The following is a 56629-nucleotide window of genomic DNA, read 5'->3' as shown; positions in this document are numbered from 1 at the left end:
TGCACATCACGCTAATAAATTGGGTTTGGGTATTAACGCCGGGCACGATCTTGATTTACATAACCTGCATTATTTCGCACAAAGCATTCCAGGCTTGCTGGAGGTTTCTATTGGTCATGCCTTAATTAGCGACGCGCTTTATTTAGGATTGGAAACTACCATACAACGCTATTTGCAGCAACTTGCTTAATTAACCACAGAGTGCACAAAGGAATACACAGAGAAACAGAGCCTCTGTGTATTCTGTGAAAACTCTTATTTCTCTGTGGTTAAAAAATACATTATGCTTAAAGGAATTCTCCTTGTTTTTTTTGGTGCCTGTAGCTTTGGCATACTATCCACATTTGTTAAACTGGCTTACCACGAAGGTTATACCCTTGGCGACGTAACTGGTGCGCAGGCTTTTTTAGGTGCCGTAATTTTATGGGTATTGTTTTTTTTTCAACGGAGAACATCAAATTATAAAGCTAAAGAAATAACCCTGATTACTCCCTGGTGGAAAATGGTTCTGGCCGGCACATGCACCGGGCTCGTAAGTATTTTTTATTATCAGTCGGTAAAGCTCGTGCCCAATTCGGTTGCCATTGTGTTGCTGATGCAGTTTATCTGGATGAGTATTTTAATGGAACTCGCGTTTTTTAAGAAGAAACCTACCGGTTTGCAACTACTGGCTATAGCCTTGGTTTTGGGCGGTACGGTATTGGCCAGTGGTATGGTCGAAACCCGTGTGAGCGATATGAGCTTAAAAGGAATTAGTTTCGGCTTATTGGCTGCGCTTTCTTATGCAGGTTTCTTATTGCTGAGTGGCAGGATTGGTAACGAATACCCGGTATTAAAGAAAAGCGCTTTAATGATTACGGGTGCTTGCATCCTCATTTTTATTCTTTTTCCACCGGTTTTTTTATTTAACGGGGCGTTAGGAGGGAGCTTGCTTAAATGGGGATTGATTATTTCTGTTTTTGGAACGGTAATTCCGCCCTTGTGTTTTGCCGAAGGTGTTCCGAAAATCGGTACGGCATTAAGCTCTATATTGAGTGCTGCCGAATTGCCGGTAGCTGTAATGATGGCTGGTTTTGTGCTGCAGGAACAGGTTTCGTTTTTAAGGTGGGTTGGGGTGGTCGTAATCCTGTCGGCAATGATTTTGCCTAATCTGAAATATTTAAAGCGGAAATAAACTTAATTTAACCGCAAGGTACGAGAAGCCAATTAAGTCGTCATTCTGGCGCGTGCCAGAATCTCTTCATTTTCAACCGCCGAGCGCACAGAGAAAAAGGCACAGCGCACGCAGCGTGATATTCAATAACAATCTGTGCTTTCCGTGAATTCGTGGCCATTGTAACTTTAACGGCCAATCGTCTTTGTGGTTAAACTAAAAATAAATACCTTTAAAAAGCTTTAACGCATTTACACATGAAAAAACTGATCATTTATATTTTATCATTCATTGTTATTGGTTTCACAGCGTGCAAAACCAAAACTACTATCAACCAGGAAGAAGCGGGCGAAGTAATTATCGATTACCTTAAAGCCAATCCTGAATATAAAACCACCAGGTTTAACTTTGGCGAAATCAAATTCAACAGTACCAACGATATGTTTGAGTTGGGTAAATACAAATCCTTAGCCAGCAAAGGCCTGGTAACACTTAATTTAAAAGAAGCCAAAAAGAAATTCCTTTCAAAAGATAGCAGTTTTGTTTACCAGATTACGTTAACCGAAAAGGCAAGTCCGTGGGTATTAAAACAGGATGGAGATAAGGCTACCGTTAAAGTGGTAGAGTATGTATTGGCTGATGAGAAACCGGTTGATTTCTCGCAGGTAAATTCGAGCACGGCAAAGGTAACTGTATCTTTAAAAATGGTAACAACCGATTTTGAGCCTTTCGATAAAGATGCGAATAAGAACAGCAACTTTATTACCAAAACTTATAAGCTGAAGCTGAGTAAGGATGAGGGATGGAAGGTGCAGAAGTAAAGGAAAAGACCAAAGCTTAAAGACTAAAGCTATTAGAATCCGGTATTTTGTACTTCCGTTGTTTTTTAAACCGGTAGCAGCGGAAATCCTTTTACAAACCTTATAGGTTTAAATAGCGCTGTTGAAAATTAGAACCTATAATGTTTAAGTAAAAGATTGTAGCGGATAACGGGAACGAATTTAAATTTTAGCACAGCCAGTGCTTTCCAAACTATTATCATATTTGCTTTAAAAGAACAAACGTTTGTCTTTCTTTTTGCTCATAAAAACTACCAGATTTGTAGCTTTTAAACTTGAATAAAACGCCTTTTTTACACTGATATATAGCGAAATAAAGCTGCGTTTTTGCTACCTTTGCACGCAAATTTATTATTCATACCGCATGAGCTTAAATATCCACTACAAGGAAGATTTTCAAAATCGCCATATTGCTCCTAATGAGGCTGATACAGCCGAAATGTTGCACACTGTTGGCGTAAATTCTATTGATGAGCTGATTGAACAAACCGTTCCGACGGCAATTAGGTTAAAACAACCGTTAAACTTGCCTGCAGCAAAATCAGAAACTGAATATCTTGGTGCTTTAAAACAAACTTCATTGTTGAATAAAGTTTTCAAAAGCTTTATCGGTCAAGGTTATTATGATACCATTACGCCGGGTGTAATTTTACGTAACGTATTCGAAAACCCAGGATGGTACACTCAATATACGCCATATCAGGCAGAGATTGCACAGGGCCGTTTACAGGCTTTGTTAAACTTCCAAACCATGGTTATCGATTTAACCGGAATGGAAATTGCCAATGCTTCATTGCTGGATGAAGGTACAGCAGCAGCTGAGGCCATGTTTATGCAATACAGTACGCGTAAAAATCAGGCAGCTAAGAAATTTTTTGTTTCTGAATTGCTTTTTGCCCAAACCATCGATATTTTAAAAACCCGTGCTAATCCTTATGGCATTGAGCTGGTAATTGGCAGTCATTTAGATTTTGTAGCTACCGAAGATTTCTTTGGTGCTATTGTTCAATATCCTGCTGGCAACGGCGAGGTTTTCGATTACAAAAACTTTGCTGCTGAGTTGCACAACTTAAACATTAAATTAACGGTTGCTGCCGATATTTTAAGTTTAACCTTATTAACGCCTCCGGGTGAGTGGGGTGCAGATATTGTGGTAGGTACTACACAACGTTTCGGTATTCCGATGGGTTTTGGTGGACCGCATGCTGCATTTTTTGCTACTAAAGAGGAATATAAACGTTCAATCCCTGGTCGTATCATCGGTGTAACCATCGATAGCCATGGCGATTACGCTTTACGTATGGCTTTGCAAACCCGCGAGCAGCACATTCGTAGAGATAAAGCAACTTCGAATATTTGTACTGCACAGGCTTTATTGGCAATTATGGCCGGTTTCTATGCAGCATATCACGGTCCGAAAGGCTTAAAAGCTATTGCTGAGCGTACACATGGTTTAGCCATCAGCTTAGCCACTACTTTGAAGAATTTAGGTTACGAGCAATTAAATTCAGCTTATTTCGATACCATCCGTTTCAATTTAGGTGATTTAAAAGGTGGCATCCACGCTTACTGCCTGGATAACGAAATCAACCTGAACTATGTTGGTAATACCGTTACCATTTCAATTGATGAAACCACAACTTTCGAAGATATTACATTAATTTCTAAAATCTTTGCAAGGGCAAAAGGCTTTGCAGGCGATCAGGTAGAGGTTATTGAAAACGTAGAAACTGTAGTTCCTGAAGCTTTACAACGTACTTCGGCTTATTTAACGCACCCGATTTTTAATTCGCACCATTCAGAACACGAAATGTTGCGTTACATTAAATCGTTAGAGGCAAAAGATTTATCGCTTTGCCACTCGATGATTGCTTTGGGTAGCTGTACCATGAAATTAAATGCAACAGCCGAAATGATTCCGGTTACCTGGTCACACTTTAGTCGCATTCACCCTTTCGCTCCAGCTGATCAGGTATTGGGTTACTATTCTGTTTTTAACGAACTGGATAAATGGTTAAGCGAAATTACTGGTTTTGCTGCAATGAGCTTACAGCCTAATGCGGGTGCACAAGGAGAATATGCAGGTTTAATGGTTATCCGTGCTTATCACCACGATAGAGGCGATTTCCACCGTAATGTGGCGTTAATCCCTGCTTCGGCACACGGTACCAACCCGGCTTCTGCGGCAATGGCCGATATGAAAATTGTGGTTGTTAAATCTTTAGAGAACGGTAACATCGACGTTGAAGATTTAAAAGCAAAAGCGGAATTACATAAAGACAACCTTTCTTGTTTGATGGTAACTTATCCATCTACACACGGTGTATTTGAAGAAAGTATTATCGAAATCTGCGAAACTATCCATGCTAACGGCGGACAGGTTTATATGGATGGCGCAAACATGAACGCACAGGTTGGTTTAACCAGCCCTGCTAATATTGGTGCCGACGTTTGCCACTTAAACTTACACAAAACATTCTGTATCCCTCACGGTGGTGGTGGTCCGGGTATGGGTCCAATCGGTGTGGCAAAACACCTTGTTCCTTATCTTCCTGGTCACGCTGTGGTTGATATTGATAAAGGAAAATCAATTTCTGCAGTTTCTTCTGCACCTTGGGGTTCAGCTTCAATCCTGATCATTTCTCATGCTTATATTGCCATGATGGGTGCTGAAGGTTTAACCAACGCCACTAAGTATGCCATTTTAAACGCCAATTATATGAAAGCGCGTTTAGAGCAGCACTACCCGGTACTTTATTCAGGTGCTCAGGGCCGTTGTGCACACGAGATGATTTTAGATTGCCGTTCTTTCAAAGCTTTCGGAATCGAAGTAACCGATATCGCTAAACGTTTAATGGATTATGGTTTCCATGCACCAACAGTTTCATTCCCGGTTGCGGGTACTTTAATGGTTGAGCCAACAGAATCGGAGCCTAAACATGAGTTAGACCGTTTCTGTGATGCCTTAATTGCGATTAAAAACGAAATTACCCAGGTAGAAAACGGTACTTTAGATAAAACAGATAACCCGCTTAAAAATGCGCCGCACACAGTTTCAGTAATTACTGCAAACGAATGGGAGCATGCTTACAGCCGTCAAACTGCTGCATTCCCACTTCCATATGTGTTAGAGCGCAAGTTCTGGCCTTCGGTTGGTCGTGTTAACGATAGCCATGGCGATAGATCGTTAATCTGCGCTTGTCCGCCGATTGAAAGTTATTTGGAAGAGATCGTACCTTAAGGCTTAGGGTAGAAAGGTAGAGGGTTCAAGGTTTTCCTTGCCATAGCCTTAGTCCAAACGCCTGGTTCCGTGTCAGCACGTATATATTGATCTGCAAGTTTTGTGAATTCATTTCATAAAGCTTGCAGATTTTTTTTTCGGGCAGTCGTCACCCTGAATTTATTTCAGGGTCTCCATGGGTAAGGGATGCTGAAATAAACTCAGTATGACGATGAGGCTATGGGTAAAGCTCTTCGCTAATCGGTAGCTCACCGACTAAATACCATGATTTTACTTAATGAAAAGCTCCAAAGTGCCACAAAATCCCGGAAGGATCGTGCAGGAAACATTCACTGCCCCATTCTTCGTGACGGATGGGCGTAAGCTTTACATTTTGATACCGGCTGGATAAATCGAGGGCCAGCAGTTCATCGTAGTAGCGCGCTACATCTTCAACTTCCATAAAGATCATGGTGTTATCGATCCAGTCTTTTACATAAGCATTCTGCAAATAAAAAGCCAGATTACCAATTTTAAAAACCGAGATCTGTGCACCCAGACTCGTTTCTTCGAAACCCAGGTCGCGGTAAAAGCTTCTCGATATTTCAAAATCTTTGGCACCGATAAAGGGGCGGATGGAGATGGCTTTGTGGTTCATATCGTTATAATTGATTACTAATGTCCTTATTCCTGTATAGTTTACCACCCAGAATTGATGCGGGGGCAAAAATAAATATAGCTAAAAGCTGCGTCCAATGGCTTCCGCTTGCGCTAAAAAGTGAAAATGTTGCAAAGCCGGCAATAATTATCGCTAAAACATAATTCAGATTTAGATTGCTGGTTTTGGCAATCAGCCTTAATATGTAACCACTTAAGGCAGCAAAGCAAGTTCCATAAAGCAGTGTGAGCAGCTTGAAAAACATTGATGCATTGGCATGTGGCTTTTGCCCTGATAATTTGAAAAGCAAAAGCGATGAAATAACAAAAATGGCATAGCCAGCTAAAACAGCTAAAATTTTTCTGATCATATAAAAACGGTTTAACGAATATAAGCTTAAATGTGCCCTGAGATTTAATTCACATTAAAAAGTAAACAAATTAAACCTTTATTATAAATCTGCAGTCAATAGAATGATTTTAAATAAATCCGATTATTTTTGAAAAACTTAACATAGGTCAATAACAACAGGTAATCGGTTGATCTATATTTGTATCAAATTAAAAAAACCAGAAAAATGAAATTAAAAATCTCTTCAATCTTTTTATTAGTAGCAGTTGTAGCTTTATCAGCTTTTAAAAACCCTACTAAACCAGTTACCTATACTGTAGATGCAGCAAAATCGACCATTACTTGGGTTGGTAAAAAAGTAACAGGTTCTCACAACGGAACAATCGCTTTACAATCAGGTTCACTTGCTGTAAACGGTAAAAGTGTAACAGGTGGTACTTTTACCATCGATATGAACTCAATCAAAGATGCTGATGGTAGCGCTAAATTAGAAGGTCACTTAAAAGCTGACGATTTCTTCGGTGTTGCTAAATTCCCAACTTCTACTTTTGTAATTACTAAAGTAGCTGGTAGCGGTGCTAATGTAACTGTATCAGGTAACTTAACCATTAAAGGTATTACTAAACCGTTAAGCTTCCCTGCAACTGTTACAGTTAATGCTGATGGTACTGCTTCTGCTTTAGCTGGTAAAATCGTGGTAGACAGAACTAAATATGATATCAAATATGGTTCTAAATCATTCTTCGATAGCATTGGCGACAAAGCAATAAACGATGAGTTTGAATTAGCTGTGAAATTAGTAGCTAAAAAATAATTTCCTTTAGTCTCGGAAAAAAAACAAAGCCCTGGCAATTTTGCCGGGGCTTTTTGTTGCATGCCAGGCATGGCAATCGACTATAGGGTGCGAATCCCGAACACGCTTAGCAGTAGGAAGTGTTAGCTAAAGACAAAGGTGTGAGAGGACAGATAGGGAAATAATCCCTATCTTCCTACTCGATTAAGTGCAAAACATGCTAGTTTTACTACCGCGGATAGTGAGTTTTGTTCCTCTTTGGTTAAAAAAACTAACCTTTCAGCCACGGATGCACGGAAAACACGGATTGTTTTGGATATTGCTTCGTGTTCTGTATCATTACTTTGTGTTCTCGGGGGGGTAAAAACAGAAGAGATTCTGGCCTGCGCCAGAATGACGAAACAATAGCTTTGTGGTTAACCTAAGAAAATCTTACCTTATCTTAAACCCGCCCTCTATTTCATCTACAAAGCCTGTGGCTGCACTTTTACTGTGGTAAAAAAGACACTCCCAGTTTTCTTCAGCTGCTCTTCTACCAAATTCTTTGCGTAGTTCCATAGCCTTGCGGCCATCAAAATCGTATTTCGCAATGAAATTTTTAACCAGTTCTTCAGGTTCTGGTAGTACATCACCTCCAAAAAATACCTTTTGCTTGCCCTCTGTTAAAAGGAAAACCTGATGGTTAGGACAGTGGGCACCTGTAAATTCGTAAGCAATGCTTTCATCAATCGCGCCATCGCCCTCTACAAAAGTTAACTGGGCATTGCGCTGTACAAATTCAAAAATATCGGCATGGTAAGAAGTTGATGTACTGCTAAATGCAGTTTCCCATTCGCCACGGTTAATAATATGTTCTGCATCCGGGAAACTAAGTTCGGTTTTACTGACTAACTGGTGAATCATACCACCCGAGTGATCGTAATGTAAATGCGACATTAAAACCTTAGTCACATCGGTAGGATCGAAGCCTGCATTCCTGATGTTTTTATGTAAAATCAGTTCGCCATGATCGTCGCTAAAACCTAAACCCGTATCGAAAAGGATCAGGTCGTTTTTGAGTTCAACCAAAAAAGGTTGTACGTTGATAAACAGCGAGGCGGGTCTGTCTTTAAAATGATGAATGGCAGGATCGAATGGTACAAATTTTTTTGTTGCATCAACCGAATAGGTGCCTTCGTAAAGGGTGTGGACTTGCAAAATGTAAATCTTTAATGTTTCTACAAAGGTAACAATCTAAATAACAGTATTTGTTTTAGTAAAAGCTTGGATACTTCCTTTTTTTGTAAAATATGATTGTTAAATTTCGGGCAAAATATTCTTTATGAGCATCCGTGTTTTAATTTTATTGCTGGTTTTTGGCTTTTCTAACAGTTTATTTGCCCAGCAGCGTCCAAATGTAATTATTGTGCTGGCCGACGATATGGGTTATGCTGATATTTCGTGTTATGGAAGTCCGTTAATTAAAACGCCCTTTTTAGATGGTATGGCTGCAAAAGGAATAAAGGCAACTAATTTTGTAACTACCTCGCCAACCTGTACGCCTTCGAGGGCATCGTTATTAACGGGAAGGTATTGCAGCCGGATGGATTTGCCGAGGCCAATAGGACCAGGCGAAAAAGCAGGAATGCCTGAAGATGAAATTACTATTGCACAAATGCTAAAACAATCGGGCTATGCAACTGCATTGGTTGGTAAATGGCACCTGGGCGATCACGGTGTTTCGTTGCCGAACAAAAAAGGCTTCGATGAGTTTTATGGCCTGCTATATAGCCACGATTACCGGGCACCTTATGTAAAAACCGATACCACCATTAAAATTTTCAGAAATACTAAACCCGAAATTTATAAACCGCACGATAGTATTTTAACCAGTTCTTACACGCGCGAGTCGATTAATTTCATCAAGAAAAATGCAGCGGCAAAAAAGCCATTTTATCTTTACCTGGCTCAGAATATGCCACATTTACCGGTTGCCTTTGCTGCACAAAAAAGCCGCAAAACAACGTCAGCAGGTGGCGAACTGGGCGATGTGATTGAAGATATGGATGCAGGTTTGGCGCAAATCTGGAAACAGGTAGTAGCATCAGGACAGGCCGATAATACGATTTTTATTTTTACCAGCGATAATGGCCCATGGATTAATGCGCCGGCACGAATGTACCAGGATGGTTTTACTAAATTTTATCACGTTGGTTCGGCTGGTGTTTTCAGGGGATCGAAAGGTATTTCTTACGAAGCAGGTCATAGAGTACCATTCATTGTATATTGGAAAGGCCATACACTTACCGATACGCAATTAACGAAACCGATTTCGAATTTAGACGTTTTTCCTACGCTGGCCGAATGGACCAAAAGTAAACTTCCGCAACGGGTTTATGATGGCGAATCTGTTGCTGCTTTGCTAACCACTAAAAATTACAATAAGCCTCATCGCCCGATTTACTACCACAATTATGTTTTGGAAGGTGTAAAGGATGGCGATTGGAAACTGCGGATTACTAAAAATGAGAATAAGGAACTTACTGAGCTGTATAATCTTTCTTGGGATCCTGCTGAGCGGGTAAACCTGGCCGATGATGCCAAATATGCCGAGCAGAAAGCACATTTGATGAAACTTTATCAGGCTTATCCTGGAAATTCGAGGTAAAGGAAGTATGCCTTGATGAGTTGTTAGTCACTAATTGATCTCGAAGGTTTCTATTTTTGATTTTTTTTCGTGAGTAATATATAAAGTGACTTTTGATTTAAATTGTACGAATGAGAATTCAAGGTCTTCATTAATTTTTTCATTTAACAATTCATAAAAATCCGTTAAAATGATTTCATCCTTAAGTACTATATAAAATGTATAAAGATCAATTTGTTCCATTTCTTTAATTATTTCATCCCAGAAGTAATAGAATCTCATAGGGAAAACAGCAATTAATTCCATTTCTACAATTTCTTGGACAATAACTTCAAAAAAAGGCATAAGAATTTCATCACTTGTTATCCAATCTCCATACTCTGTGCCTTCCTGAGTGATAATACCATAATAACTGCCATTAATTGTAATGCTATATGAAACAGAATCTTTATGTGGTTTAGCTTTGACGGTTAGTAACTGATCATTATAATTAATTTCAAAAATATAATCTTCCATTTTAAAGACCATTAAAGTTCATAATAATATACAAGATAGTTGTAATTGATTAAAAATGTATATTTACTGTTCGGAAACAGAATAAATGGAAAAAAGATGGGTGCTTGCATCAAATTGTGATGATGCTACGATAACTACGATTGCAGAACAACTTAATATAGATCGCTCTCTGGCGCAAATATTGGTACAAAGAAATATTTGCGACTTCGATCAGGCAAAAGATTTCTTCAGGCCGGATTTAGATCACCTTCATAATCCTTTCCTAATGAAGGATATGGACGCCGCAATAAACAGAATAGAAGCTGCTCTGGCTACTCACGAAAAAATCCTGATTTATGGCGATTATGATGTAGATGGTACAACTTCAGTAGCACTAGCTTTCAGTTTCTTTTCTCAGTTAACTTCAAATATCGAATATTACATCCCCGACCGTTATCTGGAAGGTTATGGTATTTCTACTGCAGGTATTGATTATGCCAGTGAAAATGACTTCTCGTTAATTATTGCACTCGATTGCGGGATAAAATCTATCGACAAAATTGATTATGCCAATACTTTAGGAATTGATTTTATCATTTGCGATCACCACCTTCCCGGAGATGAAATACCGAATGCAGTTGCCGTTTTAGATCCTAAACGTGCAGATTGTGCTTATCCTTTTAAAGAGCTGGCCGGTTGTGGTATAGGTTTTAAACTGGCACAAGCCTATTCGCAAAAACATCACTTGCCTAAAGAAAGCTATTTGCAGTATTTGGATTTGGTGATGATTAGTATTGCTGCCGACATTGTACCCATAGTAGACGAGAATCGGATTTTAGCGCATTATGGTTTAAAAAAATTAAATACCAATCCTTGCGAAGGTTTACGGGCCTTAATGGAGGTTTCGGGCAAGACCGAAAATTATACCATTACCGATGTGGTTTTTACCCTCGGGCCGCGGATTAATGCTGCGGGTAGGATCGATCATGCCAAACATGCTGTAGCTATGCTACTTTGCCAGGTAGATGGAAATGCTTCGGAGCAGAGCGAGCTGATTAACCTGAAAAATACCGAACGTAAAACCTACGATCAGGACATTACCCGCGAAGCGCTTGCTTTAATTGGCGACAGTGAGGTTTTAATTAACAGAAAAACTACTGTTGTATTTAACGAGAACTGGCACAAAGGTGTGATTGGAATTGTTGCCTCGCGCTTAACTGAAAAATATTACCGTCCAACCATTGTACTTACCAAGTCAAATGGACACGTGGCGGGTTCATGCCGTTCGGTAGTTGGTTTCGATTTATACGAGGCGCTGAGTGGCTGTGCCGATTTGCTCGACCAATATGGAGGCCATAAATTTGCAGCAGGATTAACGATGCAGGAACATAATGTCGATGCCTTTGCTGATAAATTTGAAGAAATTGTATCAGCTAGCATTACCGAAGAGTTGCTAACCCCAATGATTAAGATCGATGCAGAGATAGAACTGGCACAGATTGATGGTAAGTTTTACCGGATTTTGGCACAAATGGGACCGTTTGGTCCGGAAAATATGGCTCCGGTTTTTGTTACCCACGGGGTGTATCTGGCACAGCACGCTATGGCTGTTGGTGCAAATCACTTAAAAATTAATATAAAACAACAAAATTCGCCTATTTTTGAGGGCATCGCATTTGGTTTGGGAGAATTTCAAAACCAATTGTTGCCAAGAGTACCATTTTCTATTTGTTACACCATCGAAGAAAATGTATGGCGGGATAAGAAGCGTTTGCAATTGAATATTAAAGGAATAAAAGTTAATTAAATAAACTTTAATAAACCTCGCAGGTTTTAAACGGCTATGCCAAATTAAACCTGCGAGGTTTAGCGTAGAGATATATGATACTAAGAGCCGAAAATCTGGTTAAAAAATATAAACAGCGTACTGTTGTAAATAACGTTTCGTTTAACGTAAACCAAGGCGAAATTGTGGGATTGCTGGGGCCTAACGGAGCCGGTAAAACCACTTCATTTTATATGATTGTGGGGTTAATTAAACCCAACGAAGGACGTATTTTTTTAGAAGAAGAAGATATTACCGAAGATCCAATGTACCGTAGGGCGCAGAAAGGAATTGGTTATCTGGCTCAGGAAGCTTCGGTTTTCAGAAAACTTACCGTTGAAGATAATATTCTTGCCATCCTGGAAATGAGCGATATGAGCAAGGAAGAGCAGAAAGATAAACTTGAAGAGCTGATTAATGAGTTTAGTTTACATAAAGTGCGCAAAAACCGTGGCGATTTATTGTCGGGTGGTGAGCGTCGCCGTACCGAAATTGCCCGTGCTTTAGCAGCAAATCCCAATTTCATTTTGCTGGATGAGCCTTTTGCCGGGGTAGACCCGATTGCGGTTGAAGAAATTCAGGGTATTGTGGCTAAGCTGAAACATAAAAATATCGGCATTCTGATAACCGATCACAACGTACAGGAAACCCTTTCGATTACCGACAGAGCTTACCTGCTTTTTGAAGGAAAAATTTTAGAGCAGGGCGTACCTGAGGTACTGGCCGAAAATGAAATGGTAAGAAAAGTATATCTGGGATCGAATTTCGTATTGAAACGCAAGAAATTTGATGTTTAATCAACAGGTTGCTGATAAAATATTGCTAACCAAAACAAATTTTAATTTCGGGTGTTGCCTAAACTTTATGCTGAAACGAATTACTGTAAACCAGGGTGCTGTAAATAAAAGAATGTACATAGCTGTAGAAACTTTTGATAAGATGATGTTCATTAATTTTAACCTTTAAAGATGGCAATTGTAAATTCGATTTTTACCTGGTTAATGAAAAAGCGGATCCATCAGATCGAGCTTTTTATGAAATATCCACACGATGTTCAGGAAGAATGGTTCCATACGCTGATTGATAGTGCCGAAAATACCGAATGGGGCAAATTGTACGATTACAAGACTATTTTAACCGTTCAGCAGTACCAGGAACGCGTTCCTATTCAAAATTACGATACTTTAAAACCCTACATTGAGCGCATGCTGAATGGCGAGCAGAATATTCTTTGGCCATCAGATATCAAGTGGTTTGCAAAATCATCAGGTACAACCAGCGACAGGAGCAAATTTATTCCCGTTTCGGAAGAAAGCCTGGAAGAATGCCATTTCAAAGGTGGTAAGGATATGCTTTCCATTTATTGCAATAACCGGCCCGATAACCAGATGTTTACCGGTAAGAGTTTGGTTTTAGGCGGAAGCCATCAGGTAAACCAATTAAACGAAGACTGCTTTTATGGCGATTTATCAGCGGTCCTGATTAAAAACCTGCCAATCTGGGCCGAGTTTTACCGCACGCCTGATATGTCTATCGCTTTGATGGACAATTACGAAATTAAAATGGATAGGATGGCCGAGGCTACCATCAACGAAAATGTAACCAGTATTTCGGGAGTGCCTACCTGGACCATTGTATTGGCCAAAAAAGTACTCGAACTAACAGGCAAAAGCAATTTGCTCGAAGTTTGGCCCAACCTCGAAGTCTATATTCACGGTGCCGTAAACTTTGCGCCATACCGCGAGCAGTTTAAACAACTCATTCCTTCTCCCGATATGTATTATCTGGAAACCTATAATGCCTCAGAAGGATTTTTTGGTATTCAGGATCAGGATGACTCTGATGAAATGTTGCTGATGCTGGATTATGGTATTTTCTATGAATTTATTCCCATGGAACACATTGGTGAAGAGAATCCTAAGGCATTGGTACTAGGCGAAGTAGAGTTGCATAAAAATTATGCAATTGTAATTTCTACCAACGGGGGCTTATGGCGCTATATGATTGGCGATACCGTTCAGTTTACCTCGCTGGCGCCATACCGCATTAAAATTACGGGCCGTACCAAACACTTCATTAATGCTTTTGGAGAAGAGGTGATTATCGATAATGCCGAACAAGCCCTAACCAAAGCCTGTCAGGAAACCGGTGCTGAAATTAAAGATTATACAGCCGGACCAATTTATTTTGAAGGAGAGAAAGCAGGGGGTCACGAATGGATTATTGAGTTTGACAAACAGCCCAGCGATTTTGAAAAGTTTGTTGACATAATGGATCAAACCCTGCGCGAAGTAAATTCTGATTACGACGCCAAGCGTTTTAAGGATATGGCACTCTGCCGGCCTAAGGTACACAATGCACCTGGCTGCACCTTTTACAATTGGTTAAAGGCTAAAGACAAACTGGGCGGACAACATAAAGTTCCACGCCTGGCTAACGAAAGGAAGTATGTTGATGATATTTTAGAGATGATGAAAAATGCTTAATTTCATGAAAAGATAAAAAACATCTGGCAGTTAGGTTGTTTCATCAAATGTGCTGATACAATTATGATGCTTTTGGCCGTTAATTTGTAATACATTCAGCATGAAATTGAACAGGCAAAAAATATTAGATTTCTTTAAAAAATCTGAAGGTAAGGCAACGGTAATCTTAAATGATAAAACCAGGGCCAGCAAAACCATTAAGGATGCGCTGGGTAAAGCTGTAACCAATAAAGGCGATTTAGAAGGCGTTTGGGCAAAGCTGGTATTATTGTTTGCTGTTGCAAAAGATTATGTAAACGGCAGTTATACCGAAATCCCGAAACGATCGATCGTTGCCGTTTTAGGTGGCCTGGTTTATTTTTTATCGCCCGTTGATGTGATCCCCGATTTTGTACCCGCTTTAGGTTTTATTGATGATATATACATCTTAAACCTCGTGTACAGGCAGGTACTTAAAGACCTCGAAAAGTATAAAGCCTGGAAAGATGCGCAGGCAAAAATAATAGATGTATATGGCTCAGCCGGATAAAAGTCTTGTAGACTGGTTGGGCGAACACCTTTTTAGCTGCCCTTTTAAAGCTAATTTTGGTATCGATTGCCCCGGTTGCGGTTTACAGCGTTCAATTATTGCCTTACTGAAAGGAAATTTCATCGATTCTTTTAAATTTTATCCCGCAACCCTTCCTTTAATATTTGTATTGCTTTTTACGCTTATCCACTTAAAGCTCGACTTTAAATTCGGCGCACAGTTGATTAAAATCGTTTTTGCAGGTGTTGCAGTAATTATCTTAATCAATTACATTTACAAAATATACAATCACCAACTACTAAGTTAAACACATACTCATGTCAGAAGAACAGGAAAACCCTCAGGAAAATAAACCTATCGATCTTTCGAAGAAAGAGGAGCCGATTATAGAGCCAATAAATGAGGGGCCGGTAAGTCCGCCACCATTTCAACAACCACCGCCGTTTCAGCAGCCACCACCATTTGGGCAGTTTGGCGGAGGATTTGGTCAGCAGAATTTACCTAACGCCACCGCGGCACTTGTTTTAGGTATTATTGCACTACCAGCTTGTTGCTTTTATGGCATATTTGGGTTGATCTTTGGTGTTATTGCCTGGATTTTAGGTGCTGGAGATGTGAAAAAATACCAGCTTAACCCTACATTTTATACAGAATCATCCTATAAAAATGCCAAAGCAGGAAAGATTTGCGGTATGATTGCTACAATTTTGAGCGCCTTAACCCTATTATTTTTTGTACTCGTTATTGTAGGTGCAATTACCAATCCCCAGATGTACGACGATTTTCTTCGCGGAATGAAGTAATTCAGATCCGATTAATTTTACCTTAAAAATATAAACCGGGTGGTGCATGCCATCCGATTTTCTTATTTTTGTAGCGTTCAAATTGTAAATAAAAAACTCACGATAATGTATCCAGAATATTTAGTAGAGCCAATGCGTAAGGAATTAACCAACGTTGGTTTTCAGGAATTAAAAAATGCAGCAGATGTAGACCAGGCCATCAAAGGCGAAGGAACTGTATTGGTTGTGGTAAACTCAGTTTGCGGTTGCGCGGCAGCAAATGCACGTCCGGCAGCAAGAGCAGCAGCAGCACACGAAAAACACCCTGATAAATTGGTTACTGTTTTTGCAGGTATGGAAAAAGAAGCTGTAGATCAGGCCAGAAATTATATGATGCCTTTCCCGCCGTCATCGCCAGCTATGGCTTTGTTTAAAGATGGTAAATTGGTACACATGATCGAGCGTCATCAAATTGAAGGCAGACCAGCACAAATGATCGCTGATAACCTGATTGGTGCCTTCGAACAATACTGTTAATAAGAGATTGCACAGATATTTAGATTACACTGATTAGTATAACATTAATCAGTGTAATCTTCTTAAATCCCCAAAATCTGTGCTATTAGAAGTCTTTATTGAGCAGTTTCTCCAGCTCCCCGAACGAAACGTTCATCCTTACCCGGCCTTGTTTGGCATACGAAATTTCTCCTGTTTCTTCCGAAATAATTACCGCCACAGCATCCGTAGTTTCCGAAACCCCGATGCCTGCTCGGTGCCTTAAACCAAACTGCGAAGGCAACTGATCGTTATCGGTTAGAGGTAAAATGCAACTTGCACTTTTAATCTTGTTTTCAGAAATAACCACGGCACCATCATGCAACGGACTGTTTTTCTGGAAAATACTTTCGAGCAGGCGTTTAGATATTTTGGCATCGACCAGTTCACAGCTATTGGCAAAAAACTGTTCGTCGTAAAATTTAACAAATACAATCAGCGCACCTGTTCTGGTTTTTTTCATGCTTTTGCAGGCATCAATAATTGGCTTTATCCTTGTTAAATTGTTTCGCTCAATTTCTTTCCTGCCAAATAAATAGCCCCACCAGGCCTTGTTTTTTTGTAGAAAGGCATTTTTACCAATGAGCAATAGGAACCGCCTGATTTCAGGGTGAAAAATAACGATCAAAGCAATAATACCCACACTCATAAATTTCTCTATGATGGTGGTGAGCAATTTCATGTTTAACGCATCTACCACCCGGTAAAAAATGGCAATGATGAGCATACCCACCAGCAGGTTTACAGCCAGCGTATTGCGGATCAGTGTATACACATAATAGATTAACAGTGCTACCAGCACAATATCTACCACATCGGTAATGGTAAATTTTACAAAGTCGAAATCCAATCCTTTCATTATGGGCAAGATAGTAAAACAGTTATAGAGAATTCGTCACCCTGAATTTATTTCAGGGTCTCTAGTTCATAAAGATACTGAACCAAGTTCAGTATGACGTTACGTTTATTTTTGTAATCAAAAAATAATAATCTAAGCTTAACCTAACATCCCCACCAACTTCACACACTCCACAGCCTCCTTAACATCATGTACCCTTAAAATACCAGCGCCTTTTTGCAACGCAATGGTGTTCAGTATAGAAGTACCGTTTAGGGCTTCGGCTGCGGTAGTGCCCAGTGTTTTATAGATCATCCCCTTGCGCGAGAAACCTACCAGTATTGGCAGTTTAAAAATCCGGAAAGCCTCCATCTGGTTAAGTAATTCATAATTGTGGGCAATGGTTTTTCCGAAGCCAAAGCCGGGATCGATAATTACATCGTGGATATGCAATGCCTTCAGCGCTGCTATTTTTTTAGCCAGGTAATCCACAACTTCCAGCAGTACATTTTCGTAAACCGGGTTTTGTTGCATGTTTTGCGGCGTTCCCTGCATGTGCATAATCATGTAAGGTACCTGCAATCTGGCAACCGTTTCGAACATCAGCTCATCCATATCCCCCGAGGCGATATCTTTAATAATATGTCCCCCCGCCTCTATGGTTGCTTCGGCCACTTTGGCCCTGAAAGTATCGATAGAAAAAATGGCTTCAGGAAAAGCCTCGGATAAGCGGGCTACAACAGGTACCAGCCTGTCTATTTCTTCCTGCTCAGAAATATCTTTTGCACCAGGTCTTGAAGAGTAGCCCCCAATATCGATAAATGTTGCGCCTTCAGCCAGGTATTTTTCGGTTTTGATCAGGGCTTCATCTATAGATTTTGTTCTGCTGTTGCTGTAAAAAGAATCGGGTGTAATGTTGAGGATTCCCATCACTTTCGGACTGCTTAAATCGATAAGCCGGCCTTTTATATTTAAGCTTTGTTTGGGCTCAAAAAAGTTTTTTTCTGCCATAATAAACCCTTTCGGGATTTGGGTTTCGCTTTAAAAATGTATCTTTAGCTTTTGTTTTTTCACGACAAAAATACACTAAAAACTAAATAAATATTGGCTTTGGCACAAACAAATACGGCTACAGAATTTGATGAGGTGATTGCAGTTTGCAGATCATTATTTTTAAATAAAACTAAAGATTACGGCACGGCCTGGCGCATATTGAGGCCAAGTTCGATCACCGATCAGATTTTTATCAAAGCCCAGCGCATTCGTACTTTAGAAGAAAAAAAAGTGAGCAAAGTAGGAGAGGGTGTCATATCCGAATACATCGGCATTGTTAACTATTGTGTTATTGCCATGATGCAGCTCGAACTTACCGATAACGATCCGAACGAAATGCCTTTCGAAACGGTTGAAAATTTGTTTGAAGAAAAAATTACCGAAACCAGGGATTTAATGTTTGCCAAAAACCACGATTATGGTGAGGCTTGGCGTGATATGCGCATCAGCTCGCTTACCGATCTGATTTTGATGAAAATTTTCAGGGTAAAACAAATCGAAGATAACGAAGGACAAACCCTGGCATCCGAAGGAGTAAAGGCAAATTACCAGGACATGCTGAACTATTCGGTTTTTGCCCTGATTAAACTGGGGGTTAAATAAATTTTAACTTCGAAATAGCCATTTAAATATTATAAAACGACTGAAAAACAGATTATACCGATGCAAAACGTACTTTTAAGACTCTCCAGATTTTTTGTTGGCGCTTTATTCATATTTTCTGGCTTGATCAAAGCCAACGATCCGCTTGGTTTTGGCTATAAACTGCAGGAGTATTTCGAAGTATTTCACATGGGTTTCCTCAACGGAATGGCTACTGGTATTGCCATTTTATTATGTACCCTCGAAATTGTTTTAGGTGCCTTGTTGCTGTTGGGTTTCTGGAGCAAAAAGGTAGCATGGGGATTATTGTTGTTAATTATTTTCTTCACCCTCTTAACCTTTATTTCTGCCGCATTTAAGGTGGTAACCAGCTGTGGTTGTTTTGGCGATGCCATTCCGCTTACCCCATGGCAATCGTTTACCAAAGACTTGATTTTGCTGGTTTTGATCATGGTTATTTTCGCGAAAAAAGACTTGATTCAGCCTTTGGTTAAAAAGGAAACCACCCAACGCAATATTGCTTTAGCGGTAACAATAGTTTCATTAGGCTTTGGCTTATATACCTACAATGTATTACCTGTTATCGATTTCTTGCCTTATAAAGTTGGTGCACATATTCCTTCATTAATGGTTATTCCCCCGGGAGAAAAGCCAGATGAATTTGAAATTATGTACCACCTTAAAAATAAGAAAACCAGTGAAGAAAAAGATATGAGTGATAAAGCTTATCTCAAAACCGAAATCTGGAAGGATAACAATTGGGAAATTATTGGTGAACCTACGAAAAGGCTGGTGAAGAAAGGCTATGAGCCTAAAATCAAAGATTTAGTAATTACCGATGCTTCGGGAACCGATTATACTAAAGAACTGATCGAAAACCCTTATTACAGTTTGATTTTTGTGGCCTACGATCTGAAGAATACAAACGAAAGTGCAATTGGTAAATTAAATGCCATTGCGATAAATGCCACACAACAATTCAACATTCGTACGGTTCTGTTAACCTCTAATTCAGCACAGGATGCAGAAGTATTCATTAAAAAGAACAACCTTTTTTCGGAAGTTTTTTATGCTGATGCAGTCCCGCTAAAAAGTATGGTAAGGGCTAACCCTGGTGTTTTGTTATTGAAAAACGGAGTAGTTATCAATAAGTGGCATTACCACAATGTGCCAACTTTTGACCAGCTGAGCCGAAAATACTTCGATAAATAAAGATGATTGGCTATGCACTAAAAAAACTGATGTATGGATTGCTGGTAATGGCCGGCGTTATACTGGTTGTTTTTGTGCTGTTTAATATTCTGCCCGGCGATCCAGCCCGGATGACGATGGGCCAACGGGCAGATGTGCAATCGTTCGAAGCCGTACGGAAAGAGTTTGGTTTAGACCGTTCGAAACCTGTTCAGTTTGTTTTATACCTGAATGATTTATCGCCGCTTAGTGTGCTCGATAACGATAGTACCACGCAGCAGAAATATCATTACTCGAAATTAATCAGCTTTAATAAAAAAGCTTTGGTAGTTAAATGGCCTTATTTGCGGAGTTCTTACCAAACCAGGCGCGATGTAACAGCAATTTTGGCCGAAACTGTTCCCAATACCTTTATACTGGCGCTTTCAGCAATGATTTTTGCTACACTGATTGGTGTGTTTTTAGGAGTGCTGTCGGCAGTTTATAAAGATTCGTGGATTGATAAATCAGCCAATGCATTTGCAATTTTGGGCATTTCGGCCCCTTCGTTTTTTGCGGGGATTATTATCGCCTGGCTTTTTGGTTTTGTGCTGAGCAATTACACTGGTTTAAAAATGAGCGGGAGTTTATACTCTTACGATCCTTTTAACGGTGAAGTGCTTACCTTGCGGAATTTATGGCTGCCTATGATTACGTTGGGCTTAAGGCCGCTGGCTATTATTGTGCAGCTTACCCGAAGCGCTATGCTCGATGTACTGGCACAAGATTACATCAGAACAGCAAGGGCAAAGGGCTTAAGCAGGAATAAAATTATTTATAAGCACGCTTTAAAAAACGCCTTGAATCCGGTAATAACCGCTATTTCTGGCTGGTTTGCTTCTTTATTGGCCGGTTCATTTTTTGTAGAATATATTTTTGGCTACAACGGACTGGGCAGGACAACGGTAACGGCATTAGAAATGTCTGATTTCCCCGTCGTAATGGGGTCGATATTATTTATTGCTTTTGTTTTCGTTGTAATTAATATATTGGTCGATATTTTGTACGCCTATATCGATCCGAGAGTGAAACTGGTGTAACGAAGAAGTAAATACAACATGAGCAATACGAACGATATAAACAGTGAAAATGTAACCTCTCTTTCCGGAATCATTTTTTTGGTAGGATACATGGGATGTGGTAAAAGTACCAAAGCCAAGCAACTGGCGCACCGTTTAAATTGCCCGGTAATTGATTTGGATGCCGAAATCGTTGCCAAAACCGGAAAAAGTATTGCCGAATATTTTGCTGAGTTTGGAGAAAGTGGTTTTAGGGATTATGAAAGTGAAATGCTTAAAACTTTCAATTATCCGGAAACCTGTGTGGTAGCCACAGGTGGTGGTTTGCCCTGTTTCTTTGATAACATGGAATGGATGAATGCGCACGGAGAAACCGTTTACCTGCAAATGGAACCCGCTGCATTGGTATCGCGACTGCACAATCGTCAAAAAAGGCCTCTAATTAAAGATTTAAACGACGAACAGCTACTGGTATTTATTAAAGAGAAACTTCAGGAGCGCGATCCATTTTATACCCAGGCAAAATTAATTGTAGATGCCTTCGATTTAGATGGCGAAAAACTGGAAGCAGCATTATTGGCAAAGGCTTAACTTTTTTGCTATTGGTAAATACTTATGGCTAAATACTTGATACCAATTACCTGATACTAATTGCTTGCTACTACTTTAATCCACACAATCACTCACAATTTTTGCTGATAACAAAGCCAGGGGAATCCCCCCACCAGGATGAACACTACCACCGCAAAAGAATAAATTCCTAACCTTCGAACTGAAATTAGGGTGTCTGAGAAAAGCAGCGAATTGATTGTTTGAGCTATTTCCGTACAAAGAACCCTGATACGAACCTGTTTTGCTTTCAATGCTTCTGGGATCTAAAATCTGTTCGCAAATAATATCTTTCTCGATGTTCCGGTTTAAAATACGGCTGATTTTTCGAATAATACTGGCTCTTGCTTCCGGTATAAGCTGATCCCAGTTTTGGCCATTATTTGCAGGCACATTAATCATTACAAACCAGTTTTCGTTATTCAGCGGAGCGTCTGTTTGTAGGAGTTTGCTGCTAATGTTAATGTAAACCGTTGGGTCGCTGCTAATGGTTTTATTCTTCCAGATGGCATTAAATTCTTTTTGGTAATCTGCGGCAAACAAGATATTGTGTAAGCCCAAATCATCATAATTGCCATTCATACCCCAGTAAAAAATTAATGCTGAGCTACTACGCTCCTGGCTGAGTAATTTTTTTGGTTGAGGTATGCCTTTAAGCAGGTTTTTATAGGTGAACCAGATATCCAGATTAGAAATCACTAGGTTTGCAGGGTGCATTTTTTCTTTAACCATTATCCCATTAATTTTCGGTTTACGGCTACCTGAATGCAGGATTTCTTCCACCTTTTGGTTATAATGAAACTGAACACCTAGTTCTTCTGCCAGTTTAACCAGGCCACTTACAATGCTATACATGCCATTTTTAGGCAGAAAGGTGCCAAAATGATACTCGAAATGCGGAATCACATTTAAAGTTGCAGGAGCCTGATACGGATCTGAACCATTGTAGGTAGCATAGCGGTTAAAGAGTTGTGCTATACGACGGTCTTTAAAGAATTTGCTGTTGGCCTGTTGCTGTGTGCTGAAAGCATCAATCTGCCCAAACCTGAAAATTGATTTTACCGTGTCCCAATGGAGGTAACTTTTCAATTTGTGCAGGGTTCGTTGTAAAAACACTTTGTGGGTTACATCGTAAATGATAGCGCTTTTTTTTAAGAATTTTTCAACTTCCGATGCGGTAGATTGAGTTTTTGCTTCAATTTCTTGCGCAAACGCATTCAAATCAGCTTTTGCAGTTAACCTTAATCCATCTTCGTAAAAATAACGGCAAATTTCTTTTAACCGGATGTATTCAAAATAATCGTTTGGGTTCTTACCGGCAAGCTGAAAAAGTTCATCCACATATTGTGGCATGGTAAACAGACTGGGGCCAGCATCAAACCTGAAGCCATTCATGCTGATCTCTGCCAGTTTACCACCAGGTTTTGAGCCGGCTTCAAAAACGCTTACCTCATATCCCTTCACACTTAGGCGAATAGCTGATGCAATTCCCGCAATTCCGGCACCGATAACGATTGCTTTTGGTTTAGACATCAATCTATTTCAATTCCTCTAAATATACCTTTGTCTGTTTTTCAATCTCTCCTGTTGCAAATTTAATTGCCGAACCTACTCTTGTTGTTTGTGGTTTTACAGCCATTTTATTGATGGTGGCTAGCGCATCAGTGTACCACTTGCTCCAAACTTCAATAATATGCTTTTCTTCAGCACTGGATTTACCTGCGGCTATGGCTTTTTTGCTCAAATCAAACTCTGTTTTTAGGCGGATCAAAGCATCAGTTTTAACCTGTGCCACCGTAGCTGTGGCTGTATTTTCATCGGCAGAAATTAAAGTGTAAGCTGCCGTTAAACCGCTTATGCCTACGTTTTTCATTTCCGTTGGCGAAACTTTATCAATCCTGTCGTTATCCGTGTGGTAAAAAACATCGGTAAAGTGCCACATCAATAAACCAGGGATTTTATGCTGCAAAAATGGAGTGTGGTCACTTCCGCCCTCAAACGGATTGTAATTCACGGTCCAATTGGCAAATTTTCCCTGTGTTTTACAGATATCGAAAATGAAATCGTTAAAATAATGCGGAAAAAGATCTTTTTCAGTCACATCGCCTGCGCCCCATTCAGTATGTTTATCAGTTCCTCGGGTCCAGATAGCAGATGGATCGGGCATTTTTTCGATTAAGAAAGAACCGCCTGTCTTTTGGGTGTTTTCACCAACCATATCCAGGCTCATTCCCCACATAATGCCTTTTGCACGGGTGGTATCTTCGGTAATGTATCTTCGGGTCGAAACAATTTCGTCGCCCCACAAAAAGGTTAAGCTGCGCTTAGGGTTTATTTTTTTTGCCTGATACAGCTCGGCTGTTAACCGGGCCATTTCGGCTAAAGTACCCACACCACTGGCATTATCATTTGCTCCAGGCTCTTGCACATGTGCACTAAAAACAAAGCGTTCATCCGGACTAACACTTCCTCTCACGTTCGCCACAATGGTTAATTCTTCTGACGGATAAATTTTGGTCTGGATATTTACTTTCAGCTGTGTTGAACCTTTTAAGCAAGTAGCTTTTAATTTTTCTTTTGCAGCATACGATAAAAGCAATGTCCACACTTCGCTATTTGCTTTCATACTGCCAAATTGGATGGAAGTTTGGTGTACTTCAGGTTGGGTGTATTTAGGCATAGCATAACCCAGTACCCCAATTGCCCCTGCTTTAGTTGCGGCCTGGAGTAAACGCGATGGATGATTCTCAGAAAAAAGGATTTTTCCTTTCAAATCCATTTTTTCAAGATCGGCTGGATTTGTTTTATCGAGATAAACTACCTGCGCGGTAACACCACCGGCCGGAGTTGAGCCACAATTGATGGGAATCATATTGCGGTTGGTTTCAAAAGAAATAAAAGGCTGTCTTTCACCAACAATGGCAATGCTGGCATCAACAGGCTCCCAGGTATTGTTTTTCATCGCTCGCTTTTCGATGCGATAAGTTAAAGGTGCTTCAAACTCGTTTTGTTGCTGGGCCACAAAACCTGCTTTCTTCAAAATACTTTCTACCTGATGAATACTGGCATTAAAACCTGTATTACCGGGCACACGAAAATACTTTTCTACAAAAGCAGTGGTTCGGTAAGCATTTTGTTCGTTAAAACCGGCCCGTGTTAATTTAAAATATTCATCCGTTGGAGTTTGAGCGTAACTGCCCAGTCCCGCGAAAAGCAGTGCAAAAAGTATATTCGTTTTCATAAGCGTTTATAAAAGCGAAAGATACTAAGAATATTTAAGCTAACTTAAGCGTAACGCTTACCAGTTTTGCGTTTCATTTCTGCATCGGCCGATAATGGTCCGGAGCCTACCACCCAAAACATAATGAGCAGGAATAAAACCAGCACCGAGAACCAGAGTTCAGAATTAGGAGAGGAGAAACCTGGGGTAAGGTTAACGAAAAATACAGCAAATAGCAAAATCGGAATCTGGACGACCACCGCAAAGCGGGTTACCAGGCCCAGTGTAATTAAAACACCACCAACCAGGTGCGCAAATGCCACCACGTGTATGGCCATGCTGATTAACATACTGGAGAAACCAAAAATGTTGTTTTGTGTAATCATGTTTTGGAGTACAGAAGTGTCGCTAACAAAAGAAACACCTTTACCAAAAATGACAAGGCCAAGGACAATGCGAAGATAATCCAGCCATTTCGAATGATGAACATCGCCCCAATGTTCAATTTTACGGATAACGTTCATAACGAACCTCCATTTTTATGTGAATGATACTTTAAGTTACGGAAATTATATTGGTATATCAAACAAAGAATTGAAAATCAGCAGATGACAAGTTGAAATAAAAATAAATGTAAGGTTTAACCTTTTGATGTAAAATTAACAAAAACTTAAACTATACTGTTTTGGTTTTTGGTCTGAATTTTGTATTATTGTGTAAATAGATAGGTTTTTTATCATGAGCAAAGAAATACTCGAATTTTCTGTACAGGTAGATGAAAAATTTGACCTGAAATTTAACTGGCTGGATGGTTTCTGGGGTGCAGCATTTAAATTTTTTGGACATTAGTTTCTAATATCATAAATATGCTGAATCAGTTATTATAAACTGAGCGGAAAAATATTGTCCGATCCTTCTTACAAACTATTTATATTCATTCCAACTTTAGCCTTCTGCATTGGTCTTTAGCCTTTGGCCTTTTCGCTTTCAGCTTTTAGCCTTATCTTTGCAAAATAATGAGTAGAAGAAAACCTGGTACGGTAACAATAGTTCCAAACGTACAAATAATCGATATTGCTGAAGAGGGAAAAGGTGTTGGTAAAGCCGATGAATTGGTGATTTTTGTTGATAAAGCAGTTCCCGGCGATGTGGTGGATGTGCGCTTAACCAAAAAGAAAAAGAATTTCGCTGAGGCGGTAATTGAGCAACTCCATGAAAAATCTGATTTACGTACCGATCCGTTTTGCGCTCATTTCGGAACCTGTGGCGGTTGCAAATGGCAACACATGGGCTACGAATCTCAATTAAAATTTAAACAAAAAAATGTAGAGGCTGCCTTACAGCGCCTGGGTAAAATAGATACTTCGAATACAGAACCAATTTTAGGCTCGGCGAAAGACCGCTATTACCGCAATAAACTCGAGTTTACTTTTTCGAACAAACGCTGGTTAGAAAAAACCGACGTAGAGCGCGATGAAGATTTTGATATGAATGCCCTGGGTTTTCATGTGCCGTTGCGCTTTGATAAGATTTTAGATATCGAGCACTGCTATTTACAGGCGGAACCTTCAAACTCGATCAGAAATGCCGTACGTAAATATGCTTTAGATAACGGGTTGTCATTTTACGATCTGCGTAACCACGAAGGCGTGCTTCGTAACCTCATTATCCGTACTTCTTCTACTGGCGAGGTAATGATAGCAGTAGTGTTTGCTTATCCTGAACAGGAACAGGTAGATGGCTTGATGAATTTCCTTAAGGCTGAATTTCCGCAGATTACTTCGCTGCTATATATCGTTAACCAAAAGAAAAACGATACCATTTTCGATCAGGAAGTGGTGGTGTTTGCTGGTCGCGATCATATTTTCGAAGAAATGGATGGCATCCGCTTCAAAATTGGCGTAAAATCCTTTTATCAAACCAATTCTGAACAGGCGTTCGAATTGTATAAAATTACCCGCGATTTTGCAGAATTTAAAGGCGACGAACTGGTGTACGATTTATATACCGGTGCCGGAACAATTGCCAACTTTGTGGCCAAAAATGTAAAGCAGGTAGTAGGGGTAGAGTATGTGCCAACAGCTATTGAAGATGCTAAATTCAATTCTGAATTAAACGGAATTGATAACACGATCTTCTATGCTGGTGATATGAAAGATATCCTCACAGCAGATTTTATTGCCAGTCATGGTAAGCCAGATGTGGTAATTACCGATCCGCCAAGAGCTGGTATGCATGCCGATGTAGTGCAGCGCCTGCTGGAAATGGAAGCCGAAAAGATTGTTTACGTGAGCTGTAATGCTGCAACACAGGCCAGAGACCTTGAATTGTTAAAAGAAAAATATGATGTGGTGCGGATTAAACCTGTGGATATGTTCCCACACACGCAACACGTAGAGAATGTTGTATTATTAAGATTGAAATAACTGAATGATAGAATAATTGAATGAGAGGGTTGAATGAAGTAAGTTATCTATAACATTCATTCAATCATTCAAAATTCAATAATTAGTAGGCATGGATAGAGAAGAATTGTTAAGCGCAACACCAGAAGATGGTGGAGCGTCTCAAAAAAAGCAGGAAAGTCCGTTGGTAAGTTTGGAAAAAGACCTCGAGCTTTACACAGATGCAATTAAAGAAGTAGCGATAGAAATTATGGTTGAAGGAATTTCTGCTCACCCAATTTTTATTGCTCACCAGCATGAAGTGAATATTGGCGAGCTGATTTTAAATAAAGAAGAACTCAACACCAATTGGACCATTCAGGCTTCTACCTTAGAAGAGTTTGTGGAAAAAGGCATCATTAGCAAAGAAAAAAAAGAACCATTCTTAAAGGTTTATAAAAGGCCAGAAGATTTTATGTGTGTATTCGTAATTGTTCCTGAAGGCGCAAACTTTATTTATTATCCCTACAAGAAAGGGTAGTCATGAGTCTGAAGTCTGGGTGCTTCAAGATTATGGCTAGCAAAAATTGCAATTGCCCAATCTGTGTAATCCCGTAATCTGTGCAATCCTTTTAAAAAAACAAACGCTGCTTTGTATCCACAAAGCAGCGAGTTATCATTAAACTAAACTAAAATTTTTTAATTCACGTGTCTTACATCTCCGCTTTTAGAGCTTGATGTTTTCTTCAGTGATGCACTTCCTTTGTAATGTACATCGCCACCGCCACTTGCAGAGGCTTCTAAACCTTTATTCACGTAAATAGCTACATCCGAGCCGCCAGATGCCTGTACTTTGGCATAATTGGTAATAAAACCGTAGGCATCAATATCACTGCCCCCGCTTGATTGGATGGTCATATTTTCGGCTCTACCTTTTAAATCGATATCGCTACCACCACTCGATTGGATGGATAAATCAGTACAAACTACATCCAGTTTCAGGTCTGAACCGCCCGATGAACGGATGGCAAGCTTATCTGTTTTTAATTGATTTTGGGTAACTACATCCGAACCGCCTGATGCAGCAATGGTATTCAGACTTTTATAAGTTACATAAGCTTTAATTATGCGGTTTTTAAACAGGCCGCCCCAATTAATGCCATCTTTAAATTTGATGTTTACATTCGCTCCGTTTTGCTCTACTACAATGTTTTTCAAGGTTTCGCTGTCCGACTGGATGCTTACGCCTTCATTTCCGCCTTGGGTAAGATATAAATCTATTCCACTGCTGATGCCAATGCTGTTAAAGTTTTTTACGGCCACATTTTTGGTTTCCTGTGCTCTAGCCATGTAGCTACTCACGATCACAAATAGTATGGTTGCAGATTTGGTAAGGGTTTTCATAGTGCTCTTTGTTAAATGATTATTAAAGCGATCAATCCTGGTTTTTATGGGGATGACAGCCCTGGATTTTGTTTTTGGTATTAATAAGACGCAGTTAATGCCAAAACGTTGCAGTCAAACGAAATTATTTTTCAAATAGTTTGAATTTCATGCTTAAAATCGTTCTTTTTGTATTCAACCTTTTATACAATGGCCGCATCACAATTACTTATTCTAAACAAGAAACAAATTCAGCAAAAAATAGATCGTATCGCTTATCAGATTTTAGAAGATAACCTGAACGAAAAAGAAATTGTACTTGCCGGAATTTGGGACCGTGGCTACAAGCTTGCTTTGAGGTTAGAAAAAGTGCTTAAAAAGATCTCTGGCTTTAAGGTAACGCTATTGCGTATCGATCTGCAAAAAGAAAGTAGCAAATTGGTCGCCTCAACTGATTTAGACGAAAGTCATTGGAAAAATAAGGTGATCATTATTGTGGATGATGTGCTGAACAGTGGTAAAACCCTGGCTTATGGCTTAGGCGTTTTCTTAAATACACCACATAAAAAAATCCGCACCGTGGTTTTAGTTGATAGAAGCCATAAAATATTCCCTATAGCAACCGATTTTGTTGGCCTTGAACTGGCAACTATTTTGAAAGAACATGTAGATGTAGTAATGGATGTTGAAGGAGAAGAAGACCGGGTGTATTTGAGCTAAGATGCGTGTAAGATGGGAGATGTATAATGGATGATGGAATATATGTCCTCATTTGTAACTGAATTGTGGTTCCATTAAACAAACCACATTTGCAATTAAGCCCAATTTTTTGCAATTTCCCGAAATGTATCAACCCCGGAAAAATAATTTGATTTTTAGCTTTTTCTCCTGGTACATTCAGTTTATCATTAAAAAAGATTTCGCAGCCTTCCATTTCGATGGAATTGAAACCAAACCCAATGCTGCTATCCTCATTCTTGCCAATCATTTCAGCTGGTGGGATGGTTTTTTTATCTTTTATCTCAATAAAAAGCTATTCAAAAAACAATTCCATGTATTGGTTAATGCCGATAACTACAATAAAGTTGGTTTTTTGAAATATTTGGGGGCTTTTGCTGCCGAAGGCAAAGGGAAGGATGTTTTAGATACGCTCAGTTATGCAGGTAAATTATTAGACGACCAAAATAATCTGGTGCTTGTCTTTCCGCAAGGTAAGTTGTATTCCAACCATTTAAAAAGCATCAGTTTCGAAAAGGGGGTGATGCAAATGATCAACGCCAGTAAAAAAAACATCAATATCATTTTTGCGGCTACATTTGTCGATTACTTTGCCAAAAGAAAGCCATCAGCTTTTACTTATCTTCAGAATTGGGAAACAGAAGAATACGTGAGTTTACAGTTGTTGAAAAGTGCGTACAATAAACATTACGATCAATCGGTTATTAAACAAACACAGATTACGGAATGACAATTTTTATTTACGCAGTGCTAATTTTTCTGGTCATCAGGTTTTCAGTTACTGTCTTCAATTTCCTGTCCAACCCCAAATTGCCAAGGGTAATTAAGCATTATGAAGATAAAGTTTCCATTCTTATTCCGGCGCGAAATGAAGCAGACAATATACTTGAATTATTAACTTCCATCCGGGAGCAGGACTATCTCCACTACGAAGTAATTGTTATGGACGATGGCAGCAGCGATAACACTTTTGTTCTGGTAGAAGCCTTTTGTAAGCTCAACCCAAATTTTAGGATAGTTAAGGGGAAGGAGCTGCCTCCAGATTGGTTGGGAAAAAACTTTGCCTGCCACCAACTTGCCGAACTGGCTACCGGAAAATACTTCTTGTTTATTGATGCCGATGAAACCATTGAGCGTGGACTAATCAATAGTCTCGTAGCCCGAACGGAAACCGGTAGTCTGGCTTTGCTGAGCATTTTCACCAATCAGGTGGTGCTGTCAATAGGCGAGCGGTTAACTGTGCCTTTAATGCATTTCATTTTATTAAACTTATTGCCTTTGCGCCTGGTTAAACTTTCAAAAAATCCGGCATTTGCTGCGGCCAGCGGTCAGTGTATGTTTTTTGATGCCCATAATTATAACGAGAACCAGTGGCACGAAAGGGTGAAAAACCAGGTGGTTGAAGATGTTGAAATTATAAAACGCGTTAAACTGGAAAAATTTAATGCCGAAGCACTTTTAGCCAACAACCTGATTTATTGCAGGATGTACAAAGGACTTAACGAAAGTATTGCCGGTTTCAGTAAAAATTTACTTGCAGGTTTTGGTAATAACATCTTAATCTTATTACTTTACCAGCTTTTGGTAACCATTGGTCCAGTAATTTTAATCTTAAACTTTAACCTTACTTTACTCGTATTACCGTTAACTTTAATAATTTTAAGTAGAATAATGATCTCCTATTTATCCGGACAAAATGTTTTGATAAATTTGATATTGCATCCTTTTCAGATGTTGTTCTTCTTAATTATTTCATTGATTTCTATAAAAAAGCATATTTTTAAAACAGGCACATGGAAGGGCAGAACGATCAAAGCGATTTAAAGGTTAAAAGAGTTGCAGTTGCTGTAATTATCATTTTTCATTTGGTTGGTTTGCTTGGCTTTTTAATTCCGGCTGCACAGCCCTATTTCCTTAAACTCGTTCCATTCCATTTATTGCTGATGTTTGCGGTAATTGTTTTCGCTTACAATGCAGATGTTAAGCGCTTAATGTTATTTGTATCGGGTGTTTTTCTCTGTGGCTTTATGGTTGAGGTTTTGGGTGTGCACACGGGTAAAATATTCGGCAGTTATTATTACGGGCCTACATTGGGTTACAAAATTGCAGCAGTACCCTTACTCATGGGGGTAAACTGGGTGATCCTGATTTTTAGTGTAGGGCAGATGATGAAAGCGTTAAAGATCAGAAACAGCATCCTTGCTTCTGTTACAGGTGCTTTAGTGTTGGTGATTTTCGATTATTTTTTAGAACCTGTAGCCATGAAATTTAATTACTGGCAGTGGGACTGGCACGAAATACCGGTTCAGAATTATGTAGCCTGGTTTATCGTTTCGGTTATTTTATTGAAGTTTTACTACGCACTGGGTTTAAAACAGCAGAAATACCTGGGTACTGCCATGTTTTTGGCACAGTTTATCTTTTTTGTTGTCTTATACATGACAACCGGAACAAATATTTTTGCTTAATTTTGTATTGCAATGGGTTACAATTTACAGGTTAACATCGATAAATCATCAGGCTTTTGTTTTGGTGTAGTGTACGCAATAGAAATGGCCGAAGATATTTTAGATAACGATGGTTATTTATACTGTTTAGGCGATATTGTACACAATGATGAAGAGGTTGAACGATTAGCCAAACGCGGACTGAAAATTATCGATCACGAAATTTTAAAAGATTTACGTGATGAAAAGGTTTTAATCAGGGCGCATGGCGAAGCACCTTCAACTTACCAGTTGGCTTTAGAAAATAACCTCACCTTGATTGATGCATCGTGTCCGGTGGTTTTAAAATTGCAGAACAGGATTAAAAACTCGCACGACGATGAAGAACAAGTGCTTATTTTTGGTAAGCATGGCCATGCAGAAGTAATTGGTTTGCAGGGACAAACTGATGGTAAAGCGATTGTTTTTCAGGATCTGGCCGAGCTTGATAATGTTGAGCTCCCGGCGAAATTTACCTTGTACAGTCAAACCACTAAAAGTACCGATAAATTTTACCACATTAAAGATGAATTGTTGAGCCGTGGCTACGATGTTAAGGCTAACGATACTATTTGTAGGCAAGTATCTAACCGTTATCAGGAGTTGGAAGATTTTGTGAGTCATTACAATAAGATTGTTTTCGTTTCAGGTAAAAAATCATCCAACGGGAAAGTGCTTTACGATGTATGTAAAAAATATAACGAAAATTCGTACTTCATTTCTAATGTTGAAGAACTGGACCAAGCCTGGTTTACCGAAAATGATAAAGTAGGTATCTGTGGAGCAACCTCTACGCCAATGTGGTTGATGGAAAATGTGAAGGCTGCTTTAGAAAAATATTAATGATAAAATCTATCGGTTAATAATTGTTGTTTATATGAGAGCATTATTAATAATAGATATGCAGATTGGTAGCTTTAAACCCTATGATTTGCGTTATGATACTTTGGGTGTAATTGCGCGGATTAATAAATTATCGGATTATTTCAGAATGAATGATGATAAGGTAATTTTTGTTCAACATAACGGCACTAAAGAAAATATTTTTTTACCAGATACTAAAGATTGGCAGTTTTTACCAGAATTGATCAAATGCGATACTGATTATGTGGTTTCAAAATCAGCAAATGATGCATTTTATAATACACAGCTGGAGGATACTCTTTCCAAACACAATATTTCCGAATTATTTATAACGGGTTGTGCGACTGATTTTTGTGTCGATTCTACCGTGAAATCGGCTATCACTAAAGATTACCATGTAATAGTTGTTGGAGATGCTCATACTACTGCCGATAGACCACATTTAAGCGCAAGTAAAGTGATTGAGTATTATAATTGGATTTGGGACGAGATGACACCAATCAACTTTAAAATCAAAGTCGTTAAAACCAATGATTTGGCTTTGTAGTTTAAATAATAACAATTGATAATTATTTTAAACCATGGACAATAAAAAATCTTGGATTGGTTCAGGTGCTGCAACTCTGGTTATTTCCTGCTGGCTTATATCCCTTTTTTTCATGCTAAATTGGAACTTTGCCTGGAGCAATCCATTCGTTTATTTGATGGTTTTGGTCCAGATGCATTTGTATACCGGTTTATTTATTACTGCACACGATGCCATGCATGGTACAATTTCGGCCAATAGAAAAGCGAACAATTTTTTCGGTTACCTTGCTGTGTTCTTGTATGCGGGCTTTTTTTATAACCGATTATATACCAAACACCACCAGCATCACAATCATGTACATACGGCTAAAGATCCTGATTTTGCACCACATGGTTTCTGGAAATGGTATTTCAGGTTTATGTTAAATTATGTAACGGTAATTCAATTGGTAATTATGGCCATTGCCTATAACATTCTGAAAATATGGGTACCCGAGAAAAACCTCTTGTTATTTTGGGTGCTGCCATCCTTGCTAAGCACGTTTCAGCTATTTTATTTTGGTACTTATTTGCCACACAAAGGAGAGCACGATAACGAATATCATGCTTCAACACTACAAAAGAACCATTTTATTGCATTCATTACCTGTTACTTTTTTGGCTATCATTTAGAACATCACCAAAAGCCAGCTACCCCCTGGTGGCAACTGTATAAAACAAAGTAAGCCTTACCAGTGGCATTAGCTATTACAATTTAACACGGAATCACATTTCGTAATTCAGAATTTACCGATCATAGCAAGTCGCGCTAAACAAACTGAGAATATTCACCATTAATATTATTTTCTATTGACGAAAAAATGTTTTTCATCACTTTTTAACATAGGTTAAAAACAATAAATACGCGATATTTGCGCCACGTAACATATTTTATTATCAATGAGCAAAAAGGGAATTTTACTGGTAAATTTAGGAACACCCGATAGTGCGGCAACAGCCGATGTTAAAAAATATCTTGATCAGTTTCTGATGGACGAAAGGGTAATTGATATTCCTAAACTAAACCGTACACTATTGGTTAAGGGAATTATTGTTCCTTTCCGTAGCCCTAAAACCGCTAAATTGTACCGCGAAATATGGAACGAAAATGGTTCGCCGCTTTTGTATTACAGTAAGTTGCAGGCTAAAATGTTGCAAGAAAGACTGGGCGAGGAATACCATGTAGAGCTAGCCATGCGCTACCAAAATCCTTCAATTGCATCAGCACTCGATAAACTGAAATTGGGTCTGGTAGAAAGTATTCAGGTTATTCCAATGTTTCCGCAATATGCATCGGCCAGTACTGGCTCGGTAATGCAATTGGTTATGGAGCTGGTGGGAAAATGGCCAACTGTTCCGCCAATTTCCTTTGTTAATTCTTTCCATGATAACGAATTAATGATAAAGGTTTTTGCAGAAAATGCAAGGAAACATCAGATAGAGACTTACGATCATGTGTTGTTCAGTTTCCATGGTTTACCTGAACGCCAATTACTGAAGTGCGACCATACCGGCAGTTATTGCTTAAAAAGTAGCGATTGTTGTCAAACATTAAACAATACAAATAAGTTCTGTTATTCTGCACAAGGACATGATACCGCCCGATTAATTGCCGAAGAATTAAACCTGGCGAAAGACAAATATACTGTTTGCTTTCAGTCGCGTTTAGGTAAAGAGCCCTGGGTACAACCTTATACCACCGATGTGCTTAAAAAGTTAGCTGGAGAAGGTAAAAAGCGTTTGTTGGTTTTTAGTCCGGCTTTTGTGGCCGATTGCCTGGAAACCCTTTACGAAATTACCGTAGAATACCATGAAGAGTTTAGGGAGTTAGGCGGCGAGCATGTTCAGCTGGTAGAAAGCTTAAACGATAGTCCGGTATTTATTGAGGCACTTGCCGGAATGATTAAATAATTAAAAATGGCAGGTTTTATCGTTTTAATGGGCGTTTCGGGAAGTGGTAAAACCGTTATTGGGAAAGCGCTTGCGCCACGGATAAATGCTGAGTTTATTGATGGCGATAACCTCCATTCACAGCGCAATGTAGATAAGATGGCGGCGGGCATTCCATTAACAGACGAAGACCGTTTGGATTGGCTTCAGCTGATTGCCAAAGTTGGCCGTGAACATGTGGCACATGGTACATCATGCATCATAGCCTGTTCTGCATTAAAAAAGGCATACCGTGAGCTATTGCGGATCGATAATCCGAGCATCAGCTTTGTATATCTAAAAGGAAGTTTCGATTTAATTCACGATCGGATCAAGATGCGTTCGCATCAGTACATGCCATCAAGTTTACTGCAGAGCCAATTCGATACCCTGGAGGAACCACAAAATGATGAACAAGATGTACTAACGGTTTCTATCGATCAGTCTATTCAGGCAGTTGTAACAGAAATCGCTCAGGCTAAGCTCATTTCGTAATCATCGAAATAATCTGATCTGTTGCCCCTTTTTTATCGGCTACATATTTTTTTGCTGCATCGGCTGCATTTTTATTGTCTGCAAATGCATTAAAGGCGCTAATCAGCTCTTCTGTAGACGATATGCTTTTCGCTGCGCCAATGGCAATTAAATCTTTGGCTTCCTGAAATTTATCATATTTAGGCCCGAAAATAACTGGTAGGCCAAATGCTGCTGCCTCTAAAGTATTGTGTATGCCGGCACCAAACCCCCCGCCAATGTAAGCCACTTTACCATACTGGTACAAAGCAGAAAGCATACCGATATTATCAATGATGAGTATTTGCTGACTGGATTTTGGCGTTTGATTACCTGAACTGAATGCCGAAAACCGCAAACTGCCAACTGGGAACTGCTTTTCAATGCTTTCGATGTGACTGCTGTGGATTTCGTGGGGTGCAATGATAAATTTCCAGTCAGGATATTTGGCAGGCAATGCGGCAAGTAATTTTTCGTCTTCGGGCCAGGTGCTGCCGCAAATCAAAGTTGGTTTGCCATCAATAAATTGTGCTATCAAAGGCAGTTCCTTTGGTTCCTGCGCATTTTCATAAACGCGATCGAAACGGGTATCGCCGTTGATGGTTACATTGTTTAAACCAATTGATTTTAACAGGTTTTCACTCTCTTCATTCTGAACAAAAAAGTAGGTTACTGCTTTAAGTATGTTGCGGTAAAAGCTACCATACCATTTAAAAAAGGCCTGGCTATCTCTAAAAATACCCGATATTACATACAAAGGAATGCCGCGGTCTTTGAGCGCTTTAAAATAAAAATGCCAGAATTCATATTTGGTAAAAATGGCCATCTCGGGGTTAATACTTTCAATAAACCATGCGGCATTCTTTTTGGTATCAAAGGGCAGGTAAAAAACATCAGCCAAAGCATAATTTTTTCTAATTTCATAACCCGAAGGCGAAAAGAAAGTAACCACGATTTTTTTAGCAGGATAAAGCGTTTTCAGTTTTTCTAAGACCGGTCGGCCTTGTTCAAATTCGCCTAAAGAAGCAAAATGGAACCAAATGTGTTTTTCTTGCGGATTAATGCGCTGAACAATTTGTGTATAACTGTTTTTACGCCCCTTTATGAATAGTTTAGCCTTAGGATTAAATAAGGAAAAGATCCTTATTAGCAAAATGTAAAGCCGAATTCCGATTATGTAAAGCAAAAGCATTAGTGTAATTTCATATCTTCGTGCCAAGATAAAAGGAATATATTTAAAAAGCTTAATAATATATGAAACCATCGGGATTTAGCCTATAAATCAAGGCAATTAGATGAGTCAGGATCGTTTCGTTACAGACAAAAATAAATTATACTCTAAATGAAAATAGCCGTTATTGGTACAGGATACGTAGGTTTAGTTACCGGAACCTGTTTAGCAGAAACAGGAAATGATGTTATTTGTGTTGACATTAATGAAGCAAAGGTTAAACAGATGCAGGCGGGCGAGGTGCCTATTTATGAGCCTGGTTTAGACCTTTTGTTCCATAGAAATATTGAGCAGGAAAGATTAACTTTTACCACCAATCTTGCTGAAGCAGTGAAAGATGCGCAGATTATTTTTATGGCTTTGCCAACGCCTCCGGGTGGAGATGGTGCTGCCGATCTTTCTTACATTTTAGGCGCAGCTAAAGACGTTTCGAAGCTCATTACGGAGTATAAAGTAATCGTAAATAAATCAACAGTACCAGTGGGTACAGCAGATAAGGTAAAAGCTGTTTTTACCGAAAATACTTCAATTGAAGTGGATGTGGTTTCCAATCCTGAGTTTTTAAGAGAAGGTGTGGCTGTTGATGACTTTATGAAACCAGACCGTGTGGTTTTGGGTACCAAAAGCGAAAGGGCCAAAAAACTGATGACCGAGGTGTATGCGCCTTATGTGCGTCAGGGAAACCCGATCCTGTTTATGGATGAGCGTTCTTCGGAGCTGACTAAATACGCAGCAAACTCGTTCTTGGCCACCAAAATTACCTTCATGAACGAAATTGCAAACCTTTGCGAATTGGTAGGTGCAGATGTTGATGCGGTAAGACGTGGTATTGGATCAGACGACCGTATCGGAAAACGTTTCCTTTTCCCTGGTGTGGGTTACGGCGGTTCATGTTTCCCGAAAGATGTGCAGGCTTTGGTTAAATCATCCGACGATTATGCTTACGATTTCCAGATTTTAAAATCGGTAATGGAAGTTAACGAAAGGCAAAAAACAATCCTGGTAGATAAGGTCTTAAAATACTACAAAGGCAATATTAAAGGCAAACATTTTGCACTTTGGGGCCTGGCTTTTAAACCTGAAACTGACGATATCCGCGAAGCACCAGCTTTGTATATTATCGATGAACTGGTGAAGAATGGTGCTACGGTTACCGTTTTTGATCCGGAAGCAATGGCTAATGTGAAAAATATTGTGGGCGATAAGGTTAACTATGCCAAAAACCAGTACGAAGCATTGGAAGGTGCTGAAGCACTGTTAATTGCAACAGAATGGTCGGTTTTCCGTAACCCCGATTTTGATAAAATTGAGAGTATTTTGAAAAATAAAGTGGTTTTCGACGGTCGAAATTTGTATGATTTGCAAAAAATGATCGATCTTGGCTATTATTATAATAGCATAGGTAGAAAACTAATAGATTAAAATGGGTCGAAAAAGAATTTTGATTACAGGTGCAGCCGGATTTTTAGGTTCGCACCTTTGTGATCGCTTTGTGAAAGAGGGTTTTCATGTTATCGGAATGGATAACCTGATTACGGGCGACATGGCAAATATTGAGCATTTGTTTAAACTCGAAAATTTTGAGTTTTACAACCATGATGTTTCCAAGTTTGTACATATTCCGGGTAAACTTCACTACATCTTGCACTTTGCTTCGCCGGCAAGTCCGATCGATTACCTTAAAATCCCGATCCAGACCCTCAAGGTAGGCTCGTTGGGTACACACAATCTGTTGGGATTGGCCAGAAATAAAAACGCAAGGATGCTTATTGCTTCAACTTCTGAAGTGTACGGCGATCCGAATGTTAATCCACAGCCAGAAGAATACTGGGGCAACGTAAATCCGGTTGGCCCTCGTGGTGTTTACGATGAAGCCAAGCGTTTTCAGGAAGCCATTACCATGGCCTACCATACCTTTCACGGTGTAGAAACCCGGATTGTAAGGATCTTCAATACTTATGGGCCCAGAATGCGCTTAAACGATGGACGTGTTTTACCGGCTTTTATTGGGCAGGCGTTAAGGGGCGAAGATTTAACGATCTTCGGTGACGGCAGTCAGACCCGTTCTTTCTGTTATGTTGATGATTTGATTGAGGGAATTTACCGTTTACTGATGAGTGATTATGCCCAGCCGGTAAACATTGGTAACCCGGATGAAATCACCATCAAGCAGTTCTGCGAAGAGATTATCAAACTTACCGGTACCTCGCAAAAAATTGTGTACAAGGAACTTCCTCAGGATGATCCGAAACAACGCAGGCCGGATATTACCAAAGCAAGAGAGATATTAGGTTGGGAGCCGAAGGTAGACCGTGCTGAAGGATTAAAAATTACATACGAATATTTTAAATCATTGCCTCCAGAGGCTTTGGAAAAGATAGATCATAAAGATTTTACCACATTTAACCGTTAAAATGGCAAAAATATTAGTTACTGGTGGAACAGGATACATAGGTTCGCACACAGCAGTAGAATTACACAACGCAGGATACGAAGTTGTAATTGTAGATAACCTTTCTAATTCGAACATTAAAATTTTAACCCAGCTTCATGCCATTACTGGCAAATGGTTTGATTTTCACGAAATCGACCTTCAGGATGATAAAGCTGTGCAGGAATTTGCAGAAAACCATACCGATATTGATGGAATTATCCACTTCGCAGCTTCAAAAGCAGTAGGCGAATCGGTAGAGCAACCTTTAAAATATTATAAAAACAACTTTTACGGATTAATTAACCTGTTAACCTCGTTCAACAGAAAAATTAATTTCGTATTCTCTTCTTCATGTACCGTTTACGGTCAGCCGGAAAGCTTACCGGTAACCGAAGCAGCACCGGTACAAAAGGCAGAATCGCCTTATGGTAACACCAAACAGATTGCAGAAGAAATTTTAGCTGAAACTGCTGCGGTAACACCAGATTTGAATATCATCGCATTGCGTTATTTTAACCCGGTTGGTGCGCACGAAACAGCATTGATTGGCGAATTGCCAAATGGTGTTCCGGCAAACCTGGTTCCTTTTATTACCCAATCTGCTATTGGTAAACGCGGTCCGATTACTGTTTATGGAGATGATTACGATACGCCAGATGGTTCTGCCATCCGCGATTATATCCACGTGGTGGATTTGGCTAAAGCACACGTTGCTGCCATTAAACTTTTAGAAAACGGAAACCCAAATGGCAATTACGATGTTTTCAATATCGGTACCGGTACAGGTTCGTCGGTTTTAGAGATTATTGCTGCTTTTGAAAAAGTAAACAATGAAAAACTCGACTATAAAATCGGTCCAAGAAGAGCAGGGGATATTGTGCAGATTTATGGTGATGTACAGAAATCGAATGCGCAACTGGGTTGGAAAGCCAATCTGGATATCAACGAAATGATGCGCTCGGCATGGGAATGGGAAAAATACATTAAGGCTAACCCTTTTTAAATGAAATTATCGGAGCACAAAGATCTTAAAGAAGCCATTATCAGTTTGCCTGTTAAAGAAAAAGACAAGTTATTACTGCGTTTAATTGCAAAAGATAAAGTGCTTACCGAACATCTTCATTATAAATTGTTGGAGGATGAAACGGATTTAAACGACCGGAAAGAAAAGATTAAAGCCGATGTAGATGAGCAGATTTTGGAAATACACAAGCTGAATGCGAAAGAAGCTTTGGTAAAAGTCCGGAAAATGATCACCACAGTAAATCATTTTTACAAGGTTACGAAAGATCCGTTAGGGGAGGTAGAACTGAAATTGTTTATCCTCAATGCCCTTCCTTTCGATTATAAGAAATCAATTTTTGGTTACCGCGATTTTATGATATTATTTACAGCATTTTATCTGAAAACAACCGCGGTAACCTTAAATAAATTTAAAAAACTTCACGAAGACCACCAATTCGACTTGAGCGAAGATTTTAATCATTTGCTCCATAAAATCTATTCCTCTAAATTTGCAGGAGCAGCCGAGGCAAGTAATCTGCCAAGGGAAATAAGTTAAAACCATGATTTACCATTATGTTCGGATTATTTAAAAAGAAAAAAATAGTACCCGAATTTAATTTCTCCAATATTGGGGCCGATATGCACTCGCACATTATCCCGGGTATTGATGATGGCGCACAAACAATAAAAGATTCTTTACTGCTGGCCAAAAAATTTAAGGCTTTGGGCTACCATAAACTGATTGCCACGCCGCACATCATGGCCGATTATTACCGCAATACACCCGATACCATTAACCGTGGGCTTGATGTGTTAAGAAAGGGATTAAAGGAAGCTGAGATAGATCTGGAGGTTAATGCTGCCGCAGAATATTATCTGGATGAAACCCTGGAGAAAAAGATCAGGCAAAAGGAGGTCTTAACTTTTGGTTCAGATTACCTACTTTTTGAACTATCGTACATCAATGCGCCGCAAAACCTACTCGATTTTATAAAAATAATTCAGGATGCTGGCTACAAGCCTGTTCTGGCTCATCCCGAAAGGTATCCCTACTATCATCAAGCTTTCGAAAACTATCACCAGATTAGGGAAACGGGTTGCCTGCTGCAGGTAAATACCATTGCCTTAACAGGCTATTATGGTGCTGGGGCAAAAAAAGTAGCTGAAGAAATGGTAGAAAACCACCTGATCGATTTTATGGGTAGCGATATGCATCACTTAAAGCATGCCGCCGCGTTAGAAGATAGCTTAAGCACACCTTTAATCGAAAATTTGCTCAGTCAGCACCAGCTGAGGAATTCCTTGTTGTAAGCTCACTGGTTCATTTGTCATTAGTTCATTGGTTTCAGCAAAGTGCCAAATAACAAAATGCCTTATAATCGACATTCTTTTATTTATTTTTTGCATAGTTGCAGGCCATTAACTAATTAACCATTGGCCAATGAACTATTGAATTTTAATTATTCGTATCTCAACGCCTCTACAGGATCTAATTTCGATGCTTTTTTGGCAGGGTAATATCCCGAAAGGATTCCAACCAGTACGCATAATACGAAACCGCCGATAATAAACAGCCACGGAATTAGGAATGCGCCGCCCATGGCCAGTGATATGATATTCCCCAGTACAATACCTAAAAATATACCGAGTACACCGCCCATCAGGCAAATTACTACAGCTTCAATTAAAAACTGACGACGTATTACCTGCGGATTGGCACCAATAGCCTTGCGGATTCCGATTTCGCGCGTACGCTCAGTAACCGAAACCAACATGATGTTCATTAAGCCGATTGAGGCACCAATGAGCGTAATAATACCAATGGCAACACCGCCGATGGCTACAAAAGCCAGGTTTTCGAAAAGCGTTTGTGCAATGGCATCACTCTTGGTAATTTCGAAATTATTGGTTTCGTTTACCTTTACCTTGCGGATATTTCTGAACAATGCTGTCGATTCTCCGATAATGTTCTCCTGCATTTCATTGCTGGGTACCATTACCGTGATGGTGTAAGATGGATTGGCATTTGCATTAATCTGTTTCGCTTTTAACAAGGGAACATAAACGGCCCTATCGCCGCTAAAGCCCATGCTCGATCCTTTTTTCTCTAATATCCCAACAATTTTAAAACGGTTGTTACCTACGTTAATTAGCTTATCGAGCGGATCAGCATCTTTAAAAAGTTTTTCTACTACCTCGCCACCTACAATGCATACGTTACTTCCCAGTTGTATTTCGGAAACACTAAAATTCCTGCCCTGCGATAAGTTTAAGCCCTGCGAAGCCAAGCCATTTTCGTCGATGCCCTGCACATTGATATTCGGGTTGGTTTTTAAACTGCCATATTTTACCGTAGAACCACCGCTGGCAAACACACTTACGGCTACAGTTGCGGGTGTATTTAAGCTGTCTTTAAATTTTACAGCATCTTCGTAGCGGATCGCCTTAAAAGGTTTGGGCCTTTTACCATTTCCAATTCTGATACCGGTACCGCGGTTACGTATCGTGAATGAATTGGCCCCCATGCTGCTAAAAGCATCGGTCATACTTTTCTTTACAGCATCAAGTGTGGTTAAAATCCCAACTAAAGCCATTAAACCTATGGCAATAATTAAGGCAGTAAGCATGGTACGCAAGCGGTTACCTTTAATAGATTCTAATGCCAGTCTGATGTTTTCTCTGTAATTCATTTATTGTAAGTATCAAGAATTAAGTAGTAAGGTAGGCTTCCGCCTAAACCTTATACTTTAAACCGCTTGTGGTAAAAATAAAAAAGTCCCGATGTTTAGACAAGGGGACTGTACGATATGTTACAATAATATTTTATTTATGCCGAGAAACTCGTGCCACAGCCACAGGTGCTGGTTGCGTTAGGGTTAATGAAGGTAAAACCACGCGAGTTTAAGCCATCCTGCCAGTCGATCATCATGCCCATTAAGTACATCTGGTGTGCTTTGTTCATGAAAACTTTGATGCCATCGATCAAAAATTCCTGATCGCCATCTTTTCTCTGATCAAAACCCAGTATGTAGTTCATGCCAGCGCAACCGCCACCCTCTACACCAACGCGTAAGCCGTAATCTTCGCCAATTTCCTGCTGATCTCTTAATTTATATAACTCTTTGGCTGCTCCTTCCGAAAAAGTAACTGGTGCAAATGCTGTATCAACTGTTGTGCTCATGTTATTTAAATTTTATCTGTCACAAATATAAATAATAATGCACATTTTTGCTTTTAACGGTCAGCTAATATTACCGTATTTAAACAATACTTATGAATACCCAACAGATTTTAATTGATGTAGTAATCTTATTTGCAGGCGTTTTTACTGCACTAATGGCTGTGTATTATATTTTAAAGGGCGATATTCAGCGTTTCTTTAACTTAAAAACTATTGAACTGAATAAAGAAACAAGAGCGCACCTATTACCGTTAAGATTACAGGCACACGAGCGGTTAATCATCTTTGTCGACCGGATTAACCCGGCAAATCTCCTGCTTCGCCTTCATCAGCAGGGTATAGATATGGCTACTTTGCAAGCGGGTATCTTAAGCGAAATCCGTGCAGAATACCAACACAACATTACCCAGCAGCTGTATGTAGATCCAGTAACCTGGGGTGTGGTACGTAAATTAAAGGATGATACCATTGGGATGATCAATAATGCCGTGCAAGGTTTACCGGCTGGTTCGAACGGAATTGAAGTTAGCAAGTCTATTTTGCAGCACATGGCTACTATCAATGAAAATCCTTACGATTTAACACTGGAGTTGATCAAGAAGGATATTAACCAATTGTTTTAAGCGGCAGTTAAGGTGGGTTAATTGGTTAATTGTTTAAATAGATCGCTTTACCGATAAAATCGGCACAAGCTAGCTCGCACTGGCAGTGCTTCGCAATGACGACTGTGAAATGGGTTCGCGTAAGATCCTTCGACTCCGCTCAGGATGACAACCGATCTGGATTTCGTAGACAGTTAATCCTATGCAGTTTGCAGTTACCAATGAACTAATGACTAATGAACCAAATATATGAGCACGAAGAAACATACCACTACATCAGGCATTGAAATAAAAGGGCTATACACTTCGGCCAGCCCCATGGAAGAGCAGCCGGGACAATATCCCTTTACCAGGGGCATACAGAAAGATATGTACCGTGGCCGCCTGTGGACCATGAGGCAGTATGCCGGTTTTTCTACTGCAGAGGAATCGAATAAGCGTTATCATTATTTATTGGCTCAGGGCACTACGGGATTATCGGTTGCATTCGATCTGCCTACACAGATTGGTTATGATTCTGATCATGAAATGGCTGATGGCGAAGTTGGAAAAGTAGGAGTGTCTATTGATTCGCTTCAGGATATCGAAATCCTGTTTGATGGAATTGAGCTAAAGGATATCACTACTTCGATGACCATTAATGCTACCGCTTCAATTCTACTGGCCATGTACATTGCACTGGCTAAAAAGCAGGGGGCAGATTTAAAACAGATTTCGGGAACCATACAGAACGATATTTTAAAAGAATACGCTGCCAGGGGAACCTATATTTATCCTCCCAAGCAGTCGATGCGCTTAATAACCGATATTTTTGAGTTTTGCAGTAAGGAAGTGCCTAAGTGGAATACCATTTCCATTTCCGGCTACCATATCCGCGAGGCGGGGTCGACAGCGGTGCAAGAGCTGGCTTTTACACTTGCCAACGGCAAAACCTATTTAAAAGCAGCTTTGAATAAAGGCTTAGATATTAATGTTTTTGCCAAAAGGCTGTCTTTCTTTTTTAACTGCCACAATAATTTTTTTGAGGAAATTGCAAAATTCAGGGCTGCACGCCGGATGTGGGCAAAAATCACCAAAGATTTGGGTGCTACCGATGAAAAGGCGCAGATGCTTAGGTTTCATACCCAAACCGGTGGTTCTACTTTAACGGCACAACAACCTTTAAATAATGTAATCAGGGTGAGTAATCAGGCTATGGCGGCGGTATTAGGCGGTACGCAATCGCTGCATACCAATGGTTACGATGAGGCTTTGTCGCTCCCTACAGAATCGGCTGCCAAAATTGCTTTGCGCACACAGCAGATTATTGCCTTTGAAAGCGGTGTAACCGATACAGTTGATCCGTTAGCTGGTTCCTTCTTTGTCGAAAACTTAACCGATGAAGTTGAGGCGGCCGCATGGGTGTATATCGACAGGATAGATGCGATGGGCGGTTCTGTTAATGCTATTGAGAGCGATTATATGCAAAATGAGATTGCAGATGCATCTTATCAGTATCAGAAAGAGATTGAAAGCGGCGAGCGGATTTCTGTAGGGGTGAATAAATTTACGCAGGAAGAAGAAGGCTTAACCGAGGTTTTTAATATCGACGATTCTATCCGGAAACTACAAACTGAAAAGCTGGAGCGCCTGAGGGCAACGCGCAATCAGGCAGAAGTAGATGAGGCATTGCGTGTATTAAAAGAAGCTGCCCAGGGCGACACCAATTTAATGCCTTTGATAATTGATGCTGTTGAAAAGTACGCTACCCTGGGCGAGATCGCCGATGTGCTGAGAGCTACCTTCGGAGTTCATTAAAATCGTTTTCAGCCATGTTAATAAGCAGCTGATCTGGTAGGTGATAGCAGCTTAGTTGCCGGGTGCAAAATGATCGGTTCGTTGTCGGATAATAGCTACAAAAAAAGTATTACAGCGTTTAATCAGCCGATGATACAAATCACTTCCTTAAACGACATATTATTTATACCCTGTACCTGTTTGATTATCAGTGTTTTCGGGTGCTGAATTGCATTTTGCTGCAAATTTGGGCTTAAAATGGCTTGGAATTTGCTTTTTAACGGTGATTTGAAATTAACCGGAGACAATCGCGTTAAATAATTGTAAATGTGGAAAACCAGTGTTAATAAATAGTTATTAACATAAAAAATTGAGGTTAAGCAGGCTACTTAATTCCTTATCAGAGGGTTACGATTTATTTGAAATTTTTGTTTAAAATGTTGATAATTTTCTCAATATTCGTAGTCCCGAAACGGACCATCCCTTTATATCGAATCGGAACTGAAAACCAATAAATTATAAAAATCGCAATGGAAAAAACTTGTACAGAAGTATGGAAGAACTGTCTCCAAATTATTAAGGATAACATCCCGAACCAAAGTTTCAAGACTTGGTTCGAGCCAATAACAGCCCTTAAATTGGAAGGCAAGGTTTTAACCATACAGGTGCCAAGTTTGTTCTTTTACGAATGGCTTGAAGAACATTATGTAGGCTTGCTACGCAAGACGGTAAAAAAACAACTTGGAGAGGATGGCAGGTTGGAATATAATATCGTTGTAGATAAATCATCAAACAGCGGTAATCCTTATACTACCAATATGCCCTCAAATGGAAATGGCGCGGAGGCAAAGGTACAATCGATGCCGATTCCGGTTTCCATTAATAAGGATATTAAAAATCCGTTTATTATCCCTGGATTAAAGAAATTAAATGTTGATCCACAATTAAATTCAAACTACACTTTCGAAAATTACATTGAGGGAGATTGCAACCGTTTGGCGCGTTCGGCAGGCTATGCTGTTGCGGCTAAACCAGGTGGTACATCTTTTAACCCTTTAATGATTTACGGTGGAGTAGGTTTGGGTAAAACCCACCTGGCGCAGGCAATCGGAAATGAGATTAAGCGCAGCATGCCGGATAAGCTGGTAATTTATGTGAGTTGCGAGAAATTTTGCCAGCAGTTTGTTGATTCATTAAAGAACAACACGATTAACGATTTCGTTAACTTTTATCAGGCAATGGATGTAATCATCATGGATGATGTGCACAACTTTGCCGGAAAGGAAAAAACTCAGGATATTTTCTTCCACATCTTTAACCACTTGCACCAATCGGGTAAACAGGTAATCTTAACATCTGATAAAGCGCCGAAAGATTTGGCTGGTTTGGAAGAGCGTTTATTAAGCCGTTTTAAATGGGGCTTATCTGCTGATTTGCAAATTCCTGATCTGGAAACGCGTATTGCGATTTTAAGAAAGAAAATGTATGCTGATGGTATTGAGTTACCAGGCGAGGTGGTTGAGTATGTAGCGCACAACATCGATAACAATGTGCGTGAGCTGGAGGGGGCTATGGTATCATTGCTGGCACAAGCTACCTTGAACAAAAAAGAAATCGATTTAGCCTTGGCAAAACAAATGCTGAAGAACTTTATCAAAAATACCTCGAAAGAAATTTCAATGGAATACATTCAGAAACTGGTTTGCGAGTATTTTGAAGTTCCGGTTGATATGGTTAAATCGCAAACACGTAAACGCGAAATTGTTCAGGCACGTCAGATTTCGATGTACCTATCTAAGAGCCATACCAAATCATCACTAAAAACAATTGGTGCTTTCTTTGGTGGCCGCGATCACAGTACCGTAATTTATGCTTGTCAAACAGTAGAAGATCTGATCGATACTGATAAAAAGTTTAAAGCATACGTACACGATATCCAGAAAAAACTAAAAATGAGCTAAGTTTCATACAAACTTATTGTTCAATAAAAAAGCAGCCAGATTTTAATCATCTGGCTGCTTTTTTACCTGTAATTTTTGAGATAGGAATAAGGGGCCTATCTCAGATTTTATTTAACCTTTAGCTATTTCTTCTAATCCATAAAACAAAGCTGCAACATGTAAGGCCTGCGCAATCTTGTTTTCTTTAATCAGCTGTTTTACTTCTTCAATGGTATATTCTTCAACATTTAAAATCTCGTGTTCATCTAAGTGTTGTTCGTGGGTTTTAACGCCTCCTGTTAAGAAATAGGTAAAAGTAATGTTATTAGCCGTAGCCGGATTAGGATAAAGCTCAGCGATTAATTTGCAGGTTTTAAAGCTATAACCGGTTTCTTCTAAAAGCTCGCGTTTTATGGCAAACTCCGGCGCTTCATCTCCATCAATTACACCGCCTGGTACTTCGAGCGAAACAATATCGGCTGCATGACGGTACTGACGTACCATAATTATTTTTCCTTCTTCGGTTAAAGCGATAGCGTTAACCCAGTTAGGGTATTCTAAAACGTAGTAATCGTCTTTGATAATACCATCGGGCAATTTAACCTCATCTACCCTTAAAGTAGCCCACTTTTCCTGTACTAAATATTTAGAGGCAATTTTCTGCCACTTTTCTATAATCATCTATTTTATATTAATTGAATTTCTGCCAAACTAAAAGCTACCGGCTCCTAACTGAGGTATTGTTGTATTGTTTTCTGACGGTGCAGGTTAACCAAATGTACAATCTTATGTTTATCTGATAAAAACTCATACACTAAATTTAATTTAGGTGCAATAATCGAATTCCTTTCGGCACTGATTCCTAATTCGTAATAAAGAAACTCGCTAAGCGAATCCAGCTTTTCGGGTGCAAGGTTACCTTCGTTAAGCCAGTTTTCAAAAGCTTTTAAGTCGTGGCTTTCCAAAACACCGAGCGGTAGCACGAAGCTTTTCTCCATCGTCTCATCAAAAAGCGACTGGGCTTCTTTAAACTTTCCTTCCAGTTTCAGACCCATAATACGGGCCAGTACTTCGGCTAGTTTTTGTATTTCTGCTGTAATTAAATCTTTTCTGTACATTTTTGTTGTAAGGTTATAAGCTGTTATAAAGCTTGTGTAACGTTCAACATTTAAGGAGTTCCTAACTTAGTTGTTGTAATGTTAAATCGGTTATAAGGTTCATGTAACGTTCAGCACTCAAAAAGTTCCAAGTATCGACTATCGAACCAATGAACAATTGAACTAACTTACCAGCTTCCGCTAGATCCACCACCACCAAAGCTTCCACCTCCAAATCCGCCGAAACCACCTCCGCCGCCTGAAGAGCCTCCGCCCCAGCCGCTATCCCCGCCACGGCCACCGCCGCCACTACCAAAAAGCATTGCCCAGAATAAAGCATTAGAAGCACCACGCCCGCCAATTACCTCGCTACCGCCGCCGCCACCTTTTCTCATAATGATCAGGATTACGATAACAATAATAATAACGATAATAATACTGCCGCCGCCACCGCTCTTTCTGTTTGCTACTTTAGGTTTATCGTTTTTGTATTCGCCTTTGGTATATTTAATGATAGAAGTAGTTGCTGCATCCAGTCCGGCATAATAATTTCCGGCCCTGAATTCGGGCTTAATGTCGTTGTCGATAATCCGTTTGGCATAAACATCGGGTAGGGCCCCTTCAACGCCGTAACCTGTTTGGATAGAGATTTTCCGATCGCCAACAGCCACAACAATCATAATACCGTTGTTTTTGCCACTTTGGCCAACACCCCATTTTCTGCCCAGGTTTACTGCATATTCATTAATGTCGTAATCGCCTACCGACTTTAGTATCGCTATAGCAATTTGTGTAGATGAAGAATCATCAAAAGCCACCAGCTTACTTTCAAGGGCCTGTTTCTGCTCGGCAGAGAGGACACCTGAATAATCGTTAACCAGTGTATTTGGTTTCTCCGGGAAATCCTGTGCAAATGCAAAGTTGAATAGTAAAGCCAGTAACGATAAAAGAAATATTTTTTTCATTACTTATTTTCTTGATGATCCATAAAAACAATGTCGTTCGGCAATTCATTAATATCGCCTTTTTGTGGAGGGAAAAATAAAGCCAGCTTTTCTCCGGCCAAAGTTACACCAGCGATAATGCCATCGGCTAAATTACCTTTGGCAAAATGGGCAGTCATGGCAATTTTGGTTGTTTCCCAAAAGTCATAAGGTACCAGCTGGTTAATCCCAACATCGCCTATAATGGCAAATTTATGGTGAACGTGTGCCAGATAAATCAATACGCCATTCCTTCTGGCGGTTTTATCCATATCCAGTTTAACAAAATATTCAATGGCTTTTTCGTATGGATCAGCCTCACAATATTTATCAATAGCAATCCTGATTTCTCCCGAAGTAGCTTTTTCAGCATCGGCAATGGCATTGGCTATTTTTTCTTGTTCAATATCCGAAAATAACGACATGTGCTTAATTTTGTGTGAAGTAAAAAGGGTAGTAAATGTTCAAATAAACATTTACTACCCTTAAATGTTATGGTTAAAAGATTAAAACTCTACTTTAGGTGCATCTTTTGCAGCAGCATCAGCTTCGAAATAACCTTTAGCTTTAAAACCGAACATTCCGGCAGTTAAATTGGTTGGAAACGATCTGATTTTGCCATTGTATTCCTGTACGGCATCGTTAAAATCTTTACGGGCAACCGTAATCCTGTTTTCTGTACTTTCTAACTGAGCAGATAAATCGCTAAACTGTTGGGTAGCCCTTAGCTCAGGGTAATTCTCTGTAATAGACAATAATTTACCCAAAGCCTGGCTTAACTGGCCTTGTGCAGCCTGGTATTTCTGAATGTTTTCTGGCGTTAGTTCATCCGCTTTAACCGTCATTTGCGTAGCTTTAGCACGTGCTTCAGTTACAGCGGTTAAGGTTCCCTGTTCAAATTTGGCTGCCCCTTTTACAGTTGCTACCAGATTCGGAATTAAATCTGCTCTCCGTTGATATTGGGTTTGTACTGTTCCCCATTTCGATTTTACGTTCTCATCGAGTTTAACCATGCTGTTATACCCACAAGAGCTTAAAGTGCTTACTGCAATAACTGCAGCTAAAATCCCAAATATTAATCTTTTCATTTTTATGGTTTTTGTGTTTTTAATCTAATTGATTTTGCTCAATTTACGAATTAGATATCAAATTGCATGCCTTTGTTACAGTTTCAATTTTTATCTGACAGGTTGGCAAATGCCTTCGCTGGCCACATTCAAAAAAAGATTTAGTTTTTTGTGCTAAAGAATATTCAACGGAAACCATTTTTAGTTTGGAGTGCAGGATTAACTACTTAAAACAGTAGCACGGAAAACCTGCAAAGTAGCAACAAAGAAAAACAATTTTACCCGCTAGTTACTGATGAAATACTGTAAATGCTTTCTGAAAAATGAGCGTTATGTAATCTGAGATAGTCTTCCAAAATCATCAAATGTGCTTTCAGATGCTTATCTTTGTATCGATTCGGGATAAAAACCTGACATGATATGCAAAAAGACATCGAAATTACTTTGCTCCCTAACCAGGTTGAGCAAACAGAAGTGATTAAGCAGAAACTTGCCGAGGCGCTAAAACTACCTGTATCGCGAATTAAGGGCCACGAAATATTAAAAAGATCCATTGATGCCCGTTCCCGTAAAGTAATTTTCAGGCTACAGGTAAGGGCCTTTGTTGATGAAGAAGCTATTCCCCAGGTTTATACCGTTAATTACCCCAATGTGGCATCGGCCAAACCCGTTATTATTATAGGTGCAGGGCCTGCAGGTTTGTTTGCAGCCTTACAATGCATCGAAAACGGATTAAAACCGATTATTGTAGAGCGTGGTAAAGATGTAAAACAGCGTCGCAGAGATTTGGCTGCCATTAATAAACAGGGGGTTGTAAATACCGAATCCAATTATTGTTATGGGGAGGGCGGTGCCGGAACTTATTCGGATGGTAAGTTATATACCCGTTCCAATAAGCGTGGCGATATTAATAAAGTGCTTCAGGTTTTTGTGAGCCATGGTGCCGAGCCTGATATTGCCATCGATGCCCGGCCGCATATTGGTACCAATAAATTACCACACATTATCACCGCTATCAAAGAAACCATTTTAAATGCAGGTGGTGAGGTGATGTTTGATAGTCAGATGACCGATATTTTAACCGAACATGGGGCGGTAAAAGGCATCGAGATTAATTTTCAGGATAAACTTTTTGCAGATCATGTTATTCTGGCAACCGGTCATTCGGCCAGAGATGTGTACGAATTGCTGAACAGGAAAAATATCCTGATCGAAGCAAAACCTTTCGCTTTGGGGGTTCGTATAGAACATCCGCAAGAAATTATCGATTCAGCCCAGTACCATTGCGATATCCGGTCAGAATTTTTACCGCCCGCTTATTACAGTTTGGTAGAGCAGGTAGGCAGTAGGGGAGTATTTTCTTTCTGCATGTGCCCGGGAGGTATTATTGCACCCTGTGCAACAGGCGAGAATGAAATTGTGGTAAACGGCTGGTCGCCATCAAAGCGGAACAACCCCTACGCTAATTCAGGTACCGTGGTGCAGGTTACTTTAAACGATGTTCAAGGTTACGATCCGCTGCGGATGCTTAATTTTCAATCCGAAATAGAAAAAGTGGCTTTCGAAGCCGGAGGTGGTAATCTGGTTGCGCCTGCGCAACGCATGGTCGATTTCGTAAATCGTAAATTATCGGTCGATCTACCTAAAAATTCTTATCTGCCAGGTACAAAAAGCGCTATGCTGGAGAATATTCTGCCAGATTTTGTGTCCGATAGTTTGCGCGCAGCACTGCCTTTATTCGGAAAAAAAATCAGGGGTTACTTTACTAATGAAGCTATTCTGGTAGGTGTAGAGAGCAGGACTTCTTCCCCGGTGCGTATTCCGAGAGATAAGGAAACCTATCAGCATCCACAGATAAAACGGCTTTATCCTTGTGCTGAGGGGGCTGGTTATGCCGGCGGAATTGTTTCGGCTGCTATTGATGGCATTAACTGTGCAAACGCGATATTGACGGTATCTTAACAAACTTTATACTGTACAGGTTGTTGTTTAATTATGTTTAATATTACGAACGAAGTTAGAAAAGCTTTTAACGGCGACGCCTGGCACGGCAATCATGTAATGCAAACCTTAAATAATGTAAATCCCGAAAGAGCGTTTAAGCATTTTATTGTGGGCGCGCATTCCATTGCCGAAATTGCCCTGCATTTAACCGCGTGGACAGAGGAGGTAACTTCGAGGCTAACCGGTAAACCAGCAGGAGAGCCAGAACGGGGCGATTGGCCTATGCCAGAAAGTAAAACACCTCAGGGCTGGGAACGGATCATCTTTAATTTTAAAGTGGCTAACGAAGAATTGATCCGCATTTGCGAGAATTTGAAAGCCAACCACTGGGAAGATGAAGTAAAAGACGAAAGGAATCCGGCTTTAGGAACAGGTGTAACCAATACTGAGCTTTTAAGTGGTTTGGCCCAACACCATGCTTACCATTCAGGTCAAATTGCATTACTTTCTAAATTCTAGGCATCTATTCTTTTAATTTATACGGTATGAATAAAACACTCATTATAGGCGCATCGCCAAATCCATCACGGTACTCGTATAAGGCAGCACATATGCTTAAGCGTTTCAACCATGATATTGTTAACGTAGGTATTAAGAACGGAGCAGTTGCCGGTGTTGAAATTGAAAAGCCTGGTCAGATCCATACCGATATTGATACCATCACCTTATATATAGGCCCTGCTTTGCAAGCGCAATACCACGACTATATCGTGGCCACCAAGCCTAAAAGGGTCATTTTTAATCCTGGTACAGAGAATGCCGAACTCGAAGAACTATTGATTAAGCACAATATTGAACCTGTTGAAGCCTGTACGCTGGTATTATTAAGCACCGGACAATATTAAAAACGGTACACTACACCCCAGTTTACATAATCGGCCTGTGCAAAGTGCATGTAGGTTTTGGCTTGTAAACCAATATGTTGAGTAATGTTAAAAGTAGGGCCAAATGTCCAGTACCAGGTTGCTTTTTCCATTAGCCTGTTGTAGTGAATATATTTTCCAATCTGGGCAGCTACAGTAACGCGCCATAAATTAATATCGGCACCGATACTCAAGCCGGTACGCCATCTGTCATAAGAAGTGCCATAATTTTGATAGGTTTCTCCATTACGATTTGGGTCATATACGGTAAAATAATAAACGGCATCAGCCCCGGCCTTTAGCGATATGATATCGTTTAAATAGAAATTATAGCCTGCATACAATCCGCTTTTATAAAGACTTTTGGTGTTATCGGCAAATACACCTCTTGCCCCCAAACCCGCACTAAGCTCAATGGAATTTCTTTGTAAAGTAGTATAAGTGCTTTTTCTTTCAGCAGTAAGTTGCTTAGGGTTGCTTAGTTTCAGTCCGATATATACATTTCCGGTATTTAATCCACCGTTTGGCACAGTAGCTCCACCGTTAGAAACGTGCAGGAAACCGAAGCCAGCCAGTAAATCAGCGTATTTGCCCAGGGGCAGTTCCATCCCCAGGTCTGCTTTAATGGTTTCGTTAACCGGACTGCCCAGGAATCTGTTTTTGGTGTTGTTAAAGTAGTATTTATTGGTGTAGCCCAAACCTACGCCTGGCGTAAAGTTAAATTTAGCTTTTCCTATTTTGAATAACTGGAAATCTAGCTGTAATACAGCACCATAAACCTGACCGAATGCATTGGCTGAAGTGTCTTTAGTTCCTTTGAGCTTACTTAAGTCTCTGAAAATAAAACCGATACCGTACGATTTGGCTCCGCTAAATCCAATCCATTTATCGCTGTTTTGGCTAATGTCCTTAAAATAGGCCGCGTCAAACCCTGTTATCTGGTCCTGAAACAAATGCCCCTGATCGTTATTTACATGTGTACCAAATATCGGTTTAATAATAATGGAGTGATTTTCTGGCGCTATTTGCGCTTTAGTAAAAGATAAACCTGTAAAAAGTAAGGCAAAAGAGAGTAAGTGTTTTTTCATCCTTATAAATTTATTTTCATTGTGATGAAGCTACCAGATTTATTCATCCCACTGTGGTTTGAAAAATCATAGTGGTTTCATATTAACTTTTACTAAAACGATAAGCAAGACTGTAAAAAGCATAACGATACCCTGTTGCGCTGTTTTTAACTTCGTTCGAAGTAAATGTGGCCGTGTAATTGGCTGTCCAACGGGCAATAGCAAAGGTTAAACCAACCTGTGTGGTAAAAACTATGGGTTTTGGTTTAAAAGTAACAGGGCCTTTGTTGTTTAAGAACAGGCCGCCCTGTAGGCTCGAATCGAAGGCTACCGCATGTAACTGAGGTGCAACCGAAAGGAAAAGTTCGTATTTCCGTTTAGCATTGCTTTTATTGTTATTGCTCACTAAGCTATTAAAAGCAGCCGAGCCATCCATTTCGTTAAATTTCCCTAACCTGAGTAGGACACCCACATTAGCTTTGGTTATTACATTGCCCACAGCGGCAGATGCAGTTCCGGTAATATCAAATATTTCATTGGGAGTAGCCATCAGGCGTTTGTTGTACTCTATGCCCAGATTTAAGGTTGGTTCGCTGTTTAATGCATATTCCCAGCCTTCAATTTGGTTCTGGCCAACCAGTTTATGAAAAGCCTTTTGAAACTCTTCTCCCAGGGCATCTTTACCTGTGAGCCCTGCCTGTGCTGTAACCTTTAACATTTGTTTGTTTTCGTAAAACCGGCTGTAATTGGCCTCGCCATATAAATACGCTGTAAATGGCCGGTCGTGCAGTGCAGGGTTTGGCACAAAGCTATAATAAGGGTTGTATATTTTCTGACCGAGTTCAAAACCGACTACCTCTTTGCTTTTTCCTGGTTTTAGGTTTGCACCATTTAAAGCATGCCTGTATTTAATAAAGAAGCCATTGGTATAATAACGGTCGCTGGTAATATCTATATAAGCATCGTTTTCCGAAATAACTACCAGCTCATTTTTATAATTTTGGGCATAACCAAACTTTGCAACGAAAATAAAGAGTAAAGGCAAATATATTTTAAGCGTTGATTTCATTAATAATAAGGATCATATAATAAAGCGGTAAAAGTATTAATTATTGTTCAATATCCCGATAATTATGCCATTCACTAATGATACTTAGCTTTTATTAGCAAAGCTTGTTCCTTCTCCATGGGTTCTTTTAGCACCTTTTTTTGATGCAATTGCTGTAAATGATGTAACCTCATGGCACCAAAAAAGCAAAAACCGCCTTAAAACCTTAATTCTCTTAACTGCTTAATGATGAAAAAAGCCTATAATCGTGGCAATGGCTTTGCGTGCTCTGCGCCTTTCTTCGTGCCCTTTGTGGTTAAAAAGCACCTTGCAAAGCCAGCCTAACAAGCTAAAGCGCCAATTGTTTGGTTCCCCGCAACATTATTTCCTGCTGTAAACCAATTATTTAGCCGAATTCCCTCAAAAAAACCTTCAAATCCATTTGTGGGTGTTGTGATTTTTCCTACCTTTGCAACCCGCTCGGAAGGAGAGGGAGTTAATTGAAAAGCGTACAATAGAGGGGATAGGGCAGGATTTATTTTAAAATAAAGCTTGCAGGAAGGAAAAAGATTGTTACCTTTGC

The 56629-nt window shown here is 39.8% G+C and carries 61 protein-coding genes (1 of these 61 cut by a window edge); 40 read left to right on the top strand and 21 right to left on the bottom strand.

Annotated elements, in window-relative coordinates; translation table 11 throughout:
* The 4 genes from HWV58_RS21700 to gcvP form a co-directional block, all read left to right on the top strand.
* Window positions 1-190: the 3' portion of a pyridoxine 5'-phosphate synthase gene (locus tag HWV58_RS21700; RefSeq protein WP_175636104.1), read on the top strand. 527 nt of this gene lie to the left of the window's left edge; 190 of the gene's 717 nt are visible here — the last part of the coding sequence; its start codon lies off the left edge, out of view; it ends in the stop codon at window positions 188-190.
* Between the two features lie 93 nt (window positions 191-283).
* The gene (locus HWV58_RS21695) at window positions 284-1174 is read left to right on the top strand and encodes an EamA family transporter (RefSeq protein ID WP_175636103.1); all 891 of its coding nucleotides are present in this window, start codon (window positions 284-286) and stop codon (window positions 1172-1174) included.
* A gap of 236 nt (window positions 1175-1410) precedes the next feature.
* A complete protein-coding gene (locus HWV58_RS21690; protein WP_175636102.1) occupies window positions 1411-1974 on the top strand; it encodes a hypothetical protein in 564 nt (187 codons plus the stop codon).
* A 382-nt stretch (window positions 1975-2356) separates the two neighbouring features.
* Window positions 2357-5233: an aminomethyl-transferring glycine dehydrogenase gene (gene gcvP / locus HWV58_RS21685; RefSeq protein WP_175636101.1), complete on the top strand. Its 2877-nt coding sequence runs from the start codon at window positions 2357-2359 to the stop codon at window positions 5231-5233.
* A 274-nt stretch (window positions 5234-5507) separates the two neighbouring features.
* Here gcvP and HWV58_RS21680 read toward each other — a convergent pair whose 3' ends face one another.
* Both HWV58_RS21680 and HWV58_RS21675 read right to left on the bottom strand, forming a co-directional pair.
* Entirely contained in the window at window positions 5508-5870 is a 363-nt protein-coding gene (locus tag HWV58_RS21680; RefSeq protein WP_175636100.1) for a VOC family protein, read from the bottom strand.
* A gap of 4 nt (window positions 5871-5874) precedes the next feature.
* Window positions 5875-6240, bottom strand: coding sequence for a hypothetical protein (locus tag HWV58_RS21675; protein WP_175636099.1), 366 nt, complete (start codon window positions 6238-6240; stop codon window positions 5875-5877).
* Window positions 6241-6447: 207 nt separating this feature from the next.
* On the opposite strand from HWV58_RS21675, the gene HWV58_RS21670 reads away from it, so the two are divergent.
* Window positions 6448-7035 (top strand): YceI family protein, encoded by a 588-nt coding sequence (locus HWV58_RS21670; protein WP_175636098.1) that lies wholly within the window; start codon window positions 6448-6450, stop codon window positions 7033-7035.
* Between the two features lie 411 nt (window positions 7036-7446).
* Here the strand turns inward: HWV58_RS21670 and HWV58_RS21665 are convergent, their stop codons facing one another.
* Window positions 7447-8211, bottom strand: a complete 765-nt coding sequence (locus HWV58_RS21665) for an MBL fold metallo-hydrolase (RefSeq protein ID WP_175636097.1) — start codon at window positions 8209-8211, stop codon at window positions 7447-7449.
* 124 nt (window positions 8212-8335) lie between these two features.
* On the opposite strand from HWV58_RS21665, the gene HWV58_RS21660 reads away from it, so the two are divergent.
* A complete protein-coding gene (locus HWV58_RS21660) occupies window positions 8336-9661 on the top strand; it encodes a sulfatase-like hydrolase/transferase (protein ID WP_175636096.1) in 1326 nt (441 codons plus the stop codon).
* A gap of 30 nt (window positions 9662-9691) precedes the next feature.
* Here the strand turns inward: HWV58_RS21660 and HWV58_RS21655 are convergent, their stop codons facing one another.
* On the bottom strand, window positions 9692-10156 hold the full coding sequence (locus tag HWV58_RS21655) for a hypothetical protein (RefSeq protein WP_175636095.1): 465 nt from the start codon (window positions 10154-10156) through the stop codon (window positions 9692-9694).
* An 85-nt stretch (window positions 10157-10241) separates the two neighbouring features.
* Between HWV58_RS21655 and recJ the strand changes: the two genes are divergently transcribed.
* The 7 genes from recJ (at window position 10242) to HWV58_RS21620 (ending at window position 16294) form a co-directional block, all read left to right on the top strand.
* Entirely contained in the window at window positions 10242-11942 is a 1701-nt protein-coding gene (gene recJ / locus HWV58_RS21650; RefSeq protein WP_175636094.1) for a single-stranded-DNA-specific exonuclease RecJ, read from the top strand.
* A gap of 74 nt (window positions 11943-12016) precedes the next feature.
* Window positions 12017-12757 carry an LPS export ABC transporter ATP-binding protein gene (lptB, locus tag HWV58_RS21645; RefSeq protein ID WP_124561081.1) on the top strand — a complete coding sequence of 247 codons (741 nt, stop codon included), beginning with the start codon at window positions 12017-12019 and terminating at the stop codon, window positions 12755-12757.
* A 171-nt stretch (window positions 12758-12928) separates the two neighbouring features.
* Window positions 12929-14446: a GH3 auxin-responsive promoter family protein gene (locus HWV58_RS21640; protein WP_175636093.1), complete on the top strand. Its 1518-nt coding sequence runs from the start codon at window positions 12929-12931 to the stop codon at window positions 14444-14446.
* 100 nt (window positions 14447-14546) lie between these two features.
* Entirely contained in the window at window positions 14547-14975 is a 429-nt protein-coding gene (locus HWV58_RS21635) for a YkvA family protein (protein WP_175636092.1), read from the top strand.
* Complete coding sequence (locus HWV58_RS21630) at window positions 14959-15282, top strand: DUF2752 domain-containing protein (RefSeq protein ID WP_175636091.1); 324 nt, start codon at window positions 14959-14961, stop codon at window positions 15280-15282. Before HWV58_RS21635 ends, HWV58_RS21630 begins: the two co-directional genes overlap by 17 nt.
* Window positions 15283-15292: 10 nt before the next feature.
* On the top strand, window positions 15293-15778 hold the full coding sequence (locus tag HWV58_RS24340) for a CCC motif membrane protein (protein ID WP_217707045.1): 486 nt from the start codon (window positions 15293-15295) through the stop codon (window positions 15776-15778).
* A gap of 105 nt (window positions 15779-15883) precedes the next feature.
* Complete coding sequence (locus tag HWV58_RS21620; RefSeq protein WP_025145566.1) at window positions 15884-16294, top strand: BrxA/BrxB family bacilliredoxin; 411 nt, start codon at window positions 15884-15886, stop codon at window positions 16292-16294.
* Between the two features lie 85 nt (window positions 16295-16379).
* On the opposite strand, the gene cdaA is transcribed toward HWV58_RS21620, so the two are convergent.
* Both cdaA and folP read right to left on the bottom strand, forming a co-directional pair.
* Window positions 16380-17171 carry a diadenylate cyclase CdaA gene (cdaA, locus tag HWV58_RS21615; RefSeq protein WP_124561077.1) on the bottom strand — a complete coding sequence of 264 codons (792 nt, stop codon included), beginning with the start codon at window positions 17169-17171 and terminating at the stop codon, window positions 16380-16382.
* Between the two features lie 138 nt (window positions 17172-17309).
* The gene (folP, locus tag HWV58_RS21610; protein WP_175636090.1) at window positions 17310-18161 is read right to left on the bottom strand and encodes a dihydropteroate synthase; all 852 of its coding nucleotides are present in this window, start codon (window positions 18159-18161) and stop codon (window positions 17310-17312) included.
* A 99-nt stretch (window positions 18162-18260) separates the two neighbouring features.
* Between folP and HWV58_RS21605 the strand changes: the two genes are divergently transcribed.
* The 4 genes from HWV58_RS21605 to HWV58_RS21590 are packed head-to-tail and all read left to right on the top strand — an operon-like array spanning window position 18261 to window position 21646.
* A complete protein-coding gene (locus HWV58_RS21605) occupies window positions 18261-18806 on the top strand; it encodes a DUF1599 domain-containing protein (RefSeq protein ID WP_175636089.1) in 546 nt (181 codons plus the stop codon).
* Window positions 18807-18866: 60 nt separating this feature from the next.
* Window positions 18867-20018: a BT_3928 family protein gene (locus HWV58_RS21600; RefSeq protein ID WP_175636088.1), complete on the top strand. Its 1152-nt coding sequence runs from the start codon at window positions 18867-18869 to the stop codon at window positions 20016-20018.
* 2 nt (window positions 20019-20020) lie between these two features.
* The gene (locus HWV58_RS21595) at window positions 20021-21076 is read left to right on the top strand and encodes an ABC transporter permease (RefSeq protein ID WP_175636087.1); all 1056 of its coding nucleotides are present in this window, start codon (window positions 20021-20023) and stop codon (window positions 21074-21076) included.
* An 18-nt stretch (window positions 21077-21094) separates the two neighbouring features.
* Window positions 21095-21646: a shikimate kinase gene (locus tag HWV58_RS21590; RefSeq protein WP_175636086.1), complete on the top strand. Its 552-nt coding sequence runs from the start codon at window positions 21095-21097 to the stop codon at window positions 21644-21646.
* 75 nt (window positions 21647-21721) lie between these two features.
* Here HWV58_RS21590 and crtD read toward each other — a convergent pair whose 3' ends face one another.
* Genes crtD through HWV58_RS21575 form a run of 3 tightly spaced genes read right to left on the bottom strand, consistent with a single transcriptional unit; the run spans window position 21722 to window position 25408 of the window.
* Window positions 21722-23197 (bottom strand): 1-hydroxycarotenoid 3,4-desaturase CrtD, encoded by a 1476-nt coding sequence (gene crtD / locus HWV58_RS21585; protein WP_175636085.1) that lies wholly within the window; start codon window positions 23195-23197, stop codon window positions 21722-21724.
* Window positions 23198-23201: 4 nt separating this feature from the next.
* Window positions 23202-24905, bottom strand: a complete 1704-nt coding sequence (locus HWV58_RS21580) for a M28 family peptidase (RefSeq protein ID WP_175636084.1) — start codon at window positions 24903-24905, stop codon at window positions 23202-23204.
* Between the two features lie 44 nt (window positions 24906-24949).
* Entirely contained in the window at window positions 24950-25408 is a 459-nt protein-coding gene (locus HWV58_RS21575) for a DoxX family protein (RefSeq protein ID WP_175636083.1), read from the bottom strand.
* A gap of 214 nt (window positions 25409-25622) precedes the next feature.
* Between HWV58_RS21575 and HWV58_RS21570 the strand changes: the two genes are divergently transcribed.
* From HWV58_RS21570 to HWV58_RS21560, 3 genes are all read left to right on the top strand, one after another.
* Window positions 25623-25733, top strand: coding sequence for a phenylalanyl-tRNA synthetase subunit alpha (locus tag HWV58_RS21570; RefSeq protein ID WP_175636082.1), 111 nt, complete (start codon window positions 25623-25625; stop codon window positions 25731-25733).
* Between the two features lie 167 nt (window positions 25734-25900).
* Window positions 25901-27310 carry a 23S rRNA (uracil(1939)-C(5))-methyltransferase RlmD gene (rlmD, locus tag HWV58_RS21565; protein WP_175636081.1) on the top strand — a complete coding sequence of 470 codons (1410 nt, stop codon included), beginning with the start codon at window positions 25901-25903 and terminating at the stop codon, window positions 27308-27310.
* A 91-nt stretch (window positions 27311-27401) separates the two neighbouring features.
* Window positions 27402-27809 carry a hypothetical protein gene (locus HWV58_RS21560; protein ID WP_175636080.1) on the top strand — a complete coding sequence of 136 codons (408 nt, stop codon included), beginning with the start codon at window positions 27402-27404 and terminating at the stop codon, window positions 27807-27809.
* A gap of 158 nt (window positions 27810-27967) precedes the next feature.
* Here HWV58_RS21560 and HWV58_RS21555 read toward each other — a convergent pair whose 3' ends face one another.
* The gene (locus tag HWV58_RS21555) at window positions 27968-28672 is read right to left on the bottom strand and encodes a head GIN domain-containing protein (protein WP_175636079.1); all 705 of its coding nucleotides are present in this window, start codon (window positions 28670-28672) and stop codon (window positions 27968-27970) included.
* Window positions 28673-28861: 189 nt separating this feature from the next.
* Between HWV58_RS21555 and HWV58_RS21550 the strand changes: the two genes are divergently transcribed.
* The 9 genes from HWV58_RS21550 to HWV58_RS21510 all read left to right on the top strand — a co-directional run bounded on the left by HWV58_RS21550 (window position 28862) and on the right by HWV58_RS21510 (window position 35730).
* Window positions 28862-29371: a phosphoribosyltransferase family protein gene (locus HWV58_RS21550; RefSeq protein WP_090773251.1), complete on the top strand. Its 510-nt coding sequence runs from the start codon at window positions 28862-28864 to the stop codon at window positions 29369-29371.
* Between the two features lie 148 nt (window positions 29372-29519).
* Complete coding sequence (locus HWV58_RS21545) at window positions 29520-30119, top strand: 1-acyl-sn-glycerol-3-phosphate acyltransferase (RefSeq protein ID WP_235972790.1); 600 nt, start codon at window positions 29520-29522, stop codon at window positions 30117-30119.
* Window positions 30116-31213: a glycosyltransferase family 2 protein gene (locus tag HWV58_RS21540; protein WP_175636078.1), complete on the top strand. Its 1098-nt coding sequence runs from the start codon at window positions 30116-30118 to the stop codon at window positions 31211-31213. Before HWV58_RS21545 ends, HWV58_RS21540 begins: the two co-directional genes overlap by 4 nt.
* Window positions 31183-31857 (top strand): carotenoid biosynthesis protein, encoded by a 675-nt coding sequence (locus tag HWV58_RS21535; RefSeq protein WP_175636077.1) that lies wholly within the window; start codon window positions 31183-31185, stop codon window positions 31855-31857. Before HWV58_RS21540 ends, HWV58_RS21535 begins: the two co-directional genes overlap by 31 nt.
* A gap of 12 nt (window positions 31858-31869) precedes the next feature.
* The gene (locus HWV58_RS21530; protein ID WP_175636076.1) at window positions 31870-32718 is read left to right on the top strand and encodes a 4-hydroxy-3-methylbut-2-enyl diphosphate reductase; all 849 of its coding nucleotides are present in this window, start codon (window positions 31870-31872) and stop codon (window positions 32716-32718) included.
* 34 nt (window positions 32719-32752) lie between these two features.
* Window positions 32753-33286, top strand: a complete 534-nt coding sequence (locus tag HWV58_RS21525; protein ID WP_175636075.1) for an isochorismatase family protein — start codon at window positions 32753-32755, stop codon at window positions 33284-33286.
* 112 nt (window positions 33287-33398) lie between these two features.
* Window positions 33399-33992 (top strand): fatty acid desaturase, encoded by a 594-nt coding sequence (locus tag HWV58_RS21520; protein ID WP_235972789.1) that lies wholly within the window; start codon window positions 33399-33401, stop codon window positions 33990-33992.
* A 214-nt stretch (window positions 33993-34206) separates the two neighbouring features.
* The gene (gene hemH, locus HWV58_RS21515) at window positions 34207-35217 is read left to right on the top strand and encodes a ferrochelatase (RefSeq protein ID WP_175636073.1); all 1011 of its coding nucleotides are present in this window, start codon (window positions 34207-34209) and stop codon (window positions 35215-35217) included.
* Between the two features lie 6 nt (window positions 35218-35223).
* Complete coding sequence (locus HWV58_RS21510) at window positions 35224-35730, top strand: gluconokinase (RefSeq protein ID WP_175636072.1); 507 nt, start codon at window positions 35224-35226, stop codon at window positions 35728-35730.
* Here HWV58_RS21510 and HWV58_RS21505 read toward each other — a convergent pair.
* Window positions 35720-36901: a 3-deoxy-D-manno-octulosonic acid transferase gene (locus tag HWV58_RS21505; protein ID WP_317174808.1), complete on the bottom strand. Its 1182-nt coding sequence runs from the start codon at window positions 36899-36901 to the stop codon at window positions 35720-35722. The genes HWV58_RS21510 and HWV58_RS21505 overlap by 11 nt on opposite strands.
* Window positions 36902-37090: 189 nt before the next feature.
* On the opposite strand from HWV58_RS21505, the gene HWV58_RS21500 reads away from it, so the two are divergent.
* The 5 genes from HWV58_RS21500 to HWV58_RS21480 are packed head-to-tail and all read left to right on the top strand — an operon-like array spanning window position 37091 to window position 41729.
* On the top strand, window positions 37091-38401 hold the full coding sequence (locus tag HWV58_RS21500; RefSeq protein ID WP_175636071.1) for a UDP-glucose dehydrogenase family protein: 1311 nt from the start codon (window positions 37091-37093) through the stop codon (window positions 38399-38401).
* A gap of 1 nt (window position 38402) precedes the next feature.
* The gene (locus tag HWV58_RS21495) at window positions 38403-39392 is read left to right on the top strand and encodes a UDP-glucuronic acid decarboxylase family protein (RefSeq protein WP_175636070.1); all 990 of its coding nucleotides are present in this window, start codon (window positions 38403-38405) and stop codon (window positions 39390-39392) included.
* Between the two features lies 1 nt (window position 39393).
* Complete coding sequence (gene galE, locus HWV58_RS21490; RefSeq protein WP_175636069.1) at window positions 39394-40416, top strand: UDP-glucose 4-epimerase GalE; 1023 nt, start codon at window positions 39394-39396, stop codon at window positions 40414-40416.
* On the top strand, window positions 40417-40974 hold the full coding sequence (locus tag HWV58_RS21485) for a hypothetical protein (protein ID WP_175636068.1): 558 nt from the start codon (window positions 40417-40419) through the stop codon (window positions 40972-40974).
* A 17-nt stretch (window positions 40975-40991) separates the two neighbouring features.
* On the top strand, window positions 40992-41729 hold the full coding sequence (locus HWV58_RS21480) for a tyrosine-protein phosphatase (RefSeq protein WP_175636067.1): 738 nt from the start codon (window positions 40992-40994) through the stop codon (window positions 41727-41729).
* Window positions 41730-41878: 149 nt separating this feature from the next.
* Here the strand turns inward: HWV58_RS21480 and HWV58_RS21475 are convergent, their stop codons facing one another.
* The gene (locus HWV58_RS21475) at window positions 41879-43108 is read right to left on the bottom strand and encodes an ABC transporter permease (RefSeq protein WP_175636066.1); all 1230 of its coding nucleotides are present in this window, start codon (window positions 43106-43108) and stop codon (window positions 41879-41881) included.
* A gap of 137 nt (window positions 43109-43245) precedes the next feature.
* Complete coding sequence (locus HWV58_RS21470; protein ID WP_175636065.1) at window positions 43246-43599, bottom strand: HesB/IscA family protein; 354 nt, start codon at window positions 43597-43599, stop codon at window positions 43246-43248.
* Window positions 43600-43691: 92 nt separating this feature from the next.
* Between HWV58_RS21470 and HWV58_RS21465 the strand changes: the two genes are divergently transcribed.
* From HWV58_RS21465 to dnaA, 3 genes are all read left to right on the top strand, one after another.
* Complete coding sequence (locus HWV58_RS21465; RefSeq protein WP_175636064.1) at window positions 43692-44222, top strand: DUF7935 family protein; 531 nt, start codon at window positions 43692-43694, stop codon at window positions 44220-44222.
* A 228-nt stretch (window positions 44223-44450) separates the two neighbouring features.
* A complete protein-coding gene (locus HWV58_RS21460) occupies window positions 44451-45998 on the top strand; it encodes an acyl-CoA mutase large subunit family protein (RefSeq protein ID WP_175636063.1) in 1548 nt (515 codons plus the stop codon).
* Between the two features lie 509 nt (window positions 45999-46507).
* Window positions 46508-47938 (top strand): chromosomal replication initiator protein DnaA, encoded by a 1431-nt coding sequence (gene dnaA, locus HWV58_RS21455; protein ID WP_025145530.1) that lies wholly within the window; start codon window positions 46508-46510, stop codon window positions 47936-47938.
* 111 nt (window positions 47939-48049) lie between these two features.
* Here the strand turns inward: dnaA and HWV58_RS21450 are convergent, their stop codons facing one another.
* The 5 genes from HWV58_RS21450 to HWV58_RS21430 all read right to left on the bottom strand — a co-directional run bounded on the left by HWV58_RS21450 (window position 48050) and on the right by HWV58_RS21430 (window position 51085).
* Window positions 48050-48598, bottom strand: coding sequence for an NUDIX hydrolase (locus tag HWV58_RS21450; protein WP_175636062.1), 549 nt, complete (start codon window positions 48596-48598; stop codon window positions 48050-48052).
* A gap of 47 nt (window positions 48599-48645) precedes the next feature.
* A complete protein-coding gene (locus HWV58_RS21445; protein WP_175636061.1) occupies window positions 48646-49035 on the bottom strand; it encodes a hypothetical protein in 390 nt (129 codons plus the stop codon).
* A 167-nt stretch (window positions 49036-49202) separates the two neighbouring features.
* Window positions 49203-49979 (bottom strand): TPM domain-containing protein, encoded by a 777-nt coding sequence (locus HWV58_RS21440; RefSeq protein WP_175636060.1) that lies wholly within the window; start codon window positions 49977-49979, stop codon window positions 49203-49205.
* The gene (locus HWV58_RS21435; RefSeq protein WP_175636059.1) at window positions 49979-50422 is read right to left on the bottom strand and encodes a TPM domain-containing protein; all 444 of its coding nucleotides are present in this window, start codon (window positions 50420-50422) and stop codon (window positions 49979-49981) included. Before HWV58_RS21435 ends, HWV58_RS21440 begins: the two co-directional genes overlap by 1 nt.
* Window positions 50423-50503: 81 nt before the next feature.
* Window positions 50504-51085: a LemA family protein gene (locus tag HWV58_RS21430; RefSeq protein WP_175636058.1), complete on the bottom strand. Its 582-nt coding sequence runs from the start codon at window positions 51083-51085 to the stop codon at window positions 50504-50506.
* A gap of 399 nt (window positions 51086-51484) precedes the next feature.
* Between HWV58_RS21430 and HWV58_RS21425 the strand changes: the two genes are divergently transcribed.
* From HWV58_RS21425 to HWV58_RS21415, 3 genes are read left to right on the top strand one after another with little or no spacing between them, the layout of a single operon-like run.
* The gene (locus HWV58_RS21425; RefSeq protein ID WP_175636057.1) at window positions 51485-53026 is read left to right on the top strand and encodes an NAD(P)/FAD-dependent oxidoreductase; all 1542 of its coding nucleotides are present in this window, start codon (window positions 51485-51487) and stop codon (window positions 53024-53026) included.
* Between the two features lie 33 nt (window positions 53027-53059).
* On the top strand, window positions 53060-53527 hold the full coding sequence (locus HWV58_RS21420; RefSeq protein WP_175636056.1) for a DinB family protein: 468 nt from the start codon (window positions 53060-53062) through the stop codon (window positions 53525-53527).
* Between the two features lie 26 nt (window positions 53528-53553).
* On the top strand, window positions 53554-53913 hold the full coding sequence (locus HWV58_RS21415; RefSeq protein WP_175636055.1) for a CoA-binding protein: 360 nt from the start codon (window positions 53554-53556) through the stop codon (window positions 53911-53913).
* Here HWV58_RS21415 and HWV58_RS21410 read toward each other — a convergent pair.
* The 3 genes from HWV58_RS21410 to HWV58_RS24335 form a co-directional block, all read right to left on the bottom strand.
* Window positions 53910-55019 (bottom strand): acyloxyacyl hydrolase, encoded by a 1110-nt coding sequence (locus tag HWV58_RS21410; RefSeq protein ID WP_175636054.1) that lies wholly within the window; start codon window positions 55017-55019, stop codon window positions 53910-53912. The genes HWV58_RS21415 and HWV58_RS21410 overlap by 4 nt on opposite strands.
* Before the next feature lie 82 nt (window positions 55020-55101).
* On the bottom strand, window positions 55102-56067 hold the full coding sequence (locus tag HWV58_RS21405) for a lipid A deacylase LpxR family protein (RefSeq protein ID WP_175636053.1): 966 nt from the start codon (window positions 56065-56067) through the stop codon (window positions 55102-55104).
* A gap of 320 nt (window positions 56068-56387) precedes the next feature.
* On the bottom strand, window positions 56388-56629 hold a 242-nt coding region (locus HWV58_RS24335), incomplete at its 5' end, for a hypothetical protein (protein ID WP_217707044.1).

It is taken from the genome of Pedobacter ghigonis (assembly GCF_903166585.1).
Classification (GTDB): Bacteria; Bacteroidota; Bacteroidia; order Sphingobacteriales; family Sphingobacteriaceae; genus Pedobacter; species Pedobacter ghigonis.
This window is presented reverse-complemented; position numbering and strand designations above follow the sequence as displayed.

What these genes read in the sequence shown, in the direction of transcription:
- HWV58_RS21460 (WP_175636063.1), top strand. Translation starts at nt 44,451, where the DNA reads ATGAGCACGAAGAAACATACCACTACATCAGGCATTGAAATAAAAGGG.
- HWV58_RS21560 (WP_175636080.1), top strand. Translation starts at nt 27,402, where the DNA reads ATGGATAGAGAAGAATTGTTAAGCGCAACACCAGAAGATGGTGGAGCG.
- HWV58_RS21570 (WP_175636082.1), top strand. Translation starts at nt 25,623, where the DNA reads ATGAGCAAAGAAATACTCGAATTTTCTGTACAGGTAGATGAAAAATTT.
- HWV58_RS21470 (WP_175636065.1), bottom strand. Translation starts at nt 43,599, where the DNA reads ATGAGCACAACAGTTGATACAGCATTTGCACCAGTTACTTTTTCGGAA.
- HWV58_RS21680 (WP_175636100.1), bottom strand. Translation starts at nt 5,870, where the DNA reads ATGAACCACAAAGCCATCTCCATCCGCCCCTTTATCGGTGCCAAAGAT.
- HWV58_RS21580 (WP_175636084.1), bottom strand. Translation starts at nt 24,905, where the DNA reads ATGAAAACGAATATACTTTTTGCACTGCTTTTCGCGGGACTGGGCAGT.
- HWV58_RS21495 (WP_175636070.1), top strand. Translation starts at nt 38,403, where the DNA reads ATGGGTCGAAAAAGAATTTTGATTACAGGTGCAGCCGGATTTTTAGGT.
- HWV58_RS21520 (WP_235972789.1), top strand. Translation starts at nt 33,399, where the DNA reads ATGCTAAATTGGAACTTTGCCTGGAGCAATCCATTCGTTTATTTGATG.
- HWV58_RS24340 (WP_217707045.1), top strand. Translation starts at nt 15,293, where the DNA reads ATGTCAGAAGAACAGGAAAACCCTCAGGAAAATAAACCTATCGATCTT.
- folP (WP_175636090.1), bottom strand. Translation starts at nt 18,161, where the DNA reads ATGGCAGAAAAAAACTTTTTTGAGCCCAAACAAAGCTTAAATATAAAA.
- HWV58_RS21595 (WP_175636087.1), top strand. Translation starts at nt 20,021, where the DNA reads ATGATTGGCTATGCACTAAAAAAACTGATGTATGGATTGCTGGTAATG.
- HWV58_RS21655 (WP_175636095.1), bottom strand. Translation starts at nt 10,156, where the DNA reads ATGGAAGATTATATTTTTGAAATTAATTATAATGATCAGTTACTAACC.
- HWV58_RS21430 (WP_175636058.1), bottom strand. Translation starts at nt 51,085, where the DNA reads ATGAAAAGATTAATATTTGGGATTTTAGCTGCAGTTATTGCAGTAAGC.
- gcvP (WP_175636101.1), top strand. Translation starts at nt 2,357, where the DNA reads ATGAGCTTAAATATCCACTACAAGGAAGATTTTCAAAATCGCCATATT.
- galE (WP_175636069.1), top strand. Translation starts at nt 39,394, where the DNA reads ATGGCAAAAATATTAGTTACTGGTGGAACAGGATACATAGGTTCGCAC.
- HWV58_RS21575 (WP_175636083.1), bottom strand. Translation starts at nt 25,408, where the DNA reads ATGAACGTTATCCGTAAAATTGAACATTGGGGCGATGTTCATCATTCG.
- HWV58_RS21535 (WP_175636077.1), top strand. Translation starts at nt 31,183, where the DNA reads ATGGAAGGGCAGAACGATCAAAGCGATTTAAAGGTTAAAAGAGTTGCA.
- HWV58_RS21440 (WP_175636060.1), bottom strand. Translation starts at nt 49,979, where the DNA reads ATGAAAAAAATATTTCTTTTATCGTTACTGGCTTTACTATTCAACTTT.
- HWV58_RS21485 (WP_175636068.1), top strand. Translation starts at nt 40,417, where the DNA reads ATGAAATTATCGGAGCACAAAGATCTTAAAGAAGCCATTATCAGTTTG.
- HWV58_RS21510 (WP_175636072.1), top strand. Translation starts at nt 35,224, where the DNA reads ATGGCAGGTTTTATCGTTTTAATGGGCGTTTCGGGAAGTGGTAAAACC.
- HWV58_RS21475 (WP_175636066.1), bottom strand. Translation starts at nt 43,108, where the DNA reads ATGAATTACAGAGAAAACATCAGACTGGCATTAGAATCTATTAAAGGT.
- HWV58_RS21465 (WP_175636064.1), top strand. Translation starts at nt 43,692, where the DNA reads ATGAATACCCAACAGATTTTAATTGATGTAGTAATCTTATTTGCAGGC.
- HWV58_RS21500 (WP_175636071.1), top strand. Translation starts at nt 37,091, where the DNA reads ATGAAAATAGCCGTTATTGGTACAGGATACGTAGGTTTAGTTACCGGA.
- HWV58_RS21660 (WP_175636096.1), top strand. Translation starts at nt 8,336, where the DNA reads ATGAGCATCCGTGTTTTAATTTTATTGCTGGTTTTTGGCTTTTCTAAC.
- HWV58_RS21630 (WP_175636091.1), top strand. Translation starts at nt 14,959, where the DNA reads ATGGCTCAGCCGGATAAAAGTCTTGTAGACTGGTTGGGCGAACACCTT.
- HWV58_RS21435 (WP_175636059.1), bottom strand. Translation starts at nt 50,422, where the DNA reads ATGTCGTTATTTTCGGATATTGAACAAGAAAAAATAGCCAATGCCATT.
- HWV58_RS21525 (WP_175636075.1), top strand. Translation starts at nt 32,753, where the DNA reads ATGAGAGCATTATTAATAATAGATATGCAGATTGGTAGCTTTAAACCC.
- HWV58_RS21480 (WP_175636067.1), top strand. Translation starts at nt 40,992, where the DNA reads ATGTTCGGATTATTTAAAAAGAAAAAAATAGTACCCGAATTTAATTTC.
- crtD (WP_175636085.1), bottom strand. Translation starts at nt 23,197, where the DNA reads ATGTCTAAACCAAAAGCAATCGTTATCGGTGCCGGAATTGCGGGAATT.
- HWV58_RS21550 (WP_090773251.1), top strand. Translation starts at nt 28,862, where the DNA reads ATGGCCGCATCACAATTACTTATTCTAAACAAGAAACAAATTCAGCAA.
- HWV58_RS21590 (WP_175636086.1), top strand. Translation starts at nt 21,095, where the DNA reads ATGAGCAATACGAACGATATAAACAGTGAAAATGTAACCTCTCTTTCC.
- HWV58_RS21410 (WP_175636054.1), bottom strand. Translation starts at nt 55,019, where the DNA reads ATGAAAAAACACTTACTCTCTTTTGCCTTACTTTTTACAGGTTTATCT.
- HWV58_RS21405 (WP_175636053.1), bottom strand. Translation starts at nt 56,067, where the DNA reads ATGAAATCAACGCTTAAAATATATTTGCCTTTACTCTTTATTTTCGTT.
- HWV58_RS21670 (WP_175636098.1), top strand. Translation starts at nt 6,448, where the DNA reads ATGAAATTAAAAATCTCTTCAATCTTTTTATTAGTAGCAGTTGTAGCT.
- HWV58_RS21635 (WP_175636092.1), top strand. Translation starts at nt 14,547, where the DNA reads ATGAAATTGAACAGGCAAAAAATATTAGATTTCTTTAAAAAATCTGAA.
- HWV58_RS21555 (WP_175636079.1), bottom strand. Translation starts at nt 28,672, where the DNA reads ATGAAAACCCTTACCAAATCTGCAACCATACTATTTGTGATCGTGAGT.
- dnaA (WP_025145530.1), top strand. Translation starts at nt 46,508, where the DNA reads ATGGAAAAAACTTGTACAGAAGTATGGAAGAACTGTCTCCAAATTATT.
- rlmD (WP_175636081.1), top strand. Translation starts at nt 25,901, where the DNA reads ATGAGTAGAAGAAAACCTGGTACGGTAACAATAGTTCCAAACGTACAA.
- hemH (WP_175636073.1), top strand. Translation starts at nt 34,207, where the DNA reads ATGAGCAAAAAGGGAATTTTACTGGTAAATTTAGGAACACCCGATAGT.
- HWV58_RS21540 (WP_175636078.1), top strand. Translation starts at nt 30,116, where the DNA reads ATGACAATTTTTATTTACGCAGTGCTAATTTTTCTGGTCATCAGGTTT.
- HWV58_RS21530 (WP_175636076.1), top strand. Translation starts at nt 31,870, where the DNA reads ATGGGTTACAATTTACAGGTTAACATCGATAAATCATCAGGCTTTTGT.
- recJ (WP_175636094.1), top strand. Translation starts at nt 10,242, where the DNA reads ATGGAAAAAAGATGGGTGCTTGCATCAAATTGTGATGATGCTACGATA.
- HWV58_RS21420 (WP_175636056.1), top strand. Translation starts at nt 53,060, where the DNA reads ATGTTTAATATTACGAACGAAGTTAGAAAAGCTTTTAACGGCGACGCC.
- HWV58_RS21600 (WP_175636088.1), top strand. Translation starts at nt 18,867, where the DNA reads ATGCAAAACGTACTTTTAAGACTCTCCAGATTTTTTGTTGGCGCTTTA.
- cdaA (WP_124561077.1), bottom strand. Translation starts at nt 17,171, where the DNA reads ATGAAAGGATTGGATTTCGACTTTGTAAAATTTACCATTACCGATGTG.
- lptB (WP_124561081.1), top strand. Translation starts at nt 12,017, where the DNA reads ATGATACTAAGAGCCGAAAATCTGGTTAAAAAATATAAACAGCGTACT.
- HWV58_RS21620 (WP_025145566.1), top strand. Translation starts at nt 15,884, where the DNA reads ATGTATCCAGAATATTTAGTAGAGCCAATGCGTAAGGAATTAACCAAC.
- HWV58_RS21415 (WP_175636055.1), top strand. Translation starts at nt 53,554, where the DNA reads ATGAATAAAACACTCATTATAGGCGCATCGCCAAATCCATCACGGTAC.
- HWV58_RS21640 (WP_175636093.1), top strand. Translation starts at nt 12,929, where the DNA reads ATGGCAATTGTAAATTCGATTTTTACCTGGTTAATGAAAAAGCGGATC.
- HWV58_RS21425 (WP_175636057.1), top strand. Translation starts at nt 51,485, where the DNA reads ATGCAAAAAGACATCGAAATTACTTTGCTCCCTAACCAGGTTGAGCAA.
- HWV58_RS21675 (WP_175636099.1), bottom strand. Translation starts at nt 6,240, where the DNA reads ATGATCAGAAAAATTTTAGCTGTTTTAGCTGGCTATGCCATTTTTGTT.
- HWV58_RS21695 (WP_175636103.1), top strand. Translation starts at nt 284, where the DNA reads ATGCTTAAAGGAATTCTCCTTGTTTTTTTTGGTGCCTGTAGCTTTGGC.
- HWV58_RS21690 (WP_175636102.1), top strand. Translation starts at nt 1,411, where the DNA reads ATGAAAAAACTGATCATTTATATTTTATCATTCATTGTTATTGGTTTC.
- HWV58_RS21445 (WP_175636061.1), bottom strand. Translation starts at nt 49,035, where the DNA reads ATGTACAGAAAAGATTTAATTACAGCAGAAATACAAAAACTAGCCGAA.
- HWV58_RS21450 (WP_175636062.1), bottom strand. Translation starts at nt 48,598, where the DNA reads ATGATTATAGAAAAGTGGCAGAAAATTGCCTCTAAATATTTAGTACAG.